Source organism: Ignatzschineria rhizosphaerae (assembly GCF_022655595.1).
GTDB lineage: Bacteria > Pseudomonadota > Gammaproteobacteria > Cardiobacteriales > Wohlfahrtiimonadaceae > Ignatzschineria > Ignatzschineria rhizosphaerae.
This window is the reverse complement of the sequence record NZ_CP093379.1, coordinates 95,001-152,671: the sequence shown is the minus strand read 5'-3', so window position 1 is coordinate 152,671 and position 57,671 is coordinate 95,001. Positions and strand designations below refer to the sequence as shown.

Sequence of the window (57,671 nt, the reverse complement as noted above, 5' to 3'; positions counted from 1 at the left end):
AGGGGTTGAGCTTGAGTTTGATGAAGCAGCCCTTCGTAAAATTGCCAAAATGGCATTTGAAGTCAATGAAAAAACGGAGAATATCGGTGCTCGCCGTTTACACACAATCCTTGAGCGCTTGTTAGAAGAGATCTCCTTCTCGGCATCTGATCGTGATGGCGAGAAATTCGTTGTGACCGAAGATTATGTGAAAAATGAGCTTGATGATCTTGTGGAAGATGAAGATTTAAGCCGATTTATTCTCTAATAAACATCATCAATAAAATATCCAAACAATAAATAAGAAAAAGCCGTTAAACCTTCTTGGTTTAGCGGCTTTTACCTACTCCCATCTGAATCTTTTAAAGACCTCTATTTACCTTATAATATATTCTTAACTTGAAACAAAGCGTTCAAAATAGAGCTGATAGTCACCAATAGCCTTCTCTAAATGTGCCGCTTTTAACCATGCTTCACTAGCTTCAATCATTGCCGGTGGCCCACATAAATAGGCATCAAACGGCGTTGTAAATTGACAATCCATAATACAATCTGTCACATAACCCCGTTTACCAGTCCAAGTATCAACCGCATCACTTAAAATAATCTCAAAGTGATAATTAGAAAATATAGAGCGGTAAGCTTCTAAACGATTTAACTCACTCAAATCCTCTTCCTTACGAGCGCCGTAAATCACCCTAATTGGTAAATTTCTCCCCTCACTCTCAGCAAGCTGATCTAACATCCCTAATATTGCCGACAAACCAGTTCCACCAGCAATCAGTAGTAAAGGCTTTTCAATCTCTCTTAGATAAAAGGCACCATAAGGTAATTCTAACTTTAACTTATCCCCAAGCTGACAACGATCTCTTAAATAATTACTCATCACACCATCTGGTAATAGGCGCATTAAAAACCTTAACTTTCCATCCACAGCTTTTGCCGTAGCAAAAGAATAAGCACGATGCTCCTCTGTATCTGGAATATAGATATGAGCATATTGCCCCGGCAAATAAGAGACTCCAGCAAGATCATCTAATGTTACTTCCATAATCATAGCCGCATCAGAGACCTTCTCAAGACTTGAAACAGTCCCGTCAAATGTCCGTACAGAAACATTACAAACGGATGAATCAATATCAAAATAAAAAGATGCTGCAGATTGCAATGTTGTCTGACAAGATAAAACATAGCCTGATGCAATTTCGCTTTCACTTAATGCATCTTCATCAACATAATCCATCTCTATTTTTCCAGATTCGCACAAGCCACGACAAGTTGCGCAAACACCTTCTCGACAATCTAAAGGCAAACTCACACCATTACGAAAAGCGGCATCTAATAATCTCTCATTACTATTTACCTCAAAAATTCTCGTCACTCCATCACGAAATACAATAGCTGCTGTATGCATCTTTTCCTCCTTTATCTGATGAAGTTATACATGGTAAAAATCAAGAACAGAATCAATCTTATCATTGAGTAAAATGACCTGTTTATAGGCGATTTTAAAGCCTTGATCACCCTTCACTAAATCGTAATAGGCATAACCAAAGAATAGCCCTGTCTGCCCGAATCGGTAATAATTTGTACTCCAATTCACATTCACCTTGAAGAGATCCCCCTCTTGCTGGTACCGAACATTATTAATATTATGTACCGTTCTTGGCATTGGCGTAGAGGCTGCTGATTTCCCCGTTCGAATCCTAAAAACTCGATCCTCTAAACCTCCTCTATTACCGTAATACATCAAGGACATCTCTTTTGTGGGATCCTTTGTATATTCATGTTCACTTTTCCACTGAGGTATATGGAAAATGCTTTCATCTGTAAAAAAACTCAAGTAAAGATCCCAATCTTGGTTATCACAAGCTTCAGATACTTGATATAAGAACTGTTCAATCTCTAATTGAGTTTGATAATCAATTTTTTTATCCACCATTATTTATTCTCCTTTATATGCTGATGCTATGACAACTATTCCTGTGCTATTTTCTGCGCTAGCCCTTCGAGTAGTTTCTGTTGCCACGCGGTATGTTGATTGACGTATAGACCTTCTTGTGTAAACTCAGTCCCCGTAATCACTGGAGTAATCCCCAAAATCTGGCTATTTTCTGATGCCCCATAATTCCATAGATGTTGCCCACGAGAAATATCACTCCACTTTGCCGCCCTTGCTTCAAAGCCTCTTTGAGATTCTCTAAACTCAACAAGGTCATCAGGTGTCCCCATTCCTGAGACATTAAAGAAGTCTTCAAATTGACGAATTCGGCTTTCTCGATCTTTATCTGTTTCACCAGAAACCCCCAAACATAGACTAATAACCTCTGTCTTGTTCCATGCAAGTGGGCGAATAATCCTTAGTTGAGAGCTAATCTGATCCATAAAAAAGAGACTTGGATAGATATTTAAATTTCGTAAACGATGCATCGTCCACTTTGCTCGCTCTTCACTATGTAAGGTGTAGAGTCTCTCCATTATGCGCTCATAACCTGGGCGAACATCTGCGGCATTTGGCATATCACTAAATAGAACACTATGCCCATTTTTGAAGGAGAACCAACCATCATCAGTATCTGCATCTCCGGCACCTAACTTGCTATAATCCAGAGTATCAGCCCCTTTAATATTCTTTTCAGCCTCTAATTGCTGACGATGTTGTACTGTTGAAACATAATTAAAATGCACCGTGCTTACGTGATAACCATCAAGTCCATTCTCATTTTGTAATTTCCAGTTACCATCAAATGTATAATTTGATTGTCCCGGCAATACTTCTAACGCTCCCGTCTCTGACTGCTCAACCATCATGTCAAAAAATAGTGTGGTATCCCCTAAAAACTCCTCTAAACTCTCTGTCCCCTCAGGATCAAGATTTACAAACACAAATCCCTTGTAACTTTCAATGCGGGATTTTGCTAAGCCTTTTGTTTTTCGATCAAAACAATCATCATATTGTTCTGGGGCTTTTACTTTTACCAAATCCCCATTAGAGCGATAACACCAAGCATGGAAAGGGCAAGTAAAAGTACTCTGATTACCGGCAGATACCCGTGTTAAGGTTGCGCCTCGATGCTGACAAGTATTAGCAAGTGCATTTAACTCACCCTTACCATCTCGCGTAATAATTAAGGGCTGTCGCCCTGCTTGCATCGTTATAAAATCATGATTATTAGGAAGCTGGCTTTCATGGCAAGCAAAGATCCACTGCTTCTCAAAAATAAATTCCATCTCTAAATCAAAAAGATCTGGCTCTGTAAACATATCTCGAGCAATGCGGTAGATTCCCTCTTCAGGCCTAAAATCTAAGCAACCAGCGATAAATGTTTTCCACTCAGAAAAATCTCTTTTCACCTTCATATCATGTTCCTCCAACAATAACTTTGATGTTTTTTTCAAAATTTTTTTATTTATTTTATTGCAGATAGTAATTAAATATTGATCTTGTCCTACAGAGCCAATTAGACTTTTAAGCCGATATATTTTTAGGATTTTAAAAGGGCTATTGATCTATTTGAAAGCCACCGACAATTGCCTTATATCAAATCTTGTGCTTATCATGAATATCTCCAATAAATTCACAAACAGCTGAATTAAAAGACTATTACAACCATCAATCTCAATATTTACTCTCCTCATCAGCATAGAAGTATTCCCAAGAAATTGTCTAAGGCTATTTTGATATACAGCCATGCAAAAAAGGTATAGATATGGAATTAAAACAACTCGAATTTTTCGTGGCGGTCGCAGAAGAGCTCAGTTTTACTAAAGCAGCTGAACGTCTTTTTATCACCCAGCCGCCGCTTAGCAGGCAAATTCAACAATTAGAAAATGAGATCGGTACGCTTTTATTTATTAGAAAGGCTCGCTCTATTGAACTCACTGAAGCAGGGACATTTTTTTATAAACATGCTAAAACCCTTCTCCAAAGAGCAGAAGAAGCAAAGTTAATGACAAGGAGAATTGGTTCTACTCAAAAAGAGTTTAAACTCGGCTTTGTCGGATCAACACTATTTGGCTATTTACCCCAGATTATTGGGCGACTACGTTCTCAATATCCTGACTTTAATATTATTCTTGAGGAGATGGGGACGCCGCACCAAATCAAAGCATTAAAATCCGGCGAGATTGAGGTGGGATTTGGTCGAATCCCCATCGAAGATCCGACAATCACAACCATCGTCTTAAGAAGAGAACCTCTTGTTGTTGCAACACCTGTAGATCATCATCTAGCAAAGCATAAACACCCGATAAAACTCTCTGAATTAATTAACGAAACACTCATTTTATCTCGTGTAAATGATCGCCCACCTAGCTATACCGGCATACTATTTGAAGCTTTTCAAAAACGGCAGCTTCCTATTCCTACCGTTAGAGAGGAGTCTGATCTGCAATTTGCATTAGGTCTTGTTTCTGTCGGAGAAGGGATCTCTATAGTGCCTGCAAGCTACCAGAAAATTCGCTTTAATGTTATTTATCATTCCCTAGCAGATGATAGTTTAGCGGCAGCTATTAATATTAATTTTCGTAAAGGGGATAATTCAGAACTTATAAAAGAAGTATTTAAAATTATCTATAGTCTCTACGATAGAGATGGCATTGAATATCATCCTGAAACCCCAGAATACTTTTAGTATGCTTTTTAGGTATCGCTAGATACGAAAATCGTCTTGGTCAAAAGGATTATTTTTCATTATAAGTGGTAGAGATAGCGGAATCGAATAATCTACAAAAGGTTTTGCTATTTTCAGCATTTAACGACGTGAGAAATCTCACTCAAAATGCATAACATCCAAAAAAATAATAACAAAATAAATACCCCGGGCTAGGAGGAACTATGAAAAATATTAATGCCAATCAGGTCATTGATAATGCCAAAATGACCCCATATCACTATTTTATTATCACTGTATGTGCCTTAATTATCATCTTTGATGGCTATGATCTTGTCATCTATGGTGCAACGCTCTCTGAAATCATGAAAGAATGGCAAATTAGAACCGTTACTGCAGGATTTTTAGGAAGCCTACCTCTTTTTGGCATGATGTTTGGTGCTATTATCTTTGGTAGCCTGACAGATAAGTTTGAACATTTAGGCGCTAGCCGTAAAAGAATTATCTCCATTTGTATTATTATCTTTAGTCTATTTACTGTATTTGCTGGATTTGCAAAAGGCCCTATGGATTTTGGAATCTATCGTGTGATTGCAGGATTAGGCTTAGGCGGTGTAATGCCGAATGTTATCGCCCTTGTCACAGAATATGCCCCTAAACGGTTACGCTCGACCTTAGTATCTGTAATGTTTAGTGGCTATGCCATTGGTGGAATGATGGCAGCACTACTCGGAATCGTCTTAGTTCCTGCATTTGGCTGGAATATTATGTACCTACTTGCCGGCGTCCCCATTGTTTTACTCTTACCGATGATGATCTATCTACCTGAGCCTATCGAGTATCTCATTCGTAATAATCGAGAAGAAGAAGCTAAAAAAGTTCTTAAAAAAATCGATAGCACCATCACCCTCAATGCCCAAACGCAGCTTATCTTAAATAACGATAATCAGCAAAACTCAGCAGCACCCATTAAAGCCATATTTCAAAATGGACTAGGCCTAGGAACATTACTATTTTGGATTACTTTCTTTATGTCACTGCTCTTAGTCTATGCATTAGGGAATTGGATTCCGAAGCTGATGTTAGAGCAGGGTTTTAATCTCTCCACAAGTTTAGCTTTCCTCTTTTCATTAAATATTGGCGCAATGTTTGGAGCAATTTTTGGCGGCATGCTAGCAGATAAATATACACCTAGAAAAGTCTTAGCCCTCTTTTACTTTGTCGGGGCTGTAGCTCTTTTCTTACTAAGCTTTAAGAGCCATATTGTTCTTATCTACTTATTAGTAGCCATTGCAGGAGCCACATCAATCGGGGCACAAATTATTGTTTGTGCATTTGTAGCACAGTACTATCCCACATCTATTAGAGCTACCGGAATTGGCTGGGGCTTAGGCGTTGGGAGATTAGGGGCAATTGCCGGGCCGATGATTATTGGCTGGATTTTAAGCCTTAATCTTCCTATTCAATATAACTTTCTCGCACTTGCAATCCCAAGCCTTATTGCACTTGTCAGCGTATTTTTAATCAAAGGAGATCAACAAGAAGAGTCGATCATTCATAATGAAGAAGCTCTCTTAGAAGCACCATAAAATGTAAGACTTCTTATTAATCGATAAAAGCAGCTTTATCGCTGCTTTTATTCTATTTTATCTCATCAACTATTTGCCTCATGGAACTTCTAGTAAGGCTTTCCCCATTATTAATAGGACTACTCTTTCCAGCCCCAAGGATCTTTAGGCGTATCGATTGGCTTTGTTAAATCAAACTCCACGCGAAATGGCGCGCGATCTGATGCCAAACGATTTAAGTTATAGCTATATTCACTGTTCGATAACTCAATCCACCAAACGTTACTAGAAGCATCAGGAATCATAGCTGCCGTTGCAGGATCTGCCGGGAAGAACTGAAAGTTACTGTGCCCCACGTTTGTTGATTTCCCACCATAAAGATTAATATCTTCTTCTGACCCATCTTCATGGCGATGATCATGCTTTAACTGAATGAGGTTATTTTCATCTTTAGTTAAGACCCATGTGCGAGAGAGATCCTCTCCTACAAAAAAAGGAATTTTAATCTCCGTGTCGCTACATGTTTTCACATGCATCACTAAATCCCCTGTAAACTCAGGACGATCTTGCCCCTCTCCAAGCTTTCCGGCATAGGCGTTACCACAATGCGTTTGTAATTGCTCCCAAAACTGGTTCGATGGGATTGCCGCATTATCTGCCATAGCAACAGAACCTGCCATTAAAGCCCCTAACATTCCCGGCAATAAAAATGCACTTTTTCTCATGATGATATCCTCCATAGATATTGGTTTTAATATTTATAATAACGTCTTTATTCTCAATTAGTTATCTTTAGTACCACCTATTGAGTATACGCATAATTTTAAATAGTGCATCTAACACAGAAAGTTTAGAATCAAATAACTATCTTCTATGGCTTTAACAGCTATCTTTTAATCGATATTCAAGGATTCTAATGCTGTACATGCAGATTGGCTTTCTAATAAACAAGCCTTTTCATACCAATTTCTAGCAGATTTTAAATCCTTCTCTCCGAGCAATCCTCTAGCATAAATATGCCCGACATTAACCATCGCATCAATTCCTAGCTGATGATATCCCGTCATGCCAGCTGCATGCATTGGGTTCGCTGCTTTTTTAAACCACTCTAATCCCTTTTGATAATCTTGTTCAATACCTAATCCCTGAACCGCCATCATTCCTAAATAAAACTCAGCAATAAGGCTTCCCTTTACTGCACCTTTATTAAATAGTATTACTGCCTGTTCATAATCTTGCATAGATTCATCTTCAAAATAGATGCGACCGATCATTCCAATAGCCTCATCACTTCCCGCTTCTACTGCTTTATTAAACCAAAAAAGCGCTTCTTCTCTATTTTGGGAAGTTCCTTGTCCGTGATAATTCATCATGCCAAGATAATAATATGCATCTTCTTCCTCATTATCCGCAGCTTGTAAAAAGAGCTGATAAGCTTTTGAGTAATCTGCTTTACCGCCTTCCCTTTTCGACCCAAAATGATACTCGCCCATTCCTTCTAAGAAATAACTTAACGTGAACTCGACTGGCTCGGCATCCATTAAAACACCATCTTTAATGATTGTTTGCGACTTTTGATCTTCTCTCGCCTTTTGCTCTAACCGTGCATTTTCGATTGCGATTGCTTCATCTGAGCCGTATGCGGGTGAGACTTCTACCGTAAAGCTATTATCACAATATCTAAACTGCCACTCTGATGGTTTAAAGTGTGCCTCAGCGCCATCTTTATCTTTCCACCAAAACTCCTCATTAATATCAAACCCTGCTCCTGACGGAACTTCAAAAAGCGCAACCATCCCCTTTTTACAAGCCATAAAAGGCGTTGTTTTATCTAATGTCCAACCACTTTCACCATCTTTCGTCGCATAAAAGTACACAGGCCCCACATTTTGATCTTCTGCTAATTCCACCAAGCCTCGATTTTCTATCTTTGTCGCTAAAATGCCGGCAATCTCGGTTGGCTCAGCAAATGTTGCGGCACTAAAACCACTTAAAATAAGCGGATAAGTTGGCTCGCCAGAATCACTTGGATCATATCGATTAACCAATGTTCCTTTAGGAAATAAAAACTCCCCATATAGATGATCATGCTCTAAAACAAAATTACAGCGCATCTGCTGATTACGAACTTGTTCATTATAACGTTCAGAATTCCCTTCATCTAATGCTTGTAATTCCCGCTTTAGCTTAATCACATCATACGAAATCACGAGTAATATCGCCGTTATAATAAAGATTATTATGGAGATCCCCGCCCGTACTTTTCGCTTAAAAAACGTTTGAAAAAAAGAATGCTTCTCTTTACGAGCGACATAAAAAATCCTCACAACAATCATCAGTGTTATGAGGATAAATAGTGGCGTAATCCACAAAAGCATCTCGGCGATATTACCACACAATATTTCTATTTCGCATAGATCAATAAGATTTCAATAGTGATCATTCCCTATATCGCATCTTCGATATAGAGATTTATCATACTCTAATCTCTTAAGGATTAAGGCTTCACCGCTCTTCCCGTACTGCGATCTAAGCAGCGGCGAGTATTAGGTTCCCAATACAATTGGTGATTATCACTTGTCTGACAAGCATAACTATCATCAATCGCCGCATCCTTTTTATCCCACTCTTTCTCCGCCCGATCATTCATCTTCTGGCGAAGCGTACGAGTATCCTTCCACTGATCCCGCTCCATCTCCGCTTGCTGACGGCTCAAAGAACTATCACCGGACTCGATGATGAGCTTTTGGGTGTCGGCTTGAGCGGAATTTATGAGAAATATTGAACTCGATGAGAAGAAAATAATTCGCATATATTTATAAAAAACATTAGGCATTAGCAATCCCTTTTTAAATAATACTTCAACTATGATTATCTGATAGATCAATCCTATACTTCTTAATGTTAATTGTTTTAACAATCCTTTCAAAAACATCATATTTATATTTGAAGAAGCTACTTATTTTTTTATCATGAGTCGACATAATTAACTGATAATCTTCAAACTCATATCGCAATAACTGCAATAAAGAAACCATATTAATTTCATCCATATTTTGTACCGGATCATCTATCATTAATGTCTTAAAATAAGATGGGAACACTTTATTCATCGTAAGCATAAATGTAATTACTATTCCTGACAACTGCCCTGAACTCATCGTATTCCATGCGTCATGATCATCTTTAGCAGATGCTACAAAACGAATATAATTTTTTGCATTACTTCTTTCATCAATAGCTGTTTCAAGAAAAACACCATTTCCCTCCAATCTTGTTTGTAAAACTTTAGCACTATAAATATAAAAAGGAATTGTAATTTTAGTTACTATATCTCTCTCATACTGTTTTATTTGAATTGTATATACCGTTTTAATATCATCTATTTTCTTTTTCAACTCATCTAATTTAACTATTTCACTTTTTAATAATTCAAGCTTATTAGTTTTCTTAAGTAGAATATCATCGTTTATTTTCAACTCTAAAAACTGCAAATATGCTAGATCTTTCTCCACATGCGAAATAGTGATCTCTTCTGAATCTACCACTAATTTAGGACTATTATCTTCATCTTTATATTGAAAGCCTAATACACCAAAAGAACTAACGATTTCATCATATTCAAGATAATGAGAAATAGTTTTTTTTGTCGAAGTTAATAATTCTTCTAATAACTCTAGTTTTTTAGGAGCCACTTCTAGTTGAGTATCGTCAGCATCTTTACTGAGTAAGATTTTCTGATACTTCACATTTGCATTCTTTAAATACTCTTTTAATGATTGCACCAATTTCCATTGTTCTGAATTTATATTCCTCTTTTTTAATACCTCAAGAGTTTTAGGTTTACGATCATAAGCAACAATATTTTTTAGGATTTCTTCATAAACAGGGTTTATTAGTTTTTCCCTTAGTTCTTTAGTTATTTGGCTTAGCTCATTAGCCTCATTACCCAATAAACCTTTAAAATACTTATACTGTTTATCATATTCACCTAGAAGAATATGTAAGGATGCTTTTTCTATGCCACAAAATGGGCAAGGTACTTCTCCTTCAAGCTGTTCTTTTAAATAATTTTGATAAGCCGCTTTTAAATTCTCTTGAGCAGATAAAATACTATGAATAATCTTTTCATGCGCTTGTAATCCTCTTTTTAGTAAAGGAATTCTAGCTATATGGTCGCTAAACTCTTCTTTTTCACCAGGAAAATATTTTAAGTATCTTTCAATTATCTGCTCATCTAAATCTGAGAGATTCTCATGATTTTTCTTTATGTCTTTAAAGAAATTTATTTTATCTTTTTCTTTTTGTACTGATTCTTGGAGTGCTTTTAAAGCTTCAATTTCAGTAATATCATCATAAATGCCGGTATAAATAAAAATTTCTAGAAGATTTTTATTTTTGATTTTGCTATCCACATCTTTATTGTAAAGATGTTTTTTATAATCTGTTAGAAATCGGCGGGTTGTTTACACTTCAGTGTTAAAATAATTTTCTAAAACTTCATAAGGCGTTAAACCATTAATACCCTTATGAGGTTTTACTGTGTTGTAATAGTTCAAAAATCGTTTTAGCTTCTTTTTCCGATCATCTGAACTGATAAACTCTTCCTGATTATGCCACATTTCCATGAGTGTTCGAATGACTCTTTCTGCTTTTCCATTCGTTTGAGGGCAAGCTGGCTTTGTAAACTTTTGATTAATCTTATGTGTTAGACACATTTCGACAAAGGCATGTTCTGATGTACCTTTATACTCACGACCATTATCCGAATAGGTGCATTCTACAGTATAGGGACACTGTTCTAACAGATCCCATCGAAGAAATTCAGCAGCACTAAACTGTGATTTATCAGGATAAATACCGGCATAAAGTTCTCTTGAAAAATCATCAATTCCTACAAATAAATACTCTCTAGTGCGATTTTTAAGATCCCCTTTTAAAAGAGGGAGCCGTTTAGTATCCACATGGACCATCTCGCCAGGATAGTTTTTGTTATAACGTTTAGCCCTCTTTTTAAGTTTCTCTTCAATAGATTTTTCAATCTTTGCAAGACGTTTAATGCCATACTTAATTGTTCTATAACGTTCATTTTTACTAGCTAATGGCACAAACAAGTTCAATCTACCTTGTTTTAGTACTTTATAGATCGTAGGTCTGCTTACCATAAAACGCTCAGCTAGATAGGTTACGGTAAATTTTTCTTGATGATGTAATCGCCAAATCTCTTCTCGATGAAACGGCGTTAATTTTGTTTTTCGATGGATATTCATAACAGTATTTTCTCCTAATACTGTAAACAACGCGATAAAATCCTACATATAATCTAACAAATGAGGAATAAGCTCCTTTACTTTATTCAAAGAATTTTTATAGTTTTGAATTATTTGCAAAGATTCTTCTTTAATCTCTAAACTTTTAATTTTAGGGATTTTATTAGAGCTTGATATCTTATCTAATTCTGTTGTATTTAAGTGTTGTAATTTTTCTAGTTCTTCTTCGAGTTTATTTTTGTCATCAGTCCTATTTTCTATCAGAGCCTTAACTGCTACTAATTGTTCTTCAACTTTGCCTAATTCTTCCAGTTGATCGGAAGTTCCAAAAAGATGACTTATTACTTCATGCCGATCTTGCTCTTTAGTTTTTAAAAAATGAGTTGTTTCTTCTTGCTGTATGTAATTAAAAATATTAAATGTCTTTTCTAAATTAGAATAATCAAAAACACGCTGAAGATAACTAGTAATATCTTCGATATCATTATTTATAAAATCCGCAATATCATCTAAACCAAAAGAAATTTTATTTCTAACTAATACATCAGGAAACTCTTTCAATAATCTCTTTTCAACACCAGTCCCTTTTTTTCTATCATTTACGGATGTTTGAGCTGGAATGCTCATGAAAATACTACATTTATGATTATCTCCATCTAAAAACTCTAAACAAATAACTGTTTCTTTATCTGAATCATTTTTTAGAGGATGTTGATTTTTATTTTTACTGTCTAACTGTGTAAACCTTTCGACTCTACCTTTAAAGCAAATTTCTATAGCATCAAATACTGTAGTTTTCCCAAAGCCATTTGGACCATCAAGTAGTAATAGATCTTTTTCTCTAAAATCAAAAAGTATTGGATCTTTGAAAGATTTAAAATTATCAAGATATAATCGCCCTAATTTATACTTGTTCATTAATATCTTCCTTTTCATCTTTTTCTAATTGTCCTTCAATATAACTTTCTAAATTAAAATCTAAAGAAAGTAGAGTATTTTTCAAATCCAAGACATTACGTTCTTTTAAAATCTTATTTATTTCCTCGCTAAGATTTTGATAATCCTTTTTTACAACATCAAAAGTTAAAAATGGAATTTTCTCATAGAGCTTTGTAACTAAGGAATAAAGAGCAGATTGTTGAATTTCATTATTTTTCAATTCATTTTTAAAATTTAAAAATGCATCTATATCTTCGATAACTTTCTTACATTTATCTTCAATAGAATCTGCTACTAGCAACTCTCTTTCTAAAGACTCAATCTCTTGTTTATTTAAAAAAACAACTTGTTTTTTAAAAAGATAAGGATCCTCTTCTATATCCATAATCATCTTTACTGTACTATCCGAAACAATCTCATAATCAGATCTTACAAAAATAATTAAAGTACTATTTCGCTCATAATGATCTGATATAAAATCACCTTCAGGAAAATTTTTCCGTGTATAAACTTGTAGTTTTCTTTGTAACTCAGAAATTGAACTATGCTCTAACGTTCCCGCGTTTTGCTCGATAAACACAAAATAGTCTTTTTGATCATTAGATATGAATAAGAGATTTTCTAAAGAATTTCCTTTTTCGCATTCAAATTTCTCTACAAAAAAAGCCAAATACTCAGGTTTAGATTTATTATCAAACTCAGCCTGCAACTTAATCAAAAAATCCTTAATTATCATTCTTATTTATCTCCTCAAGAGCATCTTGATAACGTTTTAGATATATCTCATGCTCAGTGATTGTTCCCTTTGAGTCATTTTCAACATCAGTGATTTTACGTAATTGAAATGTTTGTCCAGAAACACTCTCCTCATTTAGGGTATTAACCACAAAAAAATCACTTTCAATTAAAGAAGAATTCGGAGTGTAATGCTCTTTTTCTTTTAGTTCTATCATTTTCTCTTGAAATTCTATAATCTTTTCTCGCTCTTCACACTCATCATCAGCTGACAAATCTACAGTTGAAGGATAATATTTTTTATCATCTTTATAGATTAAAATTGATCCAGAATTTTGAGCAATAGAAACTTGTGATAAAAATGTTAAAAACACTTTATCTATATATGATTCATCAGATATACATGAGTAAAAAATATTTTCTGCCTTATTTTTTAAAAAACGATGTGGAGCTAACTCTCTAAATAAATGCCGATACCTCTTCTTATATTTAGATGATAAAAAGCATTCAACATATTCTTTTAATCTTTTATACTGTTCACAATGAATTGTTGAGTTTTGTCTTTGAGCGATATTCCATAATCTTGTTAATTTTGCTTCATAAGCAAGATAAAATCGATTTTGGCAAAAAATCTCAAAATACTCTTTATCTTGATTAACCCACTTATGCTTTAATAAACACCAAAAATTTTTGAAGTTTATAATTGGACGCTCTTCTAAATAACCATTTCCTTTATTTTCTTTATTTCTAATTAAACTATGCCGATAAAGAACATGATCATGTACTAAGCTTTGTAATGCTGAATAATACATATTTTTTTCATCATCCCTCATAGAAGAAAAATTAGCACCATGAATTTTTTCTAGCAACTTCTCTATCAATGATTGAATTTTATTTTCTAAAGCTTCATCTGTTTGCACTAACTCATAAGGATCTGTATTCTCAGTTCCAATATAAATCTGGAAAATTTCAAGCTCTTTTAATGTGGTTTTTCCTTTAAAATCTTCTTTTAGATATTCTGGCATATCCTTATAATCTGCCATATCTTCATTAGCTGGCCCAGAAACTTCTTCAGTAGTATGAAAATAGACTACTGAATTTGCAAATACTCTCGATGAAAAACCATCGAATTCTTTTAAACAAAAATAATATTCCGAAGTATCATCTATTTTTGAGTGCCAATCATCTACCAAAGCTCTATTTTCATCTAGACACTCTAGTCCCTGTAGCTCATTTAAGATATTCTCGTATGTTTTATTTTCTGTTATTTCTATATATTTTTTTAAGTCAGATTCTTGCAGAACTCTCTTAGTCCGACCTCGTATCTGAGCAAGAGCTTTAATGTGAGTTGAAAATGCATTACCTTCTTTATGCTTAACTTGATGGTGGGAAATGTATTCTTCATCTTTTAAAATAGAAAAATCCTCAATCCATTCAAACTGAATAGAATGTGAATTTAAAAAAACTTTAAAATCCTCATCAGCGATAGATTCATATCCCTCTAACTCCTTTAGTATTAATGTTAATACAACATAAATACCAACTTTCCCTTGATAATTAAATCCATTCCAAGAAGGTGTAGCATCATGCATTACACTATTACTTTGTTCTTTAGCTTCACTCATTAATCACAAATCCAAAAAAACATAAAGTGTTAGAAATCGGCGGGTTGTTTACACTTCAGTGTTAAAATAATTTTCTAAAACTTCATAAGGCGTTAAACCATTAATACCCTTATGAGGTTTTACTGTGTTGTAATAGTTCAAAAATCGTTTTAGCTTCTTTTTCCGATCATCTGAACTGATAAACTCTTCCTGATTATGCCACATTTCCATGAGTGTTCGAATGACTCTTTCTGCTTTTCCATTCGTTTGAGGGCAAGCTGGCTTTGTAAACTTTTGATTAATCTTATGTGTTAGACACATTTCGACAAAGGCATGTTCTGATGTACCTTTATACTCACGACCATTATCCGAATAGGTGCATTCTACAGTATAGGGACACTGTTCTAACAGATCCCATCGAAGAAATTCAGCAGCACTAAACTGTGATTTATCAGGATAAATACCGGCATAAAGTTCTCTTGAAAAATCATCAATTCCTACAAATAAATACTCTCTAGTGCGATTTTTAAGATCTCCTTTTAAAAGAGGGAGCCGTTTAGTATCCACATGGACCATCTCGCCAGGATAGTTTTTGTTATAACGTTTAGCCCTCTTTTTAAGTTTCTCTTCAATAGATTTTTCAATCTTTGCAAGACGTTTAATGCCATACTTAATTGTTCTATAACGTTCATTTTTACTAGCTAATGGCACAAACAAGTTCAATCTACCTTGTTTTAGTACTTTATAGATCGTAGGTCTGCTTACCATAAAACGCTCAGCTAGATAGGTTACGGTAAATTTTTCTTGATGATGTAATCGCCAAATCTCTTCTCGATGAAACGGCGTTAATTTTGTTTTTCGATGGATATTCATAACAGTATTTTCTCCTAATACTGTAAACAACGCGATAAAATCCTACACATAAAGTATATATTTTAAAATAAAAATTAGACCTATTTTAAAAATCAAAAATAAACTCTGTCTTAATATTAAAAGAAATAATGCAAACTGTATACAAATAGGTAATTTCTCAGCATCCCAAACGATTAAAGGCCGGAAAATAAGATTTACTACCTCTCATCTTCCGGCCTTTAACCATTATTACAAAAACATTTTGTTCGGGTTAAACATGTGCCAGTACTCCTCTTTTTGTAAGGGGTTCCGCGGGTTTTGATCTTTGGTGAGGGTTCCGAAATAAAAGATCTTTACCCCATGCTTTTGAAGCATCTCTAAAATGGCGGTTTTCCCTTTCTCTATGGCTTCTGATTGAAAGTCGCCCCAGATTCCCCAGACTTCATGGATCTTATTTCGAAGGATAAAACGCTCTATCTGCCGCACGTTTTTATCTGAAAGAGTTTGATCGAATTTAATCTCTTCTAAGTTTTCCCCTACTTCAGGGTAGAGGTGAAAGGCGATCCAGCCATCATTGCCGAGCTTTTTACTCGTTTGGATAATACTATTGATGATCTCATTACTATTGATCATCCCAACGAATGGGGATGGCGTTAATGAAAGCGCAACTAATGGCCTTTCACCGGCTTTACCGATTAGAAACCGAGTGCTCTTATCATGCTTGGGTAATAAAAGATCCGGCGCTTGTCCTTCTGGATATTCAACGAAATTTGTTGTCATGTTACTGTCCACTATATAACTCCTATAGTTGGTACAGCTTAGAATCATTTCTTCATCATTTTTGCTAAATCGGCAAAGGGATTAAAAGTTGCTTCAACTGGCTTACCATCGGTATTTTTTGTACCATAGTTATAGGCTTCTTCTAATCTTTGATGTTCGTTATCGTGGCAATAGAGGCATAATAACTCCCAATTGCTACCATCACTTGGGTTATTATCGTGATCATGATCTTTATGATGCACGGTTAATTCCCGAAGATTACGATGATCAAACTCACGCTGACAACGTCCACAAATCCATGGATACATTTTCAGTGCTTGTTCACGATACCCCATCTCTCGCTTGCGGCGATTTTCGTGAGTTTCGGCGATGATTTGATCTAAGCGAGATTTTGATTGTGTCATAGATATATCCTATCAATGTCAGAAACTTGCAAACATCTTCATCATACGCTGAAAATCACGCTTGATAAAAAAATTCTTCTAATGCCCTTATCAAGAGCTGATATGAGCATTTTCAGCTAGTACCAATCTGTTACTAAAACTAATGTATTCGCACTTTTAGCTTCACGTTAAGAAATGCTTAGGCAATTTTCCAGCCTTTTGCGGCTTCTCTTGCTTGCCAAAATTGTGCGTAAATTCCTTTCTGATTCACTAATTCTTCATGACTTCCCTGCTCTGCAATTTTGCCTTTATCAAGCACGAGGATTTGATCTGCCATCTGAATCGTTGATAATTGATGCGCAATCACGACTAGAGTTCTTGTTCCCCTAAGTTTTGCTAAGGTTTCAGCAATAATCGCTTGGTTCTCGGCATCTAATGCCGCTGTTGCTTCATCTACTAATAAGATTTTGGCATCTTTTAAGAGTGCTCTTGCAATCGAGATTCGTTGACGCTCCCCGCCAGAAAGCCTTGCTCCGCCTTCCCCTACTAAAGTATCTAAACCTTTCGGCAATCTTGCGATCATCTCGGTAATGCCGGCATCTTCAATCGCCTTATCAAAAGCTTCATGCGTTGCGTGAGGATTTCCCATCCAGATATTGTCACCAATAGAGCCTTGAAATAGGAAGCTACTTTGGAAGATCTGACTAACATGCGCCGCAAGATCTACCTCATTCATATCCCGAACATCCACATCGCCAATTCTTACAGCACCTTTTGTCACATCAAAGAAGCGAGCAATTAAGCGTATTAAGGTTGTTTTACCAGATCCAGAGGAACCTACAATTGCCACCATTGAGCCATCTTGAATCGTTAAATTAAGACCAGATAATACTTCCGGCATTTCTCCTGCTTTACCGTAAGAAAAGGAGAGATTATCTAACTCAATGGATCCATCTTTAGGATGATCTGAGACTTTAGGCATGGGTAATGGTTTTTCTGCAAAAATTTCCCCCACAGATTTTAAATGACCATTGGCGCTACGTAAGGCTTCACCATAGTTTGCAACATCTTGCAAAGGGTCGATAAAGCGATTAATCAAGATTAACGCCACCACAACAGCAATGGTCTCTTCCACAGAAACGCCTAGTTGCAATAAATCACTTAGCCATAAAACAGCAACACCAAATAGTAAGGCAAAAAGCGTCTGCACTACCCAGCTCCCTAAAATAATGGAGAGCGTTGTCACAATAATAAGCTTAGTTGCTGATTGCTTTTGCGTATCTATGGCAGATTCTAAAAAGCGAGAACTACTACCATCACGACTAAAAGCACGAAGGACAGATTGTGCCTGGGCAAACTCGACAATTCTTTCACTCGTTTTAGCGGTGCTTTCGTTAAACTCACGATCAGCCTTCTCGCCTAAACGTGCAGCTAGTAGCAATATGCCGGCAATAATCGGTATACCAACTAAAGCGATTAAACCTAACATGGGATGCAAGGTAAAAAGCGCGATAATTAAAACTAAAGGCGCCACAGAACCACTAATGATCGGCGTAAAAAGATGTGCCGGCAATTGCGCCACTTCCATAATTCCTTTAGAGATGACATGACTTAAACGTGCATTGTTATCTGGCGTAAACCAACCAATAGGGAGCGTTGCTACATGATCCCCAATTCGATGACGAGCATTACGAAGAATCCCTTCCCCCATACGAATGCCGGCTTCATCAGTTATTTGTCGTAACTTAAGAGATAAAAACATCCCCACTAATAAGGGAATAAACCAAAATACGGCATTTTTGATATTTCCTTGCAGTAAATAACTCACAACCGGAATAAAAAAGGTGATCGTTAATCCACTTAAAATGCCGTAAAACACGACCTTACGTAAGTATTTTGTCCATAAAGGAGATTCTTCTCCTAAGAGCAATTTAAAGTTTTTAATCATTTGCTGACTCCTTATCATTTAAGGATGCGGTTGATTCTGATAAATCTTGAAAGCCGCCCAATTGCCACAAAGCTGCATAACGACCACTGCTTGCTAATAATTCTTCATGCTTGCCAGACTCAATAATTTCGCCCTCTTCTAACACCACAATATTATCGGCATTCATGATCGTATCTAAACGATGGGCTATCACAAGTAAGGTTCTCCCCTTAGCAAATCTCGATAATGCTTCTTGGATAATCGCTTCGCTCTCGGCATCAACAGAGGCGGTAGCTTCATCTAATACTAAAATCGGCGGATTAAGAAGCGTTGCTCTTGCGATACTCACACGCTGCTCTTCACCACCAGAAAGCTGCGCATCTTCCCCAATAACAGAATCATATCCTCTTGGAAGTGTCATAACTCTTTCATGAATATTGGCAGCTTTTGCGGCATTTTCGATCTCTTCTTGTGTGGCATCTTTTTTACCTAAGGCAATATTCTCTTTGATAGACGCATGGACTAATCGCACTTCTTGTAAAACAAAGCCAACACGCTGATAGAGCTCGTGAGAGGGATAGTTTTTAAGATCAATCCCGCCTAAGGTAATATTGCCACTATCGGGATCAAAAAATCTTAAAGCAAGTCTTGCTAAGGTGGATTTACCGGCACCAGATGCGCCAACAACTGCCGTAACACTGCCTTCAGGTAATGTTAGGCTCACGTTATTTAAAATTTTATTGCCGGCATTGTAACCATAACTGACCCGATTAAAGCTGAGCTCCGAGTTTTCAGGTTGAGAAGCTAATGTTTCAGGTTGGGTTAATAACGGCGTTGTCATTAAGCTATGCAAGCGCTCCGCTGAACCTGTGGCATTACGTAAACCATGGGTGATAAAAGTAATCATTAAAATAGGCGCACAAATGCCGGGAGCTACTAGAACAAAAGGCACCACATCAAATGGCACAATCCAACCTAATTCAATAAAGAGAATCCCGCAGGCTAGAATAAATCCTAAAACTGTTAAAGGACTCACAATCGAGTTTGCTGTGGCAACCCCTTTTGAGACGGCACTTGTGAGCTTTAAGAAAGCTAAGGCAAAATCATCAACGGCATTACGAAACCCTCGATGTACTTCACCTGAACCAAAAGTTTTAACAACCGGAATCCCGCCAACAAACTCTACTACCGCATTATCAATTTTGGACATGCCCACAAAGAAATCATCCATAAACTCGCCACCTGCTTTAAAGGCTTTACCATAAAGCATGAAGAAAGCAATAAAGGGGATAAAGGTGACTAGCGCGAGCTTCCAATTCATCATAAAAAGATAGATCGCTGAAATCACAATCACACCAAAAGCTCGGGCAATGGTTGTAAAAAAGTGCGCCGTTAAATCATGAAGCATCCCCACATCATCTTGCATTGCCCTTTTTACATCCCCTGATGCCCGATTAGTAAACCATCCTAGCGGCACAAGTGATAAACGCTTAATCGTTGATAAGCGAAGATGATGCGTTAAATTATTATCCGCCGCATGAATATAATACTCAGCAAATGTATTTAAAATTAAACCGATAAAGAGTGATAAAACACTCCCAATGAACACGGGCCAAACATGCTCACTACTAATCTTTCCTAACGCGGCCTCTGCGATATAGACAATGCCGCCAAGAGGAATAAACATTAAGATCGTGCCAAGCATCGCCAGCATTGAAGCGAGAATCAATTGCCCTTTAATAGGTTTAAGTACCCGCTTTAAGGCGCTTTCTGGCTTTGGTTCTTTAAGATTTTTCGTCCTTAATGATTCACTATTACTCATACTCATAAAACCCTCCGCTAGGGATATGGAAAGGGACTTGGACTTCCATTGCGCGGCGCTCTGTAATAAATCTTTTGGGTGAAACACCCACAATCTTACGGAACATCGTGATAAAACTACTGGTACTCTCGTACCCTAAATTCTCGGTAATCTCTTGCAATGAGCGATCTTCGGCAAGCATAAATACCGCATGAACCACATGTAATTGCCGGCGCCATTGATTAACGCTTAATCCTGTCTCTTCAGAGAAAAGGCGCGACATATTACGCTCGCTCATATTGACGGATCTTGCCCACTCTTTTAACGAACAACGTTTAGCAGGCTCTTTGATAATCTGCGCTGTGAGTTTTTTCAAACGAGGATCTGTTGGCAATGGCAAATTGAGTTGCCCTAAGGGAGCCTCTTGTAACTCATCTAAAAAGACTTGAATCAAACGCCCTTCGCTGCCCATTTCATCATACTCTTCTGGAAAGGAAGCAATCTTTTGCAAGATCTCTCTAAGCAGTGGCGAGATACTCATTGTGCAACAATCTTTAGGAAGGTTCTCGCAGTGGTTAGGATCAATAAATAACACCACTCCTTTGGAGTTTTCACTAATCACAGAGCGATGCTCAGTCCCTGGTGGAATCCACACCGCGCCTTGAAACGGTACGTTCCAAATCCCATCTTTGGCCTCCAAACTTACCACGCCTTTTTCAACAAAAATCAGCTGTCCTTTTTCATGGGAATGATAATTAATTTCCCAATTTTCACTAATCAATCCAACGCCCATCACAAAGACCTTACGATCGATCTGATCTGGATAATCTGGCGAGATATTAAAATGATTGATAAACATATCTAAGTTCCACTTTTATGATTTAAGAGCTTTTCTGCTCGCCGATAAGCCTCTTCCATTGAAGGAACAACCATCAGCGGATAGCCCCAAAATTTTTCAAAAATTACCGAAAACTCTTCCATTTCTAAAACTTTTTTAGCGTCTGATTCCACGTAATAATGCATCTTGATCCATTTTTGGATCTCTTGACGATGGGCTTTTGCCCAAATCCCCGCTTCATGACGATCAACCCGGCTCTGCGCTTCATCTTCTTCAGATCGCTCACCGGCACCAATAATGACAAAAGGGACTTTTTTGGCGAAAAGTTCGTTTAAACTTTGCAGGATTTCTCTAAAATCAGTGTTATAAGGGACGCTGTAATCCATTTTGACAATGGGAAACTCGGTCGTATCAATTTGCATGTCATTCTCCAAAAACAACTCACGGATGAGAATGATTATTATATACGATTAACTCCCACAATGTTTTGATATACAGACAAAGAATTTCGCATTCAAGCCAAAATAGCGGTGAATTATATTAATAAGTTTGGCAAATCAGCCAAAAAAGCACTTAATTCAGGGAGAAAAATCAACAATCAACGACCTAACAGCTATTCAATAGCTAATAAATAGCTATTTATCAGCTTATTTTTATGATAAACCTTTAATAACCCCCTATTTATTTGGTTATAGTGAAATAGGTTTAAAAGCACGGAACTAGAATACCGGCGCATCCGATATAAGAAGCGCAAGAATCATTCTATCCGGCATTGCGCAAACTGATTTGGCTTACACGCTGTATTGTTTTATTTTTAAGATAGATTTTCTTAAGCCGAATTAGCTATCACACCAGAGCACAAAACAACCTCAACTCATTGACTACAAAATAAATTTTTAGAATAAAACTCACCTCATTCCTATTATAGCTATTACACATTAAATTCCGATACGAACCAAAAAGGCTTAAAACTGCTGGCACGTAATTTCAAAAAACATGCCAGTATTCGACCCAGCTGCTCATCAACCTATTTTAGGAGGATGACTAACTAATAAATTTCGACTTCTGATTTTATTTGAAAATCACTATATGGAAATATCTAAAATACGAGTAGATCACCAAAGCTGGCTGGAATGAATAACTCGCTCTTTTCAACAGACAATAAAAAAGGAGAACATTTTCGTTCCCCTTTTCGGTGTAACTATAGAAATCTCTTTCACTAATTACAATACCATTCCTGCTTTTTCAACTTGTCTCTTAAGCTGCTCTGTATTTGCTTTTAAACCATCAATCTCTTTTTCAATGGCCTCAATCGCGGCTTGTAATTTCCCTGAGCCAAAGGAGACGGCGACTGTTGATGTCGATGTTTTGTCATACCACTCATTCACATCGCGATAAAACTTTTGGGTAGCTCTTAAAATCTCAGGCGGTGTTGAGAGCGTAATAGGAGAATATTTCATATTCTCTAATACTAAGGTACTGAGATTTAAGGGGGCTTTTTTCGCTGAAGGATCACCACCTTTAATAGACTCGATATAACTTTTTACCACTAAAACATTATCTTCAAGCTCATACTGCAATGATTTTTGGAGATAATAACTCTCTTTCACCGCAATATTATTTTCAAACTCTACCGCTAATTTATACCCTTGATTTGCGGCTAAGAAAACCCCGACAATCGTGGCAATAATGACAAAAACTTGGCTTAGCCAGTAACTGGCTTTTTTAATCTCTGAATCTTTTAAACTACTCATAAAACCCTTCTACCTTTATCAAAAAAAATAATAACTACCATTAAAATAATGGCAATATAATACATAATAATTTCAAAAGGTTATATACTTTTATTTTTATTTGATGATGTTCAGACTAATCAATAACTCTTACTTCAAATTGAATTTGATCACTATTGCCTTGCTCATCTAAGACGCTAAGTCTGTGAATGCCGGCATGAATAAGATTCATATCAAGCTCTGGGGCAGATAGTAATCGTCCATCTAGGTACCATCTGAAAGGGCGCTTGCCTTGCGCATTGAGATGAATTTTATAATCACTTTTAAAGATGATGCTCTCATCGGCAAGTGTTTGAATTTTTACACCATAAATTGCCGGCAATCGCATGATTGATGATGCTTGATCACTACTAACATTTGCGAAATCTTCGATATTTTGTGCTCGATCTCGTCGACTCATATAATTAAAATAAGTTTGCCGATCAATATTAATAGGCTCTTGCCCTCTTTGATTTAAAAAATCATCAGCAAGAAGCTTGGGCCAACCATCATGAGGAGATTCCCCTTTTGCATCATAAAGTGTTCTAGGCACTTTGCCGGCGATGGTATCGATCTCAAACTCTTGGGCACATTCTGCCATTGATATTTGAGATTTCCTACGACCTGAAGGCCAGCAGATCGTTTCTGAAATCACTCGGTAAGGTTTCTTAAAATTCATTTGGTCATTGGGTAAAAAGGAGAAGATATCAAATAGCATCGGCGCAGCAATATCGCCGGCAAGTATGCCAATATTCGGCACCGCATCCGGCCTTCCAACCCAAACACCAACGGTCCAATCCGGGCTTACCCCAAATGCCCAACCATCTCTGTAGCCATAACTGGTCCCTGTTTTCCAAGCGATTTTACGGGTATTTAATCTTTTAGGAGGACTTACGCCTCTTAAAATTTTTGTAATAATCCAACTCGCTTCCGGCGATAATAGGGCTTTACCTTGATTCTCTGCCAAGAAGGTTTCCGGCAATGCCGGAGCGTTAGGCTCATTTACAGTTTGATCATTATCATGATCTTGTAAAAAGTCTGTTTCACTCTCTAAGGACTCTTCTCGCACCAATCGTAAGGGCGCTACGACACCATTAGAACCTAAGCTTGCAAAGAGCTTCATCTGCTCTTCTAATGTCGTTCCCACACCGCCTAATATCAGACTTAAAGTTGGCGATTCCAGATAGAGACCAATGCCGGCATCTCGCAGGGTTTTCATAAAATAATAGGGGGTTAAATGCTGAAAAACCTGAACAACAGGAACATTCAATGATTGCTGTAAAGCTCGATACATCGGCACGCGCCCCCGAAACTTTTTATCAAAATTTTGAGGCTCATACCCATCGAAAGAGCGTGGCACATCTGTTAATAGACTCGCTTCATGAATAATGCCGTAATCAAGGGCTAAGCCAAAGGCAAAGGGTTTTAGTGTCGATCCTGGCGAGCGAATCGCTGTCACCATATCGACAAATCCCGCCCGGTTTTTATCAAAAAGATCCACAGAGCCAATGTAACTTATAACTTCTTTTGTGTGATTATCAACAACAACGATTGCCGCAGAAACATTTGCCGGAAACCGTTTACTTGAATCCAGTAAAAATCGCTCTAAATGCCGTTGCAATTCATAATCAATGGTACTTTGAATAAGATGTTTTTCTGGATATTCTCGGCGTAATCGCTCTGCTAGAAGTGGCGCATAGAAGGGGGTTTCTCCCGACAAATAATTTACCGGATCTTGACTTGCCATCTCCCAAGATTCCTTCGTAATCTCGCCAAAATCATAAAGCCGCTGTAATACTTTATCCCGTGCTTGCCTTGCGATATCAATATTTCGATCAGGCCGATAAATAGAAGGTCTTTGTGGTAATGCGACTAGTAGAGCGCTTTCTGATAAGGTTAATTCACTCGCTTTTTTAGAAAAATAGCGCTGACTTGCCGCACTTACCCCTTCAATATTTCCCCCCATCGGGGCAAGATTAATATAGAGCGTTAAAATCTCTTCTTTAGAATAATGCAACTCCAGCTGTAACGCTCTAAAGGCTTGCTCAGCCTTTCCTCTTAAAGTGCGATCATGAGGATAAAGAAGCCTTGCTACTTGCATTGTTAAAGTAGAGCTACCTGAGATAACCCGCTGATGCCAAGCCCATTGCCATAGTGCCCTAATTGTTGAGAAAGGATTAATGCCAAAATGCTGATAATAATATCGATCCTCATATTGAATGAGCGCCTTTAAATAATCAGGCGAAACCTCATTTAACTGCGTCCAGTGTCTATATACGCCATTCTCATCGGCAAATTGACGCAAAATCTCTCCATTTTTGGCAACCACCGTTGTCGAAACTTCAATTTTAGGAACCTGTAACGGATAGAGGAGATTCAAGGTAAAAAAACTCCCTCCTAACAATAGAACAAAAGTAGCGCTCGCAATCGATAATCGCCAAATTATTTGTCTCTTTTTGGGGGCTTTTTTAGCCATTATTGAGTCATTCCTCTTTAGACTTAGACCATCAATATCTTTTATTTTTAAATACTTATCCTATTTTATACTTAAAATCGTAATGGCACTCTCTCGATAATTTTTCAGATAATCCAATCATGATATCTATCAATATCAATCTTTGCCTATTTTAGCGCAAATAAAGATGAGGATTCTGACAGATTTTAATTAATTTTGGCATAATGGCTTGATAATTCATCATCAAATCGGGAGATCACTTGATGGGCACTTTCATAAAAAATCATTTTCGATATCAATTATCTATGAAGTTATGGATATTAATATCTCTATTTATTATCCAATTTTCACTACTCACGATAGCAAGTGCACAAGTTAGCTCCATTAATGCGGCTAAAATTGATAATCAAGAGACCATCTCAGTCTTTTTCAATACGCCTCAAACCTTCTCTCAAGAGCAGTTACAAAATCAGTTTAAGGTAACGACCTATAATTATGAGGATTATGAATATAATGCAGATACTCAAGGGAAATGGCATTTGAGTAAAGATGGTTATCGCCTCTCTTACTATCCTGTCAAAGAAGGGAGCTACCGCGTTGAAACGGATAACTTCTATCACCGTTATGATGCTTCTGTGAAATCCCGTTATATCTATCTTGGAACACCTAGCGAGATGGTCAAAATTATTGGCCGCGGCCCTGTTTTACCGATACAAAACTCCACAATCCCTGTAGAAATTCTCGGCACTAGTGAAATTGATGTGGAATATTACGCTATTGAGAATCTCCCTTATCTCTTAGAAGATTTCTACATCGCCACAGATCTTGATAGCTGGAGTGTCTCTCGCCTTGTTAAAAATATGACACCTGCAGGAATCTTCCGTTATATAACACCGCAAGGCACTAAAGTGGAAGAGAAGAGTATCCACGCAATCCCCCTTGATAAAAATATTAAAGCCGGTGCTTATCTTGTCACCGTCAATCCTGCAGGAGAGATTTATAAAAATATTGATTCTCGAATTGTTTTTATCTCCGACATTGGGCTTCAAGCTAGACTTTACCCTAAAAGCACACTAATTATTGGCAATCAATTTAGTAATAACGCGCCATTAAATGGAGATGCCACACTTGAGATCTGGCGTAATAAGGATCGTAAAGTTGAGAAATCCACAACACTTTGTACCTTTAAAGATGGGCTTTGTGAAATCCCGCAGCGTCTTAAAACAAGCGACATCGTCGTCGTCAAGCAAAAGGGAGATATCTCTATTTTACCGCTTAAAGAGATTGCCTTAGATCTTAATGAATATGCGATTGCCGGCGAGTTAAGCTCTAAAGATGTTGCTTATATCTATTCTAATCGCACGCTCTATCGCCCTGGGGAAACCATTACCCTCAATACTCTTCTTCGTGACTTTGATGGGCAATTACTCCCAGAGCAGCCCCTTACTTTAACGCTGATTAATCCCCAAGGAAAAGCGTACAGCAATTATCGCCTAGATCTTAGTAAAGAGGGCTTTTACCAAACAGAGATCAAAATGCCGGTCGATGCTAAAACAGGTGTTTGGAAAGTAGAAGCCCGCACCGATGCAACGAGTGAGCTTCCCCTTGGAAGCCTTAAACTCTATATTGAAGAATTTATGCCTGAGCGGATGGAACTGATTGTCACAGCTGAAGACCGTCCTTATCACTATGATGAAAACCTTGATGTCACCATCTATAGCCGTTATCTCTTTGGCGCACCGGCGGCATTTAATCGATATAATGTTCAAAATGAATTTAAGATCAATCGCACCCCCTTCAAAGGACACAAAGATTGGTTTACCGGCATTCTCAAATTCCCAACAAATCAATTTGATGCAACGGCAAATATAGAGGGCACTTTAGATGAAAAAGGAGAGACAAAAACCGCATTACAGCTCTCTTTTGCCACTGAGGATTATTCAAAACCCTCTGCTGTTTTACAAGTTGATGCAGCCGTTAATATTCTTGATGGCTCGGTTCTAGGTATTACAAGATCAATTCGCCATGATTTTTGGCCAGAAAAAACCATGCCAGTCATTCGCCCACTTTTTGAGGCACAAGAGATTGGCTATGGTAGCGATGCTAAATTTGAGCTCTTTAGCGCAACAGCGGAAGGTGAGCTTAAACCAAGCAAATTCCTTCTCTCTTTAAAATATCAAGACCCTTATTGTACTTGGGTTTATAGCAATAGCCGTGGTTGGGATTGTCATAGCAGTGATGATTATCAAATCAGAGAGCAAAAAGTGATTGAAGGGCAAGGAATTATTAAGTATGACTTCTCGCCAAATAGCTGGGGAAATTATATTTTAGAAATAAAAGATTTAAATACCAATATCACTTCGGAGTTTTCATTCTCTGGCACATGGAGCGCGTCAAACTCAGGTCAACTCGCTGCGGCAAAACCGCTTCACTTAAATCTCTCAACCCAAAAGCCAAGCTTTATACCAGGGGAAGAGATTGAGCTTACTATTAATGCGCCTTTAAGTGGGAACTTAACGCTATTAGTTGAAGGAACAGAGATGCTCTATGAGCAAAATCTCAATATTGAAAAGGGAGAAACAACACTTCGTATTCCTTTTGATAAAGCATGGAATCGCCACGATCTTTATCTCTCTGGAATGTTAATTTCTCACAATAGCGCAAATGAAACCGTAAGGTCGCTTGGGATTATTCCGCTCAAAGTAGATACCACAACTCGCCGATTAACACCGGAGCTCTCTTTTGATCCCGTGGTGAAACCCGATCAACCCGTTACTATTGAAATTAAGCTTGATGAGCAGCAACTTAAAGCCTTAAAAAATGCCGGCAATGAAGCGCTATATGCCACGGTTTCTATTACTGATCGCGGCATTTTAAATATGATTCCTGAAAAACCGGTATCAATCTTTGATGCCTTCTTTAAACAGCGCCGTTATAGTGCAGAGATTATCGATTACTATAGCCGACTTTTTAAACAAGGACTGGGGACGCTTCTTAACCCTCAATTTGGAGGTGATGCGGCAATGGATGATAGTGACGATGCGGGATTACCAAATCTTACCGAAATGAAGACGGTTTCTCTCACTTCCGAGCTAATCTCTTTAGAAGATGGCAAAGCTCAAGTGACTTTTGATCTTCCGGACTTTAATGGAGAAGCAGAAGTAATGGTGAAGCTCTTTAATGGGAGCCAGGTTGGGGAAACAACCGATACTTTAATCATCAGAGCCCCAATTGTTGCCGATCTTATCTCTCCTCGGTTTATGCGAGTAGGCGATCAGAGCTTTGTTGCTTTGACGCTCGTGAATATGAGTGGAGAAGATGATCAAGTCACTATTGATGTTTCCAGTAATCAATTTATCGTTGATTTTAAAGAGCGTATTACGCTTAAAAAAGAGGAGAAACAGAACTTCCTCATTCCGATTAAGCTTGAAGAATTCACGCCCTTTGCAGAAGTCTCTTTAAATATTGACTCCAAAAGCTTTACCGCCACTAGAAATTATCAAATAGGAACGGTTCATAAAACAGAAGAGACCGCCCTATATGATCGAACCAAGATTAATCAAGATACTTTATGGCAACGTAAGCCTGAGATTGCGGGACAATTTAGTAAAGGCTACCAAGAAACATTAACCTTTTCACGCTACCCGCAGATCAATGTGCTCTCTTACACTAATGGATTATTCCAGTATCCTTACGGATGCACCGAGCAGATTACAAGTAAAGCATTCCCTTGGCTCTTTAAAAACAATGCCATTTTAGATCGTGAGAAAGAGCGAGCCTACCAGCAAGCACTCCTTCGCAACCCTAAAAATACCGCAGAAACATTTGATGAGTGGGAAAGTGAGATGATGAAAAGCACGATTAGTCGTCTTTTAGATCGTCAACGTATGGATGGTGGTTTTTCACTCTGGACAGATGGTCCAAGCTACTTCCCGACAACAGTGTATATTACAGATTTTCTCACTAGCGCAAAAACACACTATCCTGAATTAGTACCACAAGCCGCCTTAGAAGAGGCTTTTAAATATATAAAGCAACAACTCAATCGCAGCCAAGAGACTTATAACCAATATGGAACGGATGTCAAGCGAGACTATCAACGTGTCTTAACCCGTAGTAATCTTGCCAATGTCACCTATGGAGCTTGGATTTTAGCGAAAGAAGGTAAAATATTTAATGCGGATATCTTATTCCTACAAAATCTTCAGGCAAGATTATCCCCTCTTTCAGCTGCGTATCTTGGCGCTTCCTTTATGATTTTAGGAAGTGAGCAAACAGGTAACCGCCACCTTAATACCGCTTGGAATAAGATGAACCAACGTGATCAAGAATACGGCTATTATCAATCAAGAGTTTCGGAGATTGCACTAATCTTAACACTCTTTAATGAGCTATCTGCACGTGGGTTTGATATGAACACAACGCTTCAGGAATCAATACTTTCGATGCTAGATACTTATCTAAATGAGCGTAAATACTTTAGTACCCAAGATCGTTACGCACTCATTAAGCTCGGGATTGATATGCCCAAAGATGATCGCCCTATTGAACTAATTATCAATGGTGAAACACAATCCTTCCCGGCAAATACGCCAATCCCTGCAAATAGCATTGCCTCAATTGCTTCAGACGCAACACTATTTATGGAGTACCAAATTGAAGGCCATCCAAAACGCCCTGTTCAATCAACAAGCTTTAAGATGGAGTTTAAAAAATCGCTCAACAATCTTGTCGGCAAAACATTTAAAGTCGGCGATAGGATTACGGTACGCTTAGAGGTTGCCCCTTATGTCAATATGCCTAGCGGCTTAATTGTCGATTATATTCCAGGCGGTTTTAACCTTATAAACCCTAATCTTATAACAGATGATGTAGAGACCTTTTATGAGGAATTAGGTATTAAGTTTGATCAACGTAATCGTATTGAACACGAAGAATTTAGATTCGATCGTTACGTCGTCTCACTTCCGATGGATAACAGAAAAAAGCAAGAGTTTGTCTATATTATTGAAGCTGCAGTTCCTGGTGAATATGAAGTTCCTGTAACGATTATCGAAGATATGTATCGCCCTGAGCTTAAAAACATTATGGTAAAACAAGGCACTATTACCATTGAGGAATAGATAAAACAGATTTTAAAGATCTATAAAAATCATACTAAAAGCATAGCCTTGAAATCTTCATCGCTATGCTTTTTTATTTTTGGGGATGTCCCCTTTATCGGTAAAAAACAAACTTCACCCAGCTCTATTGAAAAAAATTAATATCCTTAACTTTATAATCAAATCGGTTTAAAAGCATTTAATCGTATTTCAGTCACAAATAGTCGCTGAATAAACATAATTTCAAGCCTCGAGAGTTTTTTTAAAGTAAACCAGCCGTAATAAATTATCAAATTAATGATATCAATAGTGTTTAAACCATCAGTAAAACAACTCTTTACCTGATTTATACAAAATACTTCATAAAAGCCTCTACACTAGCCTTAAACACTTTAAGTACAAATTTTTAAATTTTATTCCACAGAAATCTACCTAAAACGAAAAGGAGCATTCTTTGACGGCACATAATCCCCTATCTTTACGATCATTTTTATTACGTTATGGCTACCGTGCCATTGTGTTTATCCTGTTAATGCTCATCATTATGATTCCGGATACTTTTCTTCTACTATTTCCCCAACTACATGATATCTTGATAGCCCTTATTCAAAGTGCTCTTTTCTTCTTGATCCTCCATTACATTTATCGTTTTTATAATAAACAATTAGTTGCAAACAACCCCTCCAATTATGGTAAGAAAAAAATAAGTGGAAGACTCATTGGTTTTAGCATTTTAATTTTTCTATCCCTTCAAGGGGTCAATATTGTTTTTATAGATCTTATTGCAATAGACCTTCCTGAAAATCAATTCATCATCGAAGAGCTTTTTATTTATTTCCCCATTGCGATGACTCTTTCCACCGTTATTGCCATGCCAATCGCTGAGGAACTACTCTTTAGAGGAATCTTCTTTAACTATTTCTTCACTAAAAACACCCCTCTTTTTAAAGCGCTCGCCATCATTTCAAGTTCAATACTCTTTGGCCTCATTCATGAACCTGCATTCTCTCCTCCCCTCATTTTATATACGACTATTGGAGTTTTATTAGCTCTAACTTATGTCTATACGAAAAATATTTTCTATCCAATTTCTATTCATATTTGCTATAACGCAATTGCTGTCATCTCTATTTTTTCTGCCTAACAAAACAGTTTTTATATCAAACTTTAAATAAGAAAATATTAAAAAACGCTGCACCGAGATCTGAAAACAATCATAATACTTGACAAAAATGCGCTGTAATCGTGCATAATCAAGCGAAACATTATGGTAAAACAAAGCACTATTACCATTGAGAAATAGATAAAACAGATTTTAAACATCCATAAAAATCATACTAACTTCATCTGTAATGCGACCTCCCGATATTTTAAATCCTTCAAAAGATCCTTTTTTAAAAAACTCAGCAATATTGCATAACTTTTTGATTTAAAAGCATGCTTATTCCCAAATCATTGCTATGATCTTTACTACCTTCGCTATTGATAAGATGATGATGCAAACCGTAAACTCTTCACTCCTTACAAAACTCTTTAACTTTTTCCGGCAATATACGTTAAAAATTATCGCGTTTTCCCTATTTTTACTGCTGATATTAATTCCTAATTTTTCTATATCACTCTTATATCGTCTTGGTGACCTACAACTTGCAAGTCTGCAATCTGGCCTTTACCTCATCATTATCTGCTTTATCTATGTCCAATATAAAAAAGCATTAATTCGTAATTACCGTTTAGAATACGACCGACAGAAAATCAACGGCAAAATCGTGCTCTTTTTACTAATTGTCGGGTTCTTATTTTATCTTATCGATGCCGTATTTAAAGATATTCTTCAGCTTGAAACGCCAGAGAACCAGGTAATTTTGGAGACTGCCGTTAGCTATTTTCCTTTAACGATGAGCATTGCAATTGTTTTAGGAATGCCGATTATTGAAGAGTTGATCTTTCGAGGCATTTTTTTCAACTACTTTTTTACAAAAGATACGCTTTCTCAAAAAGCCATCGGTGTGATAGTTAACGCACTCCTATTTGGCTTCGCTCATGAGCTAGCCCTTACCCTAAATTTATTACCTTATGTGTTAGAAATCGGCGGGTTGTTTACACTTCAGTGTTAAAATAATTTTCTAAAACTTCATAAGGCGTTAAACCATTAATACCCTTATGAGGTTTTACTGTGTTGTAATAGTTCAAAAATCGTTTTAGCTTCTTTTTCCGATCATCTGAACTGATAAACTCCTCCTGATTATGCCACATTTCCATGAGTGTTCGAATGACTCTTTCTGCTTTTCCATTCGTTTGAGGGCAAGCTGGCTTTGTAAACTTTTGATTAATCTTATGTGTTAGACACATTTCGACAAAGGCATGTTCTGATGTACCTTTATACTCACGACCATTATCCGAATAGGTGCATTCTACAGTATAGGGACACTGTTCTAACAGATCCCATCGAAGAAATTCAGCAGCACTAAACTGTGATTTATCAGGATAAATACCGGCATAAAGTTCTCTTGAAAAATCATCAATTCCTACAAATAAATACTCTCTAGTGCGATTTTTAAGATCCCCTTTTAAAAGAGGGAGCCGTTTAGTATCCACATGGACCATCTCGCCAGGATAGTTTTTGTTATAACGTTTAGCCCTCTTTTTAAGTTTCTCTTCAATAGATTTTTCAATCTTTGCAAGACGTTTAATGCCATACTTAATTGTTCTATAACGTTCATTTTTACTAGCTAATGGCACAAACAAGTTCAATCTACCTTGTTTTAGTACTTTATAGATCGTAGGTCTGCTTACCATAAAACGCTCAGCTAGATAGGTTACGGTAAATTTTTCTTGATGATGTAATCGCCAAATCTCTTCTCGATGAAACGGCGTTAATTTTGTTTTTCGATGGATATTCATAACAGTATTTTCTCCTAATACTGTAAACAACGCGATAAAATCCTACACCTTATGCTTTAATCGGCGCTTTATTGGCAATCACCTATCTTTATACTAAAAATATCTATTATTGTATCTTGATTCATATTACCAATAATGCGATTGCCATTTGGTTTATACTGCATAGTTAACTCTTAAAATAAAACCTTTTAAAACAAATAACACCTTAAAAAAAAGCTGCGATAACCCATTTATCACCCAAAAAACAGCAATGATAGTTCACACAAATGCGTTATAATCGTGCATAATCAAGCTATCGAATAGAAAAATTCTAGGAATTATTATGACATCATTTCAGACCTACCTCGTTGGCGGTGCTGTGCGAGATAAGTTACTGAAACATCCTTACCATGAACATGATTGGGTTGTTGTAGGGGCAACGCCGGAAATTCTCACACAAAAAGGCTTCCTTTTAGTGGGTAAAGATTTTCCTGTATTTCTCCACCCTGAAACAAAAGAAGAGTATGCCCTTGCTCGCTCTGAGCGAAAAGTAGCAAAAGGCTATCAAGGTTTTGAGGTTTGCGCTGATCCCTCCATTACTTTAGAAGAAGATCTACTTCGCCGAGATCTTACAATCAATGCCATTGCCGAGGATATCCATGGTAATCTTATAGACCCTTATGGTGGCGCAAAAGATATTGAAAATCGTATTTTACGCCATGTTAGCGATGCTTTTATTGAAGATCCGGTTCGTGTTTTACGTTTAGCGCGATTTTATGCGCGTTATTATCAATATGGGTTTACCATTGCACCAGAAACAAAATCCCTCATCAAAACAATGATCCAATCTGGTGAGTTAGAAGCATTAACCCCCGAGCGAGTCTTTCAAGAACTCAATAAAGCGTTGGGAGAAGCCTCTCCCCAAGCATTTTTTAATGCACTTCGAGAAGTAGGCGCCCTCGAAATCCTCTTTCCAGAAGTTGAAGCGCTCTTTGGCGTGCCGCAAACAGCAAAGTACCATCCGGAAATTGATTCAGGCGTTCACACACTCATGGCGCTGGAAGCGGCTGCATCAATTACCAATGATCTACCCACTCGTTTTTCGGTTTTATGTCACGATTTTGGCAAAGCAATCACGCCTCAAGATGAGTGGCCAAGCCATAAACTCCATGAAATTCGGGGTGTGCCTCTAGTAGCTGACTTTTGTGATCGACTTAAAGTACCGAAAGAGTACCGAGATATCGCTTTAAAAGTGACTGAGTATCATCTCATCATGCATCAAGCCTTTATTCTTCGTCCTAAAACAATCCTTAAACTGCTTAAAAAGCTCGATGCCCTACGTAAACCGCAAAATCTCACCCGTTTTGTAGATGCATGTATGGCAGATGCTCGTGGTCGACTACATTTTATGGATCGAAAATACCCACAACGGGAATATCTCTTAGCCATGAGAGAGGCTATTGCAAAAATAAATTTACAGCCCATCATCCAAGGTATTGAAAAAGATCAGATTCCTGCCACAATTGAACGGGCCCAAACTAAAGCGATCTTTAATGCGATTAAAGATTACACAAATATTTGACGATCTAAAGTTAATGTCCTATCATACATTTCTTTCTTGGAAAGCAAGAATCAAAATTTCGGGGCATAGCGCAGTCTGGTAGCGCATCTGGTTTGGGACCAGAGGGTCGGGGGTTCGAATCCCTCTGCCCCGACCATTTTAAAATTCAAATGCGGTCCTATAAGTGCTTTAAGCGCTCGTAGCTCATCTGGATAGAGCATCGGCCTTCTAAGCCGAGGGTAGCAGGTTCGAGTCCTGCCGAGCGCGCCATTAAGCATTATTGGCATGCAGGTTCTAAGAAAGAAAAGCGGTAAAAAGAAGTACTATCTATGGTGGGCGTAGCTCAGTTGGTAGAGCCCCGGATTGTGATTCCGGTTGTCGCGGGTTCAAGTCCCGTCGTTCACCCCAAATAGATAACATATAAAGCGTTTCCCAAAGACGATTTATAATGATCTCAGCATCAACTTCTACACATTAAGATCGGGGCATAGCGCAGTCTGGTAGCGCATCTGGTTTGGGACCAGAGGGTCGGGGGTTCGAATCCCTCTGCCCCGACCATCTTAAGAAAGCGGCGTCCTTAGGGACGTTTTTTTTCGTCTTTAATAAAATAAAAAATGTCTTTTATCAATTAATATAGGTCCGCTCTTAACATCACCGTTACTTTAGTAATCCTAACCGCAAAGAGTCATCTCACAAACACCAATGATCTCCATTTCTACTGCCATAAGTCTAGCAATCATAACGACCGCTATCATTTGCGTTTGCAACTTATTCTGCGAAATAGAGAAAATAACGTATTATGAGTATCGGTATCTCTCGTTCTTTTTAATTGTTTTTAAGGATGCATATTCATGACGATTAGAATTCTCTTAACCTGTGCGATTACCCTATTAATTACGGCTTGCGCTACTGTTGCCAATTTTCCAGCAACGAACCAACCTTACCTTGATGCAAAAACGAGGGTGCAAAACCTTAATTCTGATCAATACCAATATTTAGATGATAAGACCATCTATATAGGAGATATAGACCAAGATACTCCTTCTGGCTTTGGCGAACTGATATCTCCTGATGGCTCTATCTATCAAGGCGCTATCAAAAATGGGCACGCTCATGGCTTTGGTAAAAGCACAATGATTACCGGAGAAGTATATGAAGGAGAGCACCAACAAGGAACTTTTGAAGGCAAGGGTAAACTTACCTTAAGTGATGGCTCATTCTTTATTGGCATTTTTAAAGATCATAAAGCTTATCGGGGAGAGATGCACTTTACAGATGGTAAAGTTGCAACTCTTTAAAAACTACCATAACGATCAAAAAGGTCATTTAATAACGCTCAACACTTTAACAGCACCCACTCATCCCCATTAGAAACTAAAAGGCTCATCATCCGCCCTTGGAAAGAAGCTGATTTCCCTGCATTTGCTGAGATGAATCGTGATCCCTTAGTCATGAAATACTTCCCTGCCATTTTATCTAAAGAAGAGAGCCGAAACCTATTTGATGAGATCAATCGCCGCACGATGACTAATGGTTTTGGACTTTGGGCTTGTGAGCTTAAGGAATCGAAAGAGGTTATTGGATTTGTAGGACTAAATAAATCTACAGCACAATTCTATTTTAGCCCCTGTATTGAGATTGGCTGGCGCTTACGCTCACAATATTGGCGAAAGGGCTACGCGAAAGAAGCTGCTATTGCTGTTTTACAATTTGCTTTTGAAGTATTAAAACTAGAAAAAGTTGTCGCTTTTACTGCCACCTCCAATACGCCATCAGAAAGCTTGATGCGAGCACTTGGTATGACTAAGTTACCCGATAACTTCTTACACCCCGCCCTTCCTAAAGAACACCCACTAGCAGAGCATGTCGTTTATCAAATAACAGCACCACTATAATCTTCATCACTTAAGATTACTCAGCAGCTTTTCTCCCCGCCATAAAGTCCCCATCATCCCGTTTTAACTTCGCAAAAATGTAAGTGGCGAGTAACGTTAAAACACCCATACTGATAAAGGTCAACTGGAAAGCTTTTTCTGTGTTTTCCGTAGGAAACCAATGTTGCCCGACATAGAAATTTAGAAAGAGTGCGGCAAATGCAACACCTAACGTCATTGCCAACTGCTGATTGACGACCATTAAACTATTACCACTACTGACTTGATCAGGCCCTAAATCCCCAATCGTTAAGGTATTCATCGCTGTAAATTGTGTTGAGTTACAGATCCCTAAAATATAGAGCTGAATGACTAAGGCCCAAATTGGCATTTCTCGCCCAAAAATACCGATCATGATAATGAAAAAACTAATCATCGCCGTATTCCAGATTAGAACATTGCGATAACCGGTTATTTTCAAAATACGAGTCACCACAGGCTTGACCGTTAATCCCCCTACAGCAATTGGCACTAATAACCACCCAGCATCACTAGGTGAATAACCTAACGCCACCTGAAAAAATAGCGGTAATAAAAATGGCATCGCACTTATGCCTAAACGCGCCACAAGATTACCATTTAGTCCGATTCGATAAGTCCTCACATCTAATAATGTTAAAGCAAAAAGTGGTTTATCTTTTCGTCTTGCATAGAACCAATAGCGTGTTAAAAAGAGCATACCACCTAAAATAAGTGGAAGCGCTAGCCATTTATGCGCCCCATTAATTGAATACTCTAAGCCATAAGTGATTAAGAAAACGGCGATAGCAAATATAAGATAGCCATGCAGATCAAACTTAAATGGCGCACCTTTAAAATCAGGCATATGAAAAAATGCAAGCCCCAAAACAATTAACCCGATAGGAATATTAATCAAAAATATCCAGTGCCAACTAGCATACTGCACAAGATATCCCCCCAATAAAGGCCCTAAAATGGGGCCAATAAGCGCTGGAGTAATCGCATAATTAATCACCCGAAGATAATCTTTTCGATCATAAGCTTTCATCAACGCTAAGCGGGCAACCGGCGTTAACATCGCACCACCCACACCTTGCAACACACGAGATAATGTTAATTGAGTAAGTGTCATAGAAAGCGCGGCAAAAAGTGATCCTAACGTAAAAAAGACCACTGCTAATAAAAAGGTATGCTTTGTCCCAATTTTATCGGCAACAACGCCACTAATAGGCGCACAAATTGCCAATACTAAGGTATAACTGATTAAGATAGATTGAATTTTAAGCTGAGGTTCATTGAGATCTGCCGCAATACTTGGAAGCGCCGTATTCAAAATCGTTGTATCTAACATCTGCATAAAGATCGCAATTGCCAAAATCACCGGCAATAGCTTTTTAGATCTCAATGCATTCCTTGCTTCTAGCTCACTATCCATCTCTTTTGATCCTTACAACTTTGATTATCAGGGTACTTTGATAGATTATCACTAAAGTTCTCTAAAAGTCACGTTATCAGGGGCTTCATGGAATTCATTAGCTTTAATTGATGACCCATCTTCCCTACTGCAAAAAAATATTATTCTTTAAGATCTGGTAAATTATGGAATGTTAAAGTTCCTGAGACAATCGCTTCTTTCTCACCTTGATCAGATATGCTTATTTCAAAATATGGAATAAAATTTGTTTCAACCTTATAGTCAAAATCAGCACTATCACCCATTGTAAAATGGTCTTGCCCTGCATAATCAACATTAAGATAAGCGACTTTTTTACTAATAGCTCGCCCTCTTCCAGCACTCACAGAGACTTTGCACTGATAATCATGCCCTGGCTCAAAATAATCACCATGACTTCGCAGTTTTAGGGCTAATCTATTGTCGCCATTTTGTAAAAAATCATTAATATTATCGAGAAAATCTGCCGACATTGAACCAATACTAGCCTCATAAGTATCGTAAACTAACTGATCATTAATATAAAAACCACATTGTGAACCACGGGCATAAAACTGCATTCGATAGATCTGATCAGGCTGCTTTAAAGGACTCATTGCCACAATAGTAGGAGGCACTTCTTTTTCTGACTTTTTATTTAAAACAGTAAAAAGTAATAGGTTTGCCCCGATTATTAAGAGAATAATAATGCCCCAGATTTTCTGTTTTTTAGTCATAGACCGCTCACTATATTGATTAACTATTTAAAAATACGTCACTATTTTTAAGATCGAAGTTTAGATCTATTAAAACAAAAAAATCACTAAAAATCTCTTAGATTCAGTCAATTCAACTCTAATCAGAAAATGAATCAATTAAAATCATTCTTTTGCGCCATCTTTCTAGAGAAATATCATCTAGCCATTGCTTTAGCTATGAAAAGAGTGCAAAATAATCCGCTTGAGTTAGCCAGATAATCGCTAGTATTTTATATTAGAGGAAAGTCCGGGCTCCTCGGATCAAGGTGCTAGATAACGTCTAGAAGGCGCGAGCTTATGGATAGTGCTGAAGAAATTAAACCGCCTAAAGATCTTTTAGATCTCGGTAAGGGTGAGAAGGTGCGGTAAGAGCGCACCGTACGAGAGGTGACTCTTCGTAGCTGAGGTAAACCCCACCTGGAGCAAGACCAAATAGGAGTACGTTAGACGAGATCCGCGTTGTACTCGGGTAGGTCGCTGGAGGGTAGGAGTGATCCTACTCCTAGATGAATGATTATCCACGACAGAACCCGGCTTACCGGCTAACTCAACCTCATTTTATAGATAAGTTTTAATACCATGATGATTATTGAAGAAGCTCTTAAATTCGGCAAAGAGGCCCTAGGCTCACTTCCCTCCCCTCAATTTGAGGCAGAGCTTCTTCTCTCTTATCTTTTAAAGGTAAATCGCAGTTATCTCATCGCCTTTCCTGAAAAGAATCTAGATGAGACAACCATCACCCATTATAAATCTCTCCTTGAGCGCCGGAAAAATGGTGAACCATTTGCCTATATTACCGGTGAGCGAGAGTTTTATGGCTTATCTTTAAAGGTGAATCAAGAGACCTTAATACCAAGAGATGACACTGAAGTGATTGTGGATGCAGCACTGGCACTTATCCCAATGAAGCTCGATACGCCTTTCTCTCTTATTGATTTAGGGACAGGAAGCGGCACGATTGCACTTGCGATAAAAAGCATGCGTCAAGATATCTCTGTGACAGCTGTGGATTACTATCAAGAAACCTTAGAGATCGCGAAACAAAATGCCCAAAATAACCAACTTGAGGTTCATTTTACCCAAAGTAATTGGTTTGAAAATCTGCCACTCGCCTCTTTTGATATGATTGTCTCTAATCCACCTTATATCGATCCTATCGATCATCATTTAGAAGGTGATGGTGTCAAGTTTGAGCCTAAACGCGCACTGATAGCAGATAATAGAGGGCTATCTGATCTTTTTCATCTGATTGAATCTGCCCCTCGCTACTTTAAAAAATCAGGCTGGCTTCTTCTTGAGCATGGCTATGACCAACGAGAGCCGCTACAACAAAAAATGCAAGAATGCGGTTATACACAAATTCATACGCTAAAAGATTATGGTAATAATGATCGAGTTACTTTGGGGTTTTACCGGTAAAAAATTCTTGATAGTTTTAGCACCTCATTAGTTTATGTTTATAAAATCAATCTCTATTGAATCCTTTTTCATTGAGGTGCTTCATCATGTCCATCCTATTTTTATGAGACATATAATCACTCATCGGCTCACTCCATCCGATATCTTTCTTATTCTCTGATCTCGATTGGTAATATACTTTCATCTGCTGATCATAGAATTTCAATATTGCTTCGTATTGACTACTATCATAAAAATCTTTATGCACTATAGATTCTATTGGCAACCTAGGTTTTACCTCATTTTGTTCATCAGGGATACCTATTGCCATACCGAATAAAGGAAATACTTTCTTCGGTAATTTTAAGAGTTCACTTATTAGAATAGGTTCATTTCTCATTCCACCAATAAAACAAATACCATACCCTCTTGATTCAGCTATTAAACTAAAATTCTGCGCAACTAATGCTGTATCAATAGTTGCGACTAATAAGTTTTCTGCAGATTGACTTTCTATTACTTTGCCATGCATATTACACGCAATATTAAGTCGTTCTAAATCTGCACAAAAAAGTAAAAATTTATTACAAGTTGCAACGTGACTATTACTAGATAAACTGGATAATCGTTCTTTTAATTCTTGGTCTGACACCATAATAATGGAATAAGCTTGAACAAAATGAGATGAAGATGCGTGCTGAGCAACTCTTATCATATCTAAAATAACTTCTTCATCAATATTATTCTCTTGTTGATAACGACGTACCGAACGATGGCTCTTTATTAATTTATCAATAGTATTCATAATGTTACCCCCCATATCAAAAAATTTAATAACTAGATATCCACAAAAAGAGAAGACGTTATAACCATATATCGTCTTCTCTTTATTTATTAATTAACTGCCTAAAGCTTTAAATCCCCCATACATTAATGGGCTTAATAAAATTGTAGCTATAGTTAAAATAATTGTAAGAGGCAAACCAACCTTTACATAATCATTAAAACGATATCCCGCCACAAGAGTCATTGACATAGCAGTTCCTCCGATTGGCGTTGCAACAGATGCAGAAGCTCCTATTGTAATAGCTAAAGCAAAAATCATAGGATCATAACCTAATTGAAATGCAATATTAATATATATAGGTATCAACATTGCAGCTACTGCTGTATTAGACATTAAATTAGTTAAAAATACAGCGACAACAACACCGATGATCAATAACAGCATGGGAGAAGCTGTTTCTCCGCCGCCAACCATTAAAGCCCATTCAGCCAATAATTTCCCGCCACCACTAATATCTAATCCTGCAGCAAACCCCTGGGCTGCTGCCATTAATATTAATGTATTCCAATCTAAATCAGCAACGGCATTTTTAAAAGGCTTACAGCCTGCTACTAAACATATTGTAGCTCCCAATAAGGCTACAATGCCTATATTCCAAATTTCTGTTACAAATCCGACAATACAAAAAAGCATTACACCACCGGCAACTAACATCTGTGGGGTTACTTTTATTTTATCATCCAAAGAAACTGACTCTGCTGGCTCAACATCCTCAAAAGTAAACACTCTTTTTTGGAAACGATAACCAAAAATCACATAATATAGAACGGTGATAATAAATAGAGGAATAACCACATAACTTAGGTCAAAAAAGCCCATTTCTTGAGCTCCCTCTGTCGATCTTAAAATAGATTGCGTCATAAGCTGAGCAGTTGATCCTACTAACGTTGCAGCTCCACCAATTGAAGTTGCGATGCCTAACCCCATTAATAGATTTCGACTTCGTACTCGTCCATTCGAGCTGACCGCTACAGCACCAACTAAAGGAATCATTGTAGCCATAACAGCCGTATTACTTAAAAAGGCAGAAGCCACACCTGTAACACACATTAAAACTACAAGTAAAAGTAACTCATTATTTATAAGCTTACTACGAGATAACCTTTGACCTATTAATTTAACAAGTCCAGTTTCAAAAAGACAATCTCCTATAATCAACATTCCAAATAACATCACAAATAATGTACTAGAAAACCCCGCATACACTTTTTCTAGAGGCATGACACCTGTGACCCCCATTGCCAACGATGCAATTAATGCAGTTAATGCGATGGGTATTTTTTCCATCGCAAATAAGATCATTGCCCCCAATATAATAATGATCGACAGCACGTCATACCCAATAAATCCCATGAATAAATTATCCACAACTCCTCCTACGAAAAAATGCTAATAATAATGGCTATTGATTTCTTTCTTTTAATAATTTCATGATCATCTCATCACGCCAGCGAACTCTTAAATCCCAATCTTCCATGGGGAGAATATCCCTTCGCTGCTGATTTACGTCTTTCACTAGATCTTCTGTCCAAGGATCTTTTTGCCCTCTTTCTGCCCCCATACGCGCATAGGCAGGCCCCATTTTTTCAGCATGGCTTACAACTCCACCACGAGTATTAAGGTCAATTGTTTCAAAAGGACCAACAATAGACCAACGAAGCCCTAAACCTTCCGTCATCACTTTATCGATATCATTAACACTTGCGATACCATCTCGAACTAAGCAATAAGCTTCTCTTAGAACTGCACCTTGTAACCTATTAAAAATAAACCCCTCAATCTCTTGATTTAAGATCACTGGTATTTGCCCACAACTCTCAAATAGAAACTTTGCTTTATTGATCACATCTAGAGCCGTTTCTGGTGTTGGTACTAACTCGATAATAGGAATGAGATGAGGAGGATTCCCAGGATGTGCAATTAAACAACGCGTTTTATTATGTAGATTCTCAGCTATTTTAGACATCATAATGGCGGAAGATGCACTCACAAAAATAGTCTCTTTAGAAAACAATATTTCTAATTGTGAAAATATACTTTGCTTTATTTCTAATCGTTCAGGCACACACTCAATGACTAAATCAGGTGCATTATTAGGCAACTCTGTTAAATCATTTAATAGGGTAATGCGCTGTAAAACCGTTTCTTTACTGATCGTTAACAGATCATAATTTTCTAAGTCTTCAATACGTAACTTAATCTCTTGCATTATAAAATTGAATCTGTCTAAATCTGGCTCATAAAGAGCGATATCTATATTCGATTTTGCAAATAAGAGAGTAAAACTAATGCCGATACTTCCTCCCCCCACAACCACAACCGATAAGGCATCTTTAGATATTTGCTTTACCAACGGTCAGCCCTCCGCAAACATATAAGGTTTGCCCTGTAATAAAACCACTTGCATCATCTAAGAAAAAGAGTGCTGCATTCGCAATATCTTCTGGTTTACCCAAACGTTTAACCGGTACAGATCGAATAATATTTTGTGTTAATTCACTCTCTAAAGGGTTTGCTTTAATAAACAACTCTGTTTCTATAGGTCCAGGTCCAATAGCATTAGCTGTAATACCATATTCACCTAACTCAAGAGCCCAAACTTTCGCCACACCAATTAATCCAGCTTTAGTAGATGCATAAGCTGTTCGTAATTCTTTCCCCAAAGCTGCACGAGAGGACATATTCACAATTCGCCCAAACTTCGCCTCTTTCATACTTGGGAGTAATGCTTGTACACATTGAATTGCAACTCTAACATTGAGCTCCCAAGCCAATTTAATCTCATCATAAGTTTGATTCTCTATAGAAGCAGGCATCACAACACCGACATTATTAACAAGCCGAGTGATAGGTCCTCCTTTTAATGCTTCCTCAAGAGCCGATGCCGTTTCTATCTCATTCGATAAATCTGCAACTATCCCCCCTTCTAAACGATCTATTACAACCGTTTCATATCCTTTTTTTTCACAAGCCTCAACTATTGATTTTCCAATACCAGACATTCCACCCGTAACCAATACTCGTTCTTTCATTATTTGCTCCTACATTTAAATTGCTACTGTTTAGACTGCCGCGACAAAAATACAAAACTAATACTTCTATTCCCCAATCTAAAAAAACTATCCCTTATATCAGGCTCAAACTCTTTCAATAACTAACGCAATCCCTTGCCCCACACCAATACACATTGCACATAGTCCATATCGCCCTTTACGACGTTCAAGTTCGTAAGTAGCTGTTGTAACCAACCTGGCTCCTGATGCACCTAGCGGGTGACCTAAAGCAATAGCTCCTCCATTAGGATTGACACGATTATCATCATCTTTTAATCCCAACTCACGCATACAAGCTAAAGCTTGTGCCGCAAAAGCTTCATTTAGTTCAATAACGTCCATCTGATCTAAAGTTAATCCTATGCGTTTTAAAAGCTTTTTAACGGCAGGAACAGGACCAATCCCCATAACACTGGGGTCAACTCCCATACTCTGCATGCCAATAATTTTTGCTAAGGGTTTTAAACCATATTCTGCAACTGCCTTATCAGACGCAATTAGGAGCGCTGCAGCCCCATCATTAATCCCTGAAGCATTGCCGGCAGTAATTACGCCATCTTGTTTTACAAATGGCTTTAATTTCGCTAACCCTTCTTGAGTCGTAGATGCTCTAGGATGTTCATCTTTATCAAAAACAAGATCATCAGAACGACGTACTGGAATTCTTACAGGAATAATCTCTTGCTCAAATACCCCATTTTCTTGCGCATTGATCGCCCGCATTTGGCTACGATAGGCAAATTCATCTTGATCCTCACGAGAAATATTAAATCTTTGCGCTAAGTTCTCAGCTGTTTCCGGCATTGTTTCAGTGCCATACATCGCATCTAGTTTAGGATTAACAAATCGCCAGCCCATCGTGGTATCTTCCATTCTTTGACCACGCCCAAAAGCACCATCACTTTTACCAATTACAAATGGAGACCGCGTCATACTCTCAACGCCGCCGGCAATTAAGAGATCTGCTTCATCCGATTTAATGGCTCTAGCAGCACTCCCAATAGCTTCTAAACTTGATCCACAGAGCCTGTTTAATGTGACACCAGGTACTTCTTGAGGTAGTCCTGATAATAGAGCTGCCATACGCGCCACATTTCGATTATCTTCCCCCGATTGATTCGCACACCCTAAAATCACATCATCAAGTTGCGACCAATCTACTTCAGGATGACGTTCCATTAGCGCAATGATTGGCAATGCGGCCAAATCATCAGCACGAATACCTGCAAGTGTACCGCCATAACGCCCAAAAGGCGTTCTAACTGCGTCACAAATATAGGCATTTTTTTCACTCATACTCCACCTTCTTCTTTTATCAACTATTCTCTTTTACGACATAGGCTATAAATTAATTCTCTGTAGCATCTATTAATAGTGCATCTGTTAAAGCTTCTAACTCTGAAAAAGTAATTCCACCAAACATCTCAATGACATACAGCCCTTCATTCTTCACATCAATAACAGCTAAATCTGTATAAATTCGATCAACACAACCAATACCTGTTAAAGGATAAGTACACTCTTTTACAATCTTGGGGCTACCATCTCGCGTCGTATGATTTGTCGCAACCCAAACATTTTTAGCACCTATAGCCAAATCCATTGCTCCTCCCACAGCTGGAATTGCATCAGGTTCACCGGTATGCCAGTTTGCTAAATCACCATTCTGTGCAATTTGAAAAGCCCCTAAAACACAAATATCTATATGACCGCCTCGCATCATCGTGAAGGAATCGCCATGATGAAAATAACTTCCACCAGGCAATAGAGTCACCATCTCCTTACCGGCGTTAATTAAATCTGGATCCTCTTCCCCTTTTGTAGGCGAAGGCCCCATCCCTAATAAACCATTTTCACTATGTAAAAAAACTTCTTTATCTGAGCCCAAATAATTGGCGATAGATGTTGGTAAACCAATTCCTAAATTGACATAGGCTCCATCAAAAACATCTTGAGCAACTCTTTCAGCAATTTGATTTCTTGTTAAAGGGATATAATTTTTTGTCATTTTCTTGCTCCACAACTATTGAATTTCTACAATTTCAGTCACAAATATTCCGGGAGTGACAATACTTTCAGGATCTAACCCACCCAAATTGACGACTTCTTGCACCTGAGCAATTGTATGATTTGCCGCCATAGCCATAATCGGTCCGAAGTTTCGTGCTGTCTTGCGATAAATCAAATTGCCATAACGATCCCCTTTATAAGCTTTGATCAATGAAAAATCTGCCGTGATAGGGTATTCAAGTACAAAATTTTTCCCATTAATCTCACGAGTTTCTTTACCTTTTGATAATTCTGTACCAAAGCCCGTTGGCGTATAAATCGCTCCAAGGCCAGACCCTGCAGCTTGAATTCTGGCAGCTAAATTGCCTTGCGGCACTAATTCAAGCTCGATTTCTCCTGCTCGATAAAGTGCATCAAAAACTTGAGAATCTGATTGCCTCGGGAAAGAACAGATAATTTTCTTTACTCTCCTAGCTTTCAATAGTGCCGCTAAGCCAATTTCTCCATTACCCGCATTATTATTAATAATGGTTAAATCAGTAGCCCCATGTTTAATTAATGCCTCAATAAGCTCAGCTGGCTGTCCTGCTGCACCAAAACCGCCAATCATAATGGTTGCACCATCAAAAATTTTTTCAATAGAAGCTTCTATAGAGGAGCTAATCTTACTAATCATAATGATCCTTTATGTTAATAACCTTAAAACAACCGACAGTCGAACAACACATTCACTCATCGAACAATAGATTAATTACATATCAGCTATGATTTGTCAAAGAATTTAAAACATATAATCTTTATTTAAAGCATTAAAACCACTTATGCCCTATAATCTAATAACAATTAAAATGGGGCTTTACCCAGAAAAAATCCTAGGAAATTAATCATTTTATGCAAGAAGAAATAGCAACTTTATCAACCCTTCTAGACCAATATGCTGATGATCCTGACTTTGTTAGTGCATTTGCAAGAGGTTTGGCTATTTTTCAGATCCTTTCTAGTAGTCGAAAACCTTTAACAATTTCTGATATTTCAAAAATCACAAAATTTCCAAGAGCAACGGTAAGAAGAGCCTTATATACATTGATCCAATTAGGATATGTCTCTCAAGAAGAGCGGTATTACACTTTAACTTCAAAAATTCTGATGCTCTCACATAGTTTTATAACTTCTCAGCCTCTACCTAATGCAGCACAGCCTATTTTAGAAAACATCACTAAAGAAGTTGATGAAGCCTCATCAATGGCAGTCTTGACGCAAAATCAAATTATTTATATTGCTAGATCTTCAGAAAATACTCAAAGAATCATGTCTAACACTTTAGCAATAGGAAGCCAATTACCTGCCTATTGCACTTCAATGGGGAGAGTATTACTAGCCGCCTTACCTAAAGAGAAACAGAGAGAAATTATTCTAGAATCAAAACCCAAGGCCTACACAGAAAATACAATCTATACAGATGTTGGCTTATTACAAGAATTGGAAAAAGTCCAAAAACAAGGCTACGCTATTATTGATCAAGAACTAGAGATCGGGCTCTGCTCTATCGCAGTCCCTGTTTTTGATAAATCAGGAAAAGTAATTGCCGCAATCAATATTAGTACACATGCCTTAAGAACAAGTATTGATGAGATGTTAGATAATTTTCTGCCAATCCTCCAAAGATCAGCTTCCCTTTTAAAAACTTTTCTTTAATAATGTAGCAAATCATCTCTTAGATAAGAGACTTCCACTATTTAGCTGAGGCGACTTTGTTAAATGTCATAGGATTATTTAATCGTCTTGAGCTTTATAAGCGATCATACGATTGATATTGGAACCTTTTAAAAAAGGAGCACTAAAAATTATGCAAAAAAAACTCCTAGAAGAGATCTCTCCGATCTTAGAAAAACATGCAGATAACTCAGATTTTTTAAGCTCTTTTGCTAGAGGATTAATTATATTTGAAGTTCTCTCCACCTGTAAACGTGCACAAACAATCTCAGATATTGCCAAAGAAACAGGCTTTCCACGAGCAACAGTGCGCCGAGGTCTTTTTACGCTTGCTGAATTAGGTTATGTCATTCAAGATGATCGCTATTATGAGCTCTCTCCAAAGGTCTTGATGATTGCCCATAGCTACATTAATTCACAAACGCTCTCAAGCACAGCTCAACCCATATTAGAAAATATTACACGCGAATTAAATGAAACCGCCACTATGGCTGTTTTAGTACAAAATGAGGTGATCTATATCGCTAGATCTTCCGAAATCACGCAGAAAATAATGTCTAATACCTTCACAATTGGGACACATTTACCGGCATATTGCTCTTCTATGGGCAGGGTTCTACTGTCTGCTGAACCAGAAGAGAGGCAACGCGAAATTCTAGCCCATTCGCAGTTAATCCCTTATACCGATAAGACAATCTACGAAGTAGAAGCTCTTTTAAAAGAATTTAAAAAAGTGAAAGAGCAAGGCTATGCCATTATCGATCAAGAGTTAGAGATTGGCCTCTGCTCTATCGCGGTTCCTGTATTTGATCGTGGCGGGAAAGTGATTGCTTCTATTAGTATTAGCACTCACATTCTCAAAAAGAGTATTAATGATATTAAAGCGCATTTCTTACCTGAGCTTTTAAAATCGGCAGCACTTTTAACAAGTTTCATCTAAAGATAACGCTCACTAAACAAGAACCTCTCTTCCTCTTTCAATCAGAGAGGAAATAAAAAAACCTAGTTAATATTCAACTAGGTTTTTTATTGTCGCCCCGATTTAAAAATCACTATTCAAAAAATGTAGCCTGTAAACTAAACTAGCTTACACGATGCCTGATAGAGTAATGCTTACACTGCTCATAACCAAGCGCCGGCAATCTAACTTCTGTCACTTTTAAACGGAGTTCACCATAATAGCTATTACGGCTAATTAACCATTACGGCGCTCAGCTGCTAATAATGCTTCTATACGCTTTTCTAAAGGGGGATGTGTACTGAAAAGGTCTCTTAAAGAACCGGTAAAACCAAATGCAGCAAACTCCCCTGGCAGATCCTGATTTAACTCAGGGCGACGACGAAGCGCATCTAAAGCATTTGCCATTTGTCGATTAGAGGTTAATCTAGCGCCACCTTCATCAGCCCGATACTCTCGATAACGACTAAACCAGCTAGCAATAATTTGTGCCAAAAAGCCAAAGACAATTTGTAAAACAATCGTCACAATGAAGTAGATTCCAGAATTAGTAGCTTCCCCTTCCGAGTTCCCTCTTGAGGCAATAGCTTGTGCAATAATTCGTGAGAAAAAGACCACAAAGGTATTTAAAACGCCTTGCAATAATGCCATCGTCACCATATCTCCATTGGCAACGTGAGCCATCTCATGACCTATAACCGCTTCAATCTCATCTTTATTCATTACTTGAGTCAAGCCTGTACTAATAGCGACTAATGAATTATTACGACTGGCACCTGTTGCAAAAGCATTGGGTTCTGGCGATTCAAAAATCCCTATTTCCGGTGTTTTTACACCCACAGCTTCTGCCTGTCTACGTACAACATTAACATACCAAGCTTCAAATTCATTTTGAGGCGTTTCAATAATATGAACCCCCATTGAACGCTTCACCATGCTTTTTGACATCAACAAAGAGATGATCGAGCCTGCAAATCCCACAACGGCACAAGCTAATAACATTGGAAATAATCCCCGACCACCAGAAATTGCCGTGTCGAGCCCTGTAATCTTTAAAATAACCGTAATCACAGCGATTACCGCCATGTTCATCATCATCCATAAAGCTACTCTTTTAAACATGAAATCTCCTTATTTCATTACTATTTACCAGTAGGTTTAACTAGTATTACTGATGCATACAATATGAGGGCTTTATTTGAAAAAAACAATCAATAAAGAAAAAAGCCTTGATGAAATATTCACCAAGGCTTTGTCCTGTATCGAGCAATCTCGAAAAATTATGCAGTTTTCGCAGTTTTGCGTGCTGGTAATTTTTCTTTGATTCTTGCTGCACGACCTGAAAGCTCACGTAAGTAGTAGAGTTTCGAACGACGAACACTACCACGACGTTTCACATCAATGCTTGCAATAAGTGGGCTATAAGTTTGGAATGTACGTTCCATACCAACACCGTGAGAAATACGTCTTACGATGAAAGATGAACCTAAACCACGGCTCTTAATTGCGATTACAACGCCTTCAAACGCCTGAATACGTTCGCGGTCGCCCTCTTTAACCCTTACATTTACGATAACAGTATCGCCAGGGTTAAAAGCAGGAAGCTCTTTACCTTGCATCGCTTCTTGCTCTAATTGTTTAATAATATTCATTGTCGTTAAACCTTCTAATGTAATAACCATCTTACCCAGATTTATTCTAAGCAAAGCATTATACACCAATAATTCAATATTGGTACCACTTTTATTCAAATAATGTGGTGGAGCCTTGCCCCTTTCGTAATATTTCTGGAGCACCATTGCTCAAATCTATCACTGTCGTTGGCTCCATGCTACAAGCACCGCCATCTATAATAGCGTCAACGTGATCACCGATCACATCACTGATTATAGAGGCATCATTGAGCTCATATGCTTCATAACCAGGTACTTTTAACGTTGTTGAGAGGATCGGAGCCCCGAGCTCTGCTAAAACAGCTTGGATTATAACATGATTTGGAACACGAAGTCCTACTGTATTTCTTTTAGGCATCAAAAGTTTTTTAGGCACTTCCCTCGTACCTTTCAATATAAGAGTATAAGCCCCTGGTAAAATCGCCTTTAATAGTCGATATTGGGGATTATCAACGATCGCATAATGGGATAACTCAGAGAGATCCTGACAAATTAAAGAGAAATAGTGATTCTTAGCACTCTCTTGTCGAATCTTTAAAATTCGGTCAATTCCTTTCTGATTGCCAAGCATGCAGCCTATCGCATAACTTGAGTCAGTTGGATAAACAACAACGCCTTCATTACGGAAGATTGTAACAACTTGCTCTATAAGCCTTGCTTGCGGGCTCTCAGGATGAATTTCTAATAACATAGGTGCCTCCCCTCTGTGATTTTACAGATAGATTTATAGTCATTAATCGCAGTAATTGTTGTCATCACGACAATATTTAAATTACTACTTTAATCATTGTAGCACTATCTATTTAAAATTGAGGCTCCTTACTAACAAGGAAAATACTCTCTTAAATTGGTTTTCCTAGATAATCTCGATAATGTAGCTGAAACCAGAGCATTGCAATCAGGGTAAAACCATTATCTAGCATTCCCTTAGCCAATAGTTCAAACCCAGCTTCTCGGCTAATCACAAAAGCTTCAATATCTTCAGACTCTTCTTCCAGTCCATATAATCCGCCGGCATTTGTTAAATCACATAATCCTAAATAGAGATACATCTTCCCAGGACTTCCTCCTGTTGAAGGAAAATAATCATAAATAGGAATAAGCTTTTTAATCTCAACTCCAGCTTCTTCTTCTGCCTCGGCAATAATAATAGATTCCGGAGTCTCATCTCGATCGATTGTTCCTGCTACGATCTCAATAGTCCAAGGAGATCTTCGCTCTTCTCGCTCTATTAAAGGCACTCGCAATTGACGGATAAACAGCAATTCATCACGTAAAGGGTCATAAAGTAAAATACTGACCGTATCGCACTTTACAATGACTTCTCGGCGAACATTCTCAAATCGGCCACCATCAAAACAATCGTGATCTACTATCACTTCATCAATTTTAAAAAAACCATTAAAAATACGGCGCTTACTGGTCACCGTTATATTCTCTTTATTGAAGTCTTCTCTTTTCTCTAACGTCATAAGCACTCTTATTATAAGGATTAATAATAAAGGATCTCAATTATCACTCAATAAAAAAAAGCCATTCAATAGAATGGCTCTTTTCATAAAATCTGTGGGATTAACTACCCCATGTTCTAACCGCACCGCTATCAATATGAACGAACGCTGAACGGCTATAATAACCAACACCACCAGCTTTAAGTGATAATGCTGAATTGCGTAGATTACGAGTAGATACGCCTGGCATACGAATATCAATTGCTTTTGCTTTTGTATGGAAGCTGCTCTTTGCAACGCCACGCATCGTGTTACGTAACATTTCATTAGTTTTATGTGAACGGTAGCCACTTAAACCGTGAACAGGTTTTGAATAACCTAATTGAAGCGTTAATGCATAAAGTTGATCTAAGACATGTGGGTCATAAAGTTTTGCAGTTTTTGTTCTTCTATCACGTAGCGCCCATGAAATCTCATCTAATGATTCACGGATATAGCCTTCACCCGGCACCCAATAAACTGTTCGAGTTGTTTCACCTAATGCCGGAGTATAGATTACAAGCTCTCTTTCATTAGATAATGCTTGTTTTGCTAATGCTGGGTTTAATCCAAAAATACCAAATGCAGCTGATCCTGCTAATACTCCAGATGCAACCTTTAAAAGGTTTCGTCTATTATCGCAAACAATTTCATTATGTTGCTTAATATATGATTCACGATCTGTAATAATTAATTTGTTATTCATTGTCTATATAACCCTTTGTGCCGTCCTTGCAAGAACTAATCACTGTCTTTTACTATACTTTATTTCTTATTTCAAGAAGTCAGTCTAATATTCGTTCTATAAAAAAGCAACCCGCATACTGTAAATTATTTCAAACATTTATATTTAATATTATATATAATATCTCAATAATAAGCTGGTTACCTCGTAAATTCTATTACGCGACGGTGAAGGAAGCAACTATTTTTTTCTGCTCATGGTAAAATAAAGCACTATTTTTGATCCTCCTCTTATTATATTGAAGATATATGCAAAATATACAACCGCATGATACTGATCTTGCACAAATAAAAACACCACCACACTCTATAGAAGCTGAGCAAGCAGTCCTCGGTGGTCTACTAATTGATAAAGATGCTTGGGATCGTATTGATGGGATCTTATCTCCCGGCGATTTTTATAGCAAAAATCATCGAATGATCTTTGAAACAATTCAAAGTCTCTATAATGAGATGCAATCTGTTGATATTCTCACGGTCAGTGATGATTTAAAACAACGGGAATTATTAGAAGAGATTGGTGGACTTCCCTACTTAGCAACGCTAGCCCAAGATATGCCTTCGGTCAGTAATATTCAAGCTTATGCAAATATTGTTTATGATCGCTCAGTCGTCCGCAAGCTCATTGCTGTCGGTACTAATATCGCAGATTCAGGATTTAATCCCAAAGGTCGAAATAGTAACGAATTAATCCAATTTGCTGAACAAGCCGTCTTTGCTATTGCAGAGCAAGGAAATAAACAAGATGCCGGTCTTATTGATATTCGTGATGTTCTTAAAACAACAATTGCTCGTATTGATGAGCTTGCACAATCTAAAGGCGGTATTACAGGTGCCCCTACAGGCTGGGATCAATTTGATGAAATGACATCAGGCCTACAAAATGGTGATATGATCGTGGTAGCCGGTCGTCCTTCAATGGGTAAAACAACAATCGCCATGAATATGGTTGAACGTGTTGCCATGTATACCAATAAGCCTGTTGCAATCTTCAGCCTTGAGATGCCAGCAGAACAACTAGTAATGAGAATGTTCGCATCTATAGGCGGTATTGAGCAAGGGAAGATCAGAACGGGTGAGCTCAACGATATTGAAGCTAAAAAACTCAGTGATGCCACTAAAACGCTCGCTCAAACAAAAATCTTTATCGATGACACGAGTGGACTTAGCCCCTCAGAGATGCGCTCAAGAGCTCGCCGTCTTCAACGTGATCACGGCCAGCTTGGCTTAGTTATGGTGGATTACCTACAATTAATGAGTATTCCTGGCATGTCTGACCAACGTGTAGCTGAAGTCTCCGAGATATCCCGTTCTCTTAAATTAATGGCCAGGGAGTTAAATGTTCCTGTTATCGTACTTTCACAGCTTAACCGTAGCCTTGAGCAAAGACCTAACAAACGGCCAGTAATGAGTGACCTGCGTGACTCAGGAGCAATCGAGCAGGATGCTGATTTAATTTGTTTTGTTTATCGTGATGAAGTTTATAACGAAGAATCTCCTGAGAAAGGAGTTGCTGAAGTGATCATCGCAAAACAACGTAACGGTCCAATCGGGACAGTAAAACTTAGCTTCCAAGGGAAGTTCTCACGATTTATGAATCTGTCGACTAGAGATTTCGCAGATCAATTTGTGGATGAGTAAATTCTCTAAACAGGAACAAAAAAGCTCAAACCAGTGATAAGGTTTGGGCTTTTTTATGGATTAAAATCCACCTTAATATTTTAAGTTTACTCCCTAACGATTTATCCATAAAATCTCTTATACCAATTTACCTTTAGCTAGAAATTTTTCCTCTATAAAAGTTTATTTTTCTGAGGACAGACCTTGAACTAAAGCCTCTAAAATATCTAGCTAAATTTAAAAAAAACTATATTAAGCATCTTTGTAGCGCCCATAAATATCAATATAATCATACAGTTAATTAGCAACATTATTATTAACTAAAAAATTTAGCCCAAAGATGCACTTACCTCCTAAATCATTTCTTCCTTAAAACTTCTTGAGATATAAACCTCATTTAGCATCATTTATCAGCTATGAAAAAATTCAAATGTTCCCCCAGCAACTTTATAGATCCTTCTAACCTCGCATTACTATAAGGCTAAATAAAATGTGCTTATCAAGGCTCAACCGTCGCCGGAGTCAATATCCCGTCTCTTTCTGGTCTGCATGCCGGCAGATTATTAACTTCTATTTCTTCTCATTTTTTCTAAATCACTCTAAGTAAGAACAGGTTCACCTCAGTACCAAAATAATTACTTATTAAGAGTATCCTTGCTTTATTTAATATCTAAAAAACTCTAAAGAACTAAGGTTCCCCAAATTGCCGCGGCTCAGCTGTAAAAGAAGTTTGCACGTTACTCCGGCAACTTTATAGACTTTCTAACCTCGCATTACTGTCAGGCTAAATAATGTGTGCTTATCAAGGCTCAACCGTCGCCGGAGTCAATATCCCGTCTCTTTCTGGTCTGCATGCCGGCAGATTATTAACTTCTATTTCTTCTCATTTTTTCTAAATCACTCTAAGTAAGAACAGGCTCATCTCAGTACCAAAATAATTACTTATTAAGAGTATCCTTAGCTTTGTTTAATATCTAAAAAACTCTAAAGAACTAAGGTTCCCCAAGTTGCCGTGGCTCAGCTAGCAAAGAAGTTCGAACATTACACCGGCAACCATGAGATCCCTCTAACTTCACAGCGCTTTCGCAGGAGATTAATGGTACTTATTAAGGCTCAGCCATCGCCAGAGTCAATATCTCGTCTCTTTCTGATCTACATGCCAGCAGGAGAAGCATCTTCCATGTCTCTGGGGTAAAGAACCTTCCCCTCTTTGCCCTCACTTTTCTAACTTCCTTTTATCTTTTACTTTTCTCCAGGCAAAAGAAAAACCTCTAGCTCATCTGAACTAGAGGTTTCCTATATTAAGCCCTGGGGGTGACCTACTCTCACATGGGATCTCCCACACTACCATCGGCGCTACTACGTTTCACTTCTGAGTTCGGGATGGGATCAGGTGGTACCATAGTGCTATTCTCCCCAGGAAAACTGGTTCGCGCTTGAAGTCTTTTTTATTGTGACTCCACTCACTGAATAAATTTGATTAGTTGGTATTATAACAGCAAACTTTCGTTTTATTTAAGTTATTTTGTATTCATTTTGAACTTTAGTGAAACAGTCTTTTATCATGTTTCGTATCAAAATTGTCTAAGACCTATTATATGGTCAAGCCTCACGGTCAATTAGTATTGGTAAGCTCAATGCATTACTGCACTTACACACCCAACCTATCAACGTCGTAGTCTTCGACGGACCTTTAGAGGGGTTAAACCCCTAGGGAAATCTAATCTTGAGGAAGGCTTCCCGCTTAGATGCTTTCAGCGGTTATCCCGTCCATATGTAGCTACTGGGCAATGCCATTGGTATGACAACCCAAACACCAGAGATATGTCCACTTCGGTCCTCTCGTACTAGAAGCAGCTCCTCTCAAATTTCCAACGCCCACGGCAGATAGGGACCGAACTGTCTCACGACGTTCTGAACCCAACTCGCGTACCACTTTAAATGGCGAACAGCCATACCCTTGGGACCGACTACAGCCCCAGGATGTGATGAGTCGACATCGAGGTGCCAAACTCCGCCGTCGATATGAACTCTTGGGCGGAATCAGCCTGTTATCCCCGGAGTACCTTTTATCCGTTGAGCGATGGCCTTTCCATACAGAACCACCGGATCACTAAAACCTACTTTCGTACCTGCTCGACGTGTCTGTCTCGCAGTCAAGCACCCTTTTGCTTTTGCACTCAATAGCCCGATTTCCGACCGGGCTGAGGGTACCTTCGTACTCCTCCGTTACTCTTTCGGAGGAGACCGCCCCAGTCAAACTACCTACCATACAATGTCCTTAACCCGGATAACGGGTCTAAGTTAGAATTCCAAAACTTTCAGGGTGGTATTTCAAGGATGGCTCCACTAAAACTAGCGTCTTAGCTTCAAAGCCTCCCACCTATCCTGCACAAAAAGATTCAAAATCCACTGTAAAGCTATAGTAAAGGTTCACGGGGTCTTTCCGTCTTGCCGCGGGTACACCGCATCTTCACGGCGATTTCAATTTCACTGAGTCTCGGGTGGAGACAGCCTGGCCGTCATTGCGCCATTCGTGCAGGTCGGAACTTACCCGACAAGGAATTTCGCTACCTTAGGACCGTTATAGTTACGGCCGCCGTTTACTGGGGCTTCGATCAAGAGCTTCGCTTACGCTAACCCCATCAATTAACCTTCCAGCACCGGGCAGGCGTCAGACCCTATACGTCCACTTTCGTGTTTGCAGAGTCCTGTGTTTTTGATAAACAGTTGCAGCCAGCTTTTCACTGCGACCTTCCTTAGCTTACCGCGTAAAGCGTTCACCATGGAAGGTGTACCTTCTCCCGAAGTTACGGTACGATTTTGCCGAGTTCCTTCACCCGAGTTCTCTCAAGCGCCTTAGAATTCTCATCCCAACCACCAGTGTCGGTTTGGGGTACGGTTCTCATATCACTATAGCTTAGAAGCTTTTCTTGGAAGCATAGCATCAACCACTCCGGAGGTCGTAACCTCCTCGCATTCACATCTCAGCATTAAGATCCCGGATTTGCCTAAGAT

49 protein-coding genes, 4 tRNA genes, 2 rRNA genes and 1 other RNA gene (2 of these 56 cut by a window edge) are annotated in these 57,671 nt (G+C 38.1%); 19 read left to right on the top strand and 37 right to left on the bottom strand.

Annotated elements, in window-relative coordinates; all coding sequences use genetic code 11:
* Window positions 1-247, top strand: the final stretch of a protein-coding gene (gene hslU, locus MMG00_RS00680; protein WP_242149981.1) for an ATP-dependent protease ATPase subunit HslU. 1,094 nt of this gene lie to the left of the window's left edge; only the last 247 of its 1,341 coding nucleotides appear in the window; its start codon lies beyond the left edge, outside the window; the stop codon is at window positions 245-247.
* Window positions 248-373: 126 nt separating this feature from the next.
* Here hslU and antC read toward each other — a convergent pair whose 3' ends face one another.
* The 3 genes from antC to antA are packed head-to-tail and all read right to left on the bottom strand — an operon-like array spanning window position 374 to window position 3,339.
* Window positions 374-1,393, bottom strand: coding sequence for an anthranilate 1,2-dioxygenase electron transfer component AntC (gene antC / locus MMG00_RS00675; protein ID WP_242149977.1), 1,020 nt, complete (start codon window positions 1,391-1,393; stop codon window positions 374-376).
* Window positions 1,394-1,417: 24 nt separating this feature from the next.
* Window positions 1,418-1,906 (bottom strand): anthranilate 1,2-dioxygenase small subunit, encoded by a 489-nt coding sequence (antB, locus tag MMG00_RS00670; RefSeq protein WP_432805929.1) that lies wholly within the window; start codon window positions 1,904-1,906, stop codon window positions 1,418-1,420.
* A gap of 50 nt (window positions 1,907-1,956) precedes the next feature.
* The gene (gene antA / locus MMG00_RS00665; protein ID WP_242149970.1) at window positions 1,957-3,339 is read right to left on the bottom strand and encodes an anthranilate 1,2-dioxygenase large subunit; all 1,383 of its coding nucleotides are present in this window, start codon (window positions 3,337-3,339) and stop codon (window positions 1,957-1,959) included.
* A gap of 350 nt (window positions 3,340-3,689) precedes the next feature.
* Here antA and MMG00_RS00660 point away from each other — a divergent pair, with 350 nt between their 5' ends.
* On the top strand, window positions 3,690-4,613 hold the full coding sequence (locus MMG00_RS00660) for a LysR family transcriptional regulator (protein WP_242149967.1): 924 nt from the start codon (window positions 3,690-3,692) through the stop codon (window positions 4,611-4,613).
* A 203-nt stretch (window positions 4,614-4,816) separates the two neighbouring features.
* Window positions 4,817-6,181: an MFS transporter gene (locus tag MMG00_RS00655; protein WP_242149964.1), complete on the top strand. Its 1,365-nt coding sequence runs from the start codon at window positions 4,817-4,819 to the stop codon at window positions 6,179-6,181.
* 119 nt (window positions 6,182-6,300) lie between these two features.
* Here the strand turns inward: MMG00_RS00655 and MMG00_RS00650 are convergent, their stop codons facing one another.
* The 17 genes from MMG00_RS00650 to pbpC all read right to left on the bottom strand — a co-directional run bounded on the left by MMG00_RS00650 (window position 6,301) and on the right by pbpC (window position 25,537).
* Entirely contained in the window at window positions 6,301-6,885 is a 585-nt protein-coding gene (locus MMG00_RS00650; RefSeq protein ID WP_242149961.1) for a hypothetical protein, read from the bottom strand.
* A 168-nt stretch (window positions 6,886-7,053) separates the two neighbouring features.
* Window positions 7,054-8,370: a tetratricopeptide repeat protein gene (locus tag MMG00_RS00645; RefSeq protein ID WP_242149956.1), complete on the bottom strand. Its 1,317-nt coding sequence runs from the start codon at window positions 8,368-8,370 to the stop codon at window positions 7,054-7,056.
* A gap of 287 nt (window positions 8,371-8,657) precedes the next feature.
* Window positions 8,658-8,972, bottom strand: coding sequence for a DUF1283 family protein (locus MMG00_RS00640; RefSeq protein WP_242153193.1), 315 nt, complete (start codon window positions 8,970-8,972; stop codon window positions 8,658-8,660).
* 49 nt (window positions 8,973-9,021) lie between these two features.
* On the bottom strand, window positions 9,022-10,575 hold the full coding sequence (locus MMG00_RS00635) for a hypothetical protein (protein ID WP_242149953.1): 1,554 nt from the start codon (window positions 10,573-10,575) through the stop codon (window positions 9,022-9,024).
* 51 nt (window positions 10,576-10,626) lie between these two features.
* The gene (locus tag MMG00_RS00630; RefSeq protein WP_242153261.1) at window positions 10,627-11,430 is read right to left on the bottom strand and encodes an integrase core domain-containing protein; all 804 of its coding nucleotides are present in this window, start codon (window positions 11,428-11,430) and stop codon (window positions 10,627-10,629) included.
* Between the two features lie 42 nt (window positions 11,431-11,472).
* Window positions 11,473-12,348 (bottom strand): AAA family ATPase, encoded by an 876-nt coding sequence (locus MMG00_RS00625; protein ID WP_242149950.1) that lies wholly within the window; start codon window positions 12,346-12,348, stop codon window positions 11,473-11,475.
* Entirely contained in the window at window positions 12,335-13,105 is a 771-nt protein-coding gene (locus tag MMG00_RS00620) for an ABC-three component system middle component 1 (protein ID WP_242149948.1), read from the bottom strand. Before MMG00_RS00620 ends, MMG00_RS00625 begins: the two co-directional genes overlap by 14 nt.
* Complete coding sequence (locus MMG00_RS00615) at window positions 13,095-14,729, bottom strand: ABC-three component system protein (protein ID WP_242149945.1); 1,635 nt, start codon at window positions 14,727-14,729, stop codon at window positions 13,095-13,097. Before MMG00_RS00615 ends, MMG00_RS00620 begins: the two co-directional genes overlap by 11 nt.
* Before the next feature lie 48 nt (window positions 14,730-14,777).
* Window positions 14,778-15,581, bottom strand: a complete 804-nt coding sequence (locus tag MMG00_RS00610; RefSeq protein WP_242153261.1) for an integrase core domain-containing protein — start codon at window positions 15,579-15,581, stop codon at window positions 14,778-14,780.
* A 228-nt stretch (window positions 15,582-15,809) separates the two neighbouring features.
* The gene (locus MMG00_RS00605) at window positions 15,810-16,340 is read right to left on the bottom strand and encodes a DUF1643 domain-containing protein (protein WP_242149941.1); all 531 of its coding nucleotides are present in this window, start codon (window positions 16,338-16,340) and stop codon (window positions 15,810-15,812) included.
* Window positions 16,341-16,384: 44 nt separating this feature from the next.
* Window positions 16,385-16,750, bottom strand: a complete 366-nt coding sequence (locus MMG00_RS00600; protein WP_432805928.1) for a YajD family HNH nuclease — start codon at window positions 16,748-16,750, stop codon at window positions 16,385-16,387.
* A 172-nt stretch (window positions 16,751-16,922) separates the two neighbouring features.
* Window positions 16,923-18,671 carry an ABC transporter ATP-binding protein gene (locus tag MMG00_RS00595; RefSeq protein ID WP_242149938.1) on the bottom strand — a complete coding sequence of 583 codons (1,749 nt, stop codon included), beginning with the start codon at window positions 18,669-18,671 and terminating at the stop codon, window positions 16,923-16,925.
* Window positions 18,664-20,472: an ABC transporter ATP-binding protein gene (locus MMG00_RS00590; RefSeq protein ID WP_242149935.1), complete on the bottom strand. Its 1,809-nt coding sequence runs from the start codon at window positions 20,470-20,472 to the stop codon at window positions 18,664-18,666. The genes MMG00_RS00595 and MMG00_RS00590 overlap by 8 nt, the downstream gene beginning before the upstream one ends.
* Window positions 20,465-21,310 (bottom strand): AraC family transcriptional regulator, encoded by an 846-nt coding sequence (locus MMG00_RS00585; RefSeq protein WP_242149931.1) that lies wholly within the window; start codon window positions 21,308-21,310, stop codon window positions 20,465-20,467. Before MMG00_RS00585 ends, MMG00_RS00590 begins: the two co-directional genes overlap by 8 nt.
* 2 nt (window positions 21,311-21,312) lie before the next feature.
* On the bottom strand, window positions 21,313-21,711 hold the full coding sequence (locus tag MMG00_RS00580) for a hypothetical protein (RefSeq protein ID WP_242149928.1): 399 nt from the start codon (window positions 21,709-21,711) through the stop codon (window positions 21,313-21,315).
* A gap of 801 nt (window positions 21,712-22,512) precedes the next feature.
* Window positions 22,513-23,043, bottom strand: a complete 531-nt coding sequence (locus MMG00_RS00575; RefSeq protein WP_242149925.1) for a hypothetical protein — start codon at window positions 23,041-23,043, stop codon at window positions 22,513-22,515.
* Between the two features lie 115 nt (window positions 23,044-23,158).
* Window positions 23,159-25,537, bottom strand: a complete 2,379-nt coding sequence (gene pbpC / locus MMG00_RS00570; RefSeq protein WP_242149922.1) for a penicillin-binding protein 1C — start codon at window positions 25,535-25,537, stop codon at window positions 23,159-23,161.
* A gap of 284 nt (window positions 25,538-25,821) precedes the next feature.
* On the opposite strand from pbpC, the gene MMG00_RS00565 reads away from it, so the two are divergent.
* The 3 genes from MMG00_RS00565 (at window position 25,822) to MMG00_RS00555 (ending at window position 32,735) form a co-directional block, all read left to right on the top strand.
* Window positions 25,822-30,639: an alpha-2-macroglobulin family protein gene (locus MMG00_RS00565; RefSeq protein WP_242149919.1), complete on the top strand. Its 4,818-nt coding sequence runs from the start codon at window positions 25,822-25,824 to the stop codon at window positions 30,637-30,639.
* Between the two features lie 433 nt (window positions 30,640-31,072).
* The gene (locus tag MMG00_RS00560; RefSeq protein ID WP_242149916.1) at window positions 31,073-31,762 is read left to right on the top strand and encodes a CPBP family intramembrane glutamic endopeptidase; all 690 of its coding nucleotides are present in this window, start codon (window positions 31,073-31,075) and stop codon (window positions 31,760-31,762) included.
* 346 nt (window positions 31,763-32,108) lie between these two features.
* Window positions 32,109-32,735 carry a CPBP family intramembrane glutamic endopeptidase gene (locus MMG00_RS00555; protein ID WP_242149913.1) on the top strand — a complete coding sequence of 209 codons (627 nt, stop codon included), beginning with the start codon at window positions 32,109-32,111 and terminating at the stop codon, window positions 32,733-32,735.
* On the opposite strand, the gene MMG00_RS00550 is transcribed toward MMG00_RS00555, so the two are convergent.
* A complete protein-coding gene (locus tag MMG00_RS00550) occupies window positions 32,719-33,522 on the bottom strand; it encodes an integrase core domain-containing protein (RefSeq protein WP_242153261.1) in 804 nt (267 codons plus the stop codon). The genes MMG00_RS00555 and MMG00_RS00550 overlap by 17 nt on opposite strands.
* Window positions 33,523-33,581: 59 nt before the next feature.
* Here MMG00_RS00550 and MMG00_RS14250 point away from each other — a divergent pair, with 59 nt between their 5' ends.
* From MMG00_RS14250 to MMG00_RS00515, 8 genes are all read left to right on the top strand, one after another.
* Entirely contained in the window at window positions 33,582-33,692 is a 111-nt protein-coding gene (locus MMG00_RS14250; protein WP_349775520.1) for a CPBP family glutamic-type intramembrane protease, read from the top strand.
* A 152-nt stretch (window positions 33,693-33,844) separates the two neighbouring features.
* Window positions 33,845-35,083, top strand: coding sequence for a multifunctional CCA addition/repair protein (locus MMG00_RS00545; RefSeq protein ID WP_242149910.1), 1,239 nt, complete (start codon window positions 33,845-33,847; stop codon window positions 35,081-35,083).
* A 59-nt stretch (window positions 35,084-35,142) separates the two neighbouring features.
* A tRNA-Pro gene (locus MMG00_RS00540) sits at window positions 35,143-35,219 on the top strand.
* 36 nt (window positions 35,220-35,255) lie between these two features.
* Window positions 35,256-35,332: transfer RNA gene (locus tag MMG00_RS00535), tRNA-Arg, on the top strand.
* Between the two features lie 62 nt (window positions 35,333-35,394).
* Window positions 35,395-35,470: transfer RNA gene (locus MMG00_RS00530), tRNA-His, on the top strand.
* A gap of 73 nt (window positions 35,471-35,543) precedes the next feature.
* Window positions 35,544-35,620, top strand: a tRNA-Pro gene (locus MMG00_RS00525).
* Between the two features lie 293 nt (window positions 35,621-35,913).
* Entirely contained in the window at window positions 35,914-36,360 is a 447-nt protein-coding gene (locus MMG00_RS00520) for an MORN repeat-containing protein (protein WP_242149907.1), read from the top strand.
* Window positions 36,361-36,447: 87 nt separating this feature from the next.
* Window positions 36,448-36,957, top strand: coding sequence for a GNAT family N-acetyltransferase (locus tag MMG00_RS00515; RefSeq protein ID WP_255837784.1), 510 nt, complete (start codon window positions 36,448-36,450; stop codon window positions 36,955-36,957).
* 16 nt (window positions 36,958-36,973) lie between these two features.
* Here the strand turns inward: MMG00_RS00515 and MMG00_RS00510 are convergent, their stop codons facing one another.
* A complete protein-coding gene (locus MMG00_RS00510) occupies window positions 36,974-38,392 on the bottom strand; it encodes an MFS transporter (protein ID WP_242149901.1) in 1,419 nt (472 codons plus the stop codon).
* 140 nt (window positions 38,393-38,532) lie between these two features.
* Window positions 38,533-39,126, bottom strand: coding sequence for a hypothetical protein (locus MMG00_RS00505; RefSeq protein ID WP_242149896.1), 594 nt, complete (start codon window positions 39,124-39,126; stop codon window positions 38,533-38,535).
* A 224-nt stretch (window positions 39,127-39,350) separates the two neighbouring features.
* On the opposite strand from MMG00_RS00505, the gene rnpB reads away from it, so the two are divergent.
* Window positions 39,351-39,701, top strand: an RNA gene (gene rnpB, locus MMG00_RS00500) — RNase P RNA component class A.
* 25 nt (window positions 39,702-39,726) lie between these two features.
* The gene (gene prmC / locus MMG00_RS00495; RefSeq protein WP_242149893.1) at window positions 39,727-40,566 is read left to right on the top strand and encodes a peptide chain release factor N(5)-glutamine methyltransferase; all 840 of its coding nucleotides are present in this window, start codon (window positions 39,727-39,729) and stop codon (window positions 40,564-40,566) included.
* A 46-nt stretch (window positions 40,567-40,612) separates the two neighbouring features.
* Here prmC and MMG00_RS00490 read toward each other — a convergent pair whose 3' ends face one another.
* The 7 genes from MMG00_RS00490 to MMG00_RS00460 form a co-directional block, all read right to left on the bottom strand.
* Window positions 40,613-41,350, bottom strand: a complete 738-nt coding sequence (locus MMG00_RS00490; RefSeq protein WP_242149891.1) for an NADPH-dependent oxidoreductase — start codon at window positions 41,348-41,350, stop codon at window positions 40,613-40,615.
* Between the two features lie 93 nt (window positions 41,351-41,443).
* Window positions 41,444-42,760 (bottom strand): SLC13 family permease, encoded by a 1,317-nt coding sequence (locus MMG00_RS00485; RefSeq protein ID WP_242149888.1) that lies wholly within the window; start codon window positions 42,758-42,760, stop codon window positions 41,444-41,446.
* 34 nt (window positions 42,761-42,794) lie between these two features.
* A complete protein-coding gene (locus tag MMG00_RS00480; RefSeq protein WP_242149884.1) occupies window positions 42,795-43,745 on the bottom strand; it encodes a 3-hydroxyacyl-CoA dehydrogenase in 951 nt (316 codons plus the stop codon).
* On the bottom strand, window positions 43,726-44,427 hold the full coding sequence (locus MMG00_RS00475; protein WP_242153187.1) for an SDR family oxidoreductase: 702 nt from the start codon (window positions 44,425-44,427) through the stop codon (window positions 43,726-43,728). Before MMG00_RS00475 ends, MMG00_RS00480 begins: the two co-directional genes overlap by 20 nt.
* A 102-nt stretch (window positions 44,428-44,529) precedes the next feature.
* The gene (gene pcaF, locus MMG00_RS00470; protein ID WP_242149880.1) at window positions 44,530-45,741 is read right to left on the bottom strand and encodes a 3-oxoadipyl-CoA thiolase; all 1,212 of its coding nucleotides are present in this window, start codon (window positions 45,739-45,741) and stop codon (window positions 44,530-44,532) included.
* Window positions 45,742-45,793: 52 nt separating this feature from the next.
* Window positions 45,794-46,453 (bottom strand): 3-oxoacid CoA-transferase subunit B, encoded by a 660-nt coding sequence (locus MMG00_RS00465; RefSeq protein ID WP_242149877.1) that lies wholly within the window; start codon window positions 46,451-46,453, stop codon window positions 45,794-45,796.
* A 15-nt stretch (window positions 46,454-46,468) separates the two neighbouring features.
* Complete coding sequence (locus MMG00_RS00460; protein ID WP_242149874.1) at window positions 46,469-47,131, bottom strand: 3-oxoacid CoA-transferase subunit A; 663 nt, start codon at window positions 47,129-47,131, stop codon at window positions 46,469-46,471.
* A 215-nt stretch (window positions 47,132-47,346) separates the two neighbouring features.
* Here MMG00_RS00460 and MMG00_RS00455 point away from each other — a divergent pair, with 215 nt between their 5' ends.
* Window positions 47,347-48,150, top strand: a complete 804-nt coding sequence (locus MMG00_RS00455; protein ID WP_242149872.1) for an IclR family transcriptional regulator domain-containing protein — start codon at window positions 47,347-47,349, stop codon at window positions 48,148-48,150.
* A gap of 151 nt (window positions 48,151-48,301) precedes the next feature.
* A complete protein-coding gene (locus MMG00_RS00450; protein WP_242149869.1) occupies window positions 48,302-49,108 on the top strand; it encodes an IclR family transcriptional regulator domain-containing protein in 807 nt (268 codons plus the stop codon).
* Window positions 49,109-49,363: 255 nt separating this feature from the next.
* Here MMG00_RS00450 and htpX read toward each other — a convergent pair whose 3' ends face one another.
* The 5 genes from htpX to MMG00_RS00425 form a co-directional block, all read right to left on the bottom strand.
* On the bottom strand, window positions 49,364-50,248 hold the full coding sequence (gene htpX, locus MMG00_RS00445) for a protease HtpX (protein WP_242149866.1): 885 nt from the start codon (window positions 50,246-50,248) through the stop codon (window positions 49,364-49,366).
* Between the two features lie 158 nt (window positions 50,249-50,406).
* Window positions 50,407-50,778 (bottom strand): 50S ribosomal protein L19, encoded by a 372-nt coding sequence (gene rplS, locus MMG00_RS00440; RefSeq protein ID WP_270049374.1) that lies wholly within the window; start codon window positions 50,776-50,778, stop codon window positions 50,407-50,409.
* Between the two features lie 91 nt (window positions 50,779-50,869).
* Complete coding sequence (locus MMG00_RS00435) at window positions 50,870-51,490, bottom strand: L-threonylcarbamoyladenylate synthase (RefSeq protein ID WP_242149863.1); 621 nt, start codon at window positions 51,488-51,490, stop codon at window positions 50,870-50,872.
* Between the two features lie 151 nt (window positions 51,491-51,641).
* Entirely contained in the window at window positions 51,642-52,271 is a 630-nt protein-coding gene (locus MMG00_RS00430) for an NUDIX domain-containing protein (RefSeq protein WP_242149860.1), read from the bottom strand.
* Between the two features lie 100 nt (window positions 52,272-52,371).
* Window positions 52,372-52,995, bottom strand: coding sequence for a YcbK family protein (locus MMG00_RS00425; RefSeq protein ID WP_242149857.1), 624 nt, complete (start codon window positions 52,993-52,995; stop codon window positions 52,372-52,374).
* Window positions 52,996-53,282: 287 nt separating this feature from the next.
* On the opposite strand from MMG00_RS00425, the gene dnaB reads away from it, so the two are divergent.
* Window positions 53,283-54,674 carry a replicative DNA helicase gene (dnaB, locus tag MMG00_RS00420; protein WP_242149853.1) on the top strand — a complete coding sequence of 464 codons (1,392 nt, stop codon included), beginning with the start codon at window positions 53,283-53,285 and terminating at the stop codon, window positions 54,672-54,674.
* Between the two features lie 1,285 nt (window positions 54,675-55,959).
* On the opposite strand, the gene rrf is transcribed toward dnaB, so the two are convergent.
* Window positions 55,960-56,074, bottom strand: a 5S ribosomal RNA gene (rrf, locus tag MMG00_RS00415).
* 177 nt (window positions 56,075-56,251) lie between these two features.
* Window positions 56,252-57,671 (bottom strand): 23S ribosomal RNA (locus MMG00_RS00410); it runs 1,492 nt beyond the window's last position.

Bases quoted from the DNA above. Each gene is read 5' to 3' on its own strand.
- pbpC (WP_242149922.1), bottom strand. From the start codon at position 25,537: ATGGCTAAAAAAGCCCCCAAAAAGAGACAAATAATTTGGCGATTATCG.
- MMG00_RS00460 (WP_242149874.1), bottom strand. From the start codon at position 47,131: ATGATTAGTAAGATTAGCTCCTCTATAGAAGCTTCTATTGAAAAAATT.
- MMG00_RS00520 (WP_242149907.1), top strand. From the start codon at position 35,914: ATGACGATTAGAATTCTCTTAACCTGTGCGATTACCCTATTAATTACG.
- MMG00_RS00555 (WP_242149913.1), top strand. From the start codon at position 32,109: ATGATGATGCAAACCGTAAACTCTTCACTCCTTACAAAACTCTTTAAC.
- MMG00_RS00610 (WP_242153261.1), bottom strand. From the start codon at position 15,581: ATGAATATCCATCGAAAAACAAAATTAACGCCGTTTCATCGAGAAGAG.
- MMG00_RS00580 (WP_242149928.1), bottom strand. From the start codon at position 21,711: ATGCAAATTGATACGACCGAGTTTCCCATTGTCAAAATGGATTACAGC.
- MMG00_RS00650 (WP_242149961.1), bottom strand. From the start codon at position 6,885: ATGAGAAAAAGTGCATTTTTATTGCCGGGAATGTTAGGGGCTTTAATG.
- rplS (WP_270049374.1), bottom strand. From the start codon at position 50,778: ATGAATATTATTAAACAATTAGAGCAAGAAGCGATGCAAGGTAAAGAG.
- MMG00_RS00615 (WP_242149945.1), bottom strand. From the start codon at position 14,729: ATGAGTGAAGCTAAAGAACAAAGTAATAGTGTAATGCATGATGCTACA.
- MMG00_RS00565 (WP_242149919.1), top strand. From the start codon at position 25,822: ATGAAGTTATGGATATTAATATCTCTATTTATTATCCAATTTTCACTA.
- pcaF (WP_242149880.1), bottom strand. From the start codon at position 45,741: ATGAGTGAAAAAAATGCCTATATTTGTGACGCAGTTAGAACGCCTTTT.
- MMG00_RS00620 (WP_242149948.1), bottom strand. From the start codon at position 13,105: ATGATAATTAAGGATTTTTTGATTAAGTTGCAGGCTGAGTTTGATAAT.
- MMG00_RS00640 (WP_242153193.1), bottom strand. From the start codon at position 8,972: ATGCGAATTATTTTCTTCTCATCGAGTTCAATATTTCTCATAAATTCC.
- MMG00_RS00630 (WP_242153261.1), bottom strand. From the start codon at position 11,430: ATGAATATCCATCGAAAAACAAAATTAACGCCGTTTCATCGAGAAGAG.
- MMG00_RS00595 (WP_242149938.1), bottom strand. From the start codon at position 18,671: ATGATTAAAAACTTTAAATTGCTCTTAGGAGAAGAATCTCCTTTATGG.
- dnaB (WP_242149853.1), top strand. From the start codon at position 53,283: ATGCAAAATATACAACCGCATGATACTGATCTTGCACAAATAAAAACA.
- MMG00_RS00430 (WP_242149860.1), bottom strand. From the start codon at position 52,271: ATGACGTTAGAGAAAAGAGAAGACTTCAATAAAGAGAATATAACGGTG.
- MMG00_RS00425 (WP_242149857.1), bottom strand. From the start codon at position 52,995: ATGAATAACAAATTAATTATTACAGATCGTGAATCATATATTAAGCAA.
- MMG00_RS00510 (WP_242149901.1), bottom strand. From the start codon at position 38,392: ATGGATAGTGAGCTAGAAGCAAGGAATGCATTGAGATCTAAAAAGCTA.
- antC (WP_242149977.1), bottom strand. From the start codon at position 1,393: ATGCATACAGCAGCTATTGTATTTCGTGATGGAGTGACGAGAATTTTT.
- MMG00_RS00465 (WP_242149877.1), bottom strand. From the start codon at position 46,453: ATGACAAAAAATTATATCCCTTTAACAAGAAATCAAATTGCTGAAAGA.
- MMG00_RS00505 (WP_242149896.1), bottom strand. From the start codon at position 39,126: ATGACTAAAAAACAGAAAATCTGGGGCATTATTATTCTCTTAATAATC.
- MMG00_RS00575 (WP_242149925.1), bottom strand. From the start codon at position 23,043: ATGAGTAGTTTAAAAGATTCAGAGATTAAAAAAGCCAGTTACTGGCTA.
- MMG00_RS00545 (WP_242149910.1), top strand. From the start codon at position 33,845: ATGACATCATTTCAGACCTACCTCGTTGGCGGTGCTGTGCGAGATAAG.
- MMG00_RS00490 (WP_242149891.1), bottom strand. From the start codon at position 41,350: ATGAATACTATTGATAAATTAATAAAGAGCCATCGTTCGGTACGTCGT.
- MMG00_RS00590 (WP_242149935.1), bottom strand. From the start codon at position 20,472: ATGAGTAATAGTGAATCATTAAGGACGAAAAATCTTAAAGAACCAAAG.
- MMG00_RS00455 (WP_242149872.1), top strand. From the start codon at position 47,347: ATGCAAGAAGAAATAGCAACTTTATCAACCCTTCTAGACCAATATGCT.
- MMG00_RS00655 (WP_242149964.1), top strand. From the start codon at position 4,817: ATGAAAAATATTAATGCCAATCAGGTCATTGATAATGCCAAAATGACC.
- prmC (WP_242149893.1), top strand. From the start codon at position 39,727: ATGATGATTATTGAAGAAGCTCTTAAATTCGGCAAAGAGGCCCTAGGC.
- MMG00_RS00585 (WP_242149931.1), bottom strand. From the start codon at position 21,310: ATGTTTATCAATCATTTTAATATCTCGCCAGATTATCCAGATCAGATC.
- htpX (WP_242149866.1), bottom strand. From the start codon at position 50,248: ATGTTTAAAAGAGTAGCTTTATGGATGATGATGAACATGGCGGTAATC.
- MMG00_RS00660 (WP_242149967.1), top strand. From the start codon at position 3,690: ATGGAATTAAAACAACTCGAATTTTTCGTGGCGGTCGCAGAAGAGCTC.
- MMG00_RS00435 (WP_242149863.1), bottom strand. From the start codon at position 51,490: ATGTTATTAGAAATTCATCCTGAGAGCCCGCAAGCAAGGCTTATAGAG.
- MMG00_RS00450 (WP_242149869.1), top strand. From the start codon at position 48,302: ATGCAAAAAAAACTCCTAGAAGAGATCTCTCCGATCTTAGAAAAACAT.
- MMG00_RS00550 (WP_242153261.1), bottom strand. From the start codon at position 33,522: ATGAATATCCATCGAAAAACAAAATTAACGCCGTTTCATCGAGAAGAG.
- antA (WP_242149970.1), bottom strand. From the start codon at position 3,339: ATGAAGGTGAAAAGAGATTTTTCTGAGTGGAAAACATTTATCGCTGGT.
- MMG00_RS00605 (WP_242149941.1), bottom strand. From the start codon at position 16,340: ATGACAACAAATTTCGTTGAATATCCAGAAGGACAAGCGCCGGATCTT.
- MMG00_RS00625 (WP_242149950.1), bottom strand. From the start codon at position 12,348: ATGAACAAGTATAAATTAGGGCGATTATATCTTGATAATTTTAAATCT.